The following is a 57,671-nucleotide window of genomic DNA, read 5'->3' as shown; positions in this document are numbered from 1 at the left end:
GTTATGTAATAATTTAAAGAAACACTAAATAGTTGATGATAAAGCTCATAAAAAAACACTTTAAGTTGCCTTCCTCTTACTTGAACCATCTTAATTTTAATATGGAAGGAAAAGAAGTATAAAGTGTTAATAAGGATGCAGATTTCAAAATAGAAAGTACGTTAAGTAAACTTTCATTAAAAAATTCATATTAAGTAATACTATTTTAGAATCAAGTTTATAAAAAATATTAAGAGGTTTATAAGTGTAAAACCTACAGGAACTTTTCCTGTAGGTTTTATTGTACTATAAGTAGTTATTTAGCAATTATGTTTTTCGAAATATCCTTCTTTAATTATTTGTAATTTTTTTTCGTTTTTTGTTAATTCAAATATAAATAACGCTGTTTTCATGTTATCAGCAACTTCTTCTTTATTAGATTGTTCAAGCTTTAATAAATTCGAACCTTTTTCATAGTATAGTTCACCCAATAAGTATAAAGTATTTAGATTAATAGCTAATTTGATACCCTTATCAATGTATTTTTTTGCTTCTTCGTATTGATATGTGTAATTTAAACATTTTGCTAAATTATAAATAATTTTTAATTTAATTTCTTTATCTCTAGGAAAATCTAACTTATCAAAATTATTTAAACATCTTTTTAATATATTAATACTCTCTTTATATTCTTTATTTTCTGCATGAAATATAGCCATTGTCTGCATAATATCTATTTCTCTCTCTGTTAAAAAATCAATATTCGTTACAGTTATTTTTAATGCATTATTCAAAAGAGTTAAAGCTGTTTTTATTGAGTTATTCACACGATATATAGCAATTGCTTCATGCCATATTAGAAATTGTTTATCTTCTTTCATTCGAAAATTATTTAAGTTTTTTTCTTTTGTTACTATTTCATAAAGCTCTTTATATTGATGTTGTCTTATGCAGTCTTTCATTACACATTTTACATTTTCTATATATTTTAATTTTTTGTTTTGAGTTAGTGCAAATATATTATTCGGATCAATACCAAGCCTTTCTGATAATTGATATAACAATATGCTAGATGGATAAATCACACCTTTTTCAATCTTGCTAATTTGACTTTGTGAACATATTCCATGACACAATTCGGATTGTGATATATTTTTTTTAATTCTAAGTTCTTTAATGGTAATACCCAAATCGTAAAATTCCATTTTCGCTCCTCAAATATAACCCTTAATGAGTATAAAATTATTTTTCATCTTTTAATGTAATGTAAAATTAGTATAGTTGCAATTATTGTTTCTTCTATTGTTCTTTTCACTTCTTTGCTCAGATGCATTTCGAGGCGCGAGTCTTACTTCGCAGAAAAACAGGTTAAGGAGAAAGTCTTCTCTTTAACCTGATCCCCTATACTTATTAAGAGCAACGCCTTACCTTAAACTGAAGACGAGATACTAAAGAAAATCGTTACTCATTTCCGTCTCTTTTTAACCGCAATTAAAAAAGCAATAAACAATACGTTCACACCAACTATTAAGGAGATAAATAACCAATTCACACCTGTTTCTCTATTAACTTTATACACATTTGATTCTTCACGCTTTAAAACGAGATAAAACTTTCCATTTTCTTCTCTTATAATTTCATCTTCTAACAATCCTCTTAACTCTTGTTTTTCACCAATCGTACTTGCAGGTAAAGCAACTTTTTGCGTCTCTTTCGTATTATTAATCGCTACTAATGTGACTTCATCTTTATACTTTCTCTTTAGTACACTCATTCCATCTTTATCGTATAGAAGCTCAAACGTACCGCGGCGTAAAGATGGTCTCGCTTGTCTAAGCTCACCAAGTTTCGTTATGTGTTGCATAAACTTTTCATCTGATTTGAAGTCCATTAATCGTCTATTATCTGGCGTACCTCCTCCATCCAATGCAATTTCAGTTCCGTAATAAAAATTCGGAATACCTGGTGTTGTTAATAAATATGTAAGAGCTAGTTTCAAACGAGATGGTGGATAATTCATATTCTCTTTTGCAATACGAGCAAATCTTTTTGTATCTTGATTATCTAAAAATGTAGCGGCTGCTCCGTCTTTTTTACTCACATCATATAAAGGTTTCACCGATACGTCCGCTTTGGAAAACGCATCTACTATTTTTTCGTTGTATTCACTATCTTCTTTTGTCATAACTCGAAAATCTTTCTTTATCACTTGCATATCTTTTTGCACATCATCCCAAAAAGCAGGCGACTTTTTTTCACTATGTATTACATAACTTGCATCTAAATCAACTTCTTTGATCCACCATTTCATCGAGTCAATTACTTGTTGTTCGTTTTCTCCAAGTGGAAATTGAAATACAACTTTCATTCCTTTTGCATGAGCTTCTTGCACAAGTTCTTTCACATCATTTTCTGTTCCGAAATGTTCATTTACCTTCTGAAAATTGCGCACGTCTAACCCATCGTATTTTACACTTTCAAAAAGCGGCGAAAGCATAACAGTAGTAAATCCCATTTCTTTTATGTAATCCAGCCTTTTTATAATACCTCTTATATCTCCACCCTGATATCCTTCTAAATTGCCAACTTCTAACTGTTTGTCATTTTTCGGTTCCCCATTATTAAAACGATCAATCATAATGGAATATATAACTTCGTCTCGCCACTCTCTTTTTTCGTCTGCAAATGTATGTATTGGTACAAATAAAACGACAGCTAAACAAAAACAAATGAATAGTTTCCTAGTATGTATTTTCCCCACACGCATCCCCCATGTATTTTAATTGTAAGAATATTATACCAATTATCCGAACGAATCGCATACGTTGATTTCATTCTTATTAAATTACTCCATGTTAGATTTTCTAACATTACATATAAAGTTTTCTGAATTTTTAGTTGATTTTTCTCTTTATTTCGAATATGATATGAAACATAACAAATTGATGTTATTTTTTCTAACATTATAGGAGGAGAGAGAATGAATACAGGAGATACGGTTTTTATGTTTGTAGCGACAGTAATGGTCATGTTAATGACACCAGGATTAGCACTTTTTTATGGAGGTATGGTTCGCAGTAAAAACGTACTCAGTACGACAATGCATAGTTATAGCGCAATGGCTATCGTTTCGATTCAATGGATTGTAATTGGTTATTCTTTATCATTCGGACCCGATTGGCACGGACTTATCGGCACATTCAATTGGTTCGGTTTAAACGGAGTTACCTACGCACCAAATCCAGACTACTCATCTACTATTCCTCACAATTTATTTATGATGTTTCAACTCATGTTTGCTATTCTAACCCCCGCTCTAATTTCAGGAGCATTTGCCGAAAGAATGCGATTTTCAGCTTTCCTTATTTTCATCCTTCTATGGACAACAATCGTTTACAATCCTGTCGCTCATTGGGTATGGGGCGTTGGCGGATGGCTAAGAGAACTTGGCGCATTAGACTTCGCTGGCGGTAATGTCGTTCATATTACATCTGGCGTGGCTGGCCTCGTATTAGCTATTTTCCTTGGAAAACGAAAAAACATAAACGGTTCGTCTCCTCATCATTTACCATTTACGATGTTAGGCGCTGGGCTGCTATGGTTCGGCTGGTTCGGTTTTAACGTCGGAAGCGCATTATCTTTAAATGATGTAGCTTTAACTGCATTTATTAATACAAATATAGCTGCCGCTGCCTCCGCATTAACTTGGATGCTTTCAGAGTGGTTCTTCCAATCAAAACCGACCGCGATGGGAGCTGCTTGTGGCGCCGTTTCCGGTCTAGTCGCTATTACACCAGCTTGCGGGTTCGTTACACCTTTCTCAGCTCTTCTTATCGGAGCAATTGGCGGCGTATTATGCTTCGGAGCGGTCTTTTTCTTAAAAACAAAATTCGGATACGACGATACACTCGATGCATTTGGATGTCACGGCATCGGCGGAACTTGGGGCGGCATTGCGACAGGACTATTTGCAACTACTACCGTAAACAGCGATGGCGCTAACGGATTATTTTACGGAAACGCCGCGTTGCTGTTTAAACAACTTGTAGCAATCGGTGCAACATATGCGTTCACAATTATAATGACGTACGCGATTATTAAAGCAATTAACTTCTTCCTCCCTGTCCGGGTAGATGAGCACGAGGAACATATGGGACTTGATATTTCAATGCATGGGGAGAAAGCTTATGAGTATGTAGAAAAATCGGCTAATTAAAACGAAAAAGGTGTACTCCGTTCTAACACGGGGTACACCTTTTTCGTATATTCATAACGATACAATTATCCCAAACTATTGGTATATAAATATCTTTATCTATCTATTCATATAAACATCTTATCTTTTCATTAGTGCATTTAAAACGAGTTGTACCGCAACCGCATCATCTAAATAGCCGATTGGAAATATATAATCTGGGATTACATCGACCGATAATATAAAGTAAATGAGCGCACTTCCCATTAAAGCAAGTTCTGCAGTCGTTCCTTTCTTCTTCGAAAATCTCTCGTACAATTCTTTCAAATCATTAATAAATGGGCCGATACTGCTTACCTTTTGAATCTTTTCAAGAAACCCCTTTTCAATTGTTTCTTTCCCTTCTTCTGTTTGCGAATATTGTTCATAATTCGCTAACTGCTGCTCTACATTTGATATACTAAACTTTTGATCATATAGCTGAGCAGATTCAAGTAAGTGTTCAATATTATTAATGGAAACGTGAATATCAGATTGCTCCTCCTGTTTCGTGTCAATAGAATAACCTGCCGCTACAAACAAATCACCTACCGGAACATCAAGGCTCTCTGCGAACTTTTGCAAATGCTTCGGATTCGCCTTTCGCTTACCATTTACAATCATTGAAATTGTAGCGGTATCAATATTAGTGAGCGCACTAAGTTTTCGCATCGATAAAGACTTTTCCTTAAGTAATTTTTTCAACAACAATCCAAGATTACTTTTTTCATTATCTTGAGACATATCTCATTCCCCTTTATTCACGAGAATAACCATAGTTATTATATAAAAAATAACTACATCACTATACATTTTATATTAACAAATTTTTCTGACCATTTACAAGATAGAAGTCCCTTTATATGTTTACATTTTACAAACAAAAAAGCTATCTTCTATTCAAGATAGCTTTTTAAAATCATTTTAACCATTTCCGCAATAATACAAATACACTACCGCAAATTATATAAGAACTCACGAATATGACGATGGCCATAAAAAATGAATGATGTAGAGAAAAGGTTAGTATCATCAATAAGAAAGATACAAAGAATAAATCTAATAAAATAAAGTACCCTGAAGTTAAAACACTTTCTACTAACTGCAACTCCGACTCTAACTCCGAGTACTTTAGCCTTTTATACAGTAATCTCAATTTCACTCACCTTCTATGAATTAATCAAAAAATGCAGCAAACGCAATAACTAATAATAATGTTCCACTAATCAATGTACCAAACTGACCTAAAGTGAACTTACCGATACGAACGTGAGCAATCTTTCTCCCTAACGCAACTCCGCCCCATACTGTAATAAAACTACCCACTGCAGCGGCAATACAAATCGCAATTGGATTCAAACCAAATAATCCTGCGCCTAAACCATTCGTTAGTGCATTCGCAGACAAACCAATTCCAAGAAAAATAGATTCTACAAAACCGATTTCACCAGATTTACCGATATTTTTCGTTAAACCATTTATTTCTGTACTTGCCACTTCTCCCTCAGTCTCTTGCACCGGAACTTTACGAGGAATTGCTAGTAAAATAATTCGGAGACCAATTATCACTAATAAGAACGAACCGATTACAACAGGCATAATCCCAGGTAAAATTTTTGACAGCCATAAGCCAAAATATATTCCTACTACACTAAATAAAAAACAAATTATCGAAATAATAAAGTTTGATAGATGACTAATTTTTATATTTCGAATGCCGTAAGAAATTCCTACTCCTAAGTTATCGATACTTGATGAAAATGTTAATGCCAATACCATTATCCACGCTGCCATTTCGTTCACCCCTTCATATTGTTGAACATTCCGGAAACTAACGTGACATACATAGTACGGAATATGGATAAGGGAGACAAAACTCCCTATATCCCTTCCAATTAACGGCCCTGTTTACAAACGTGGTAGCGTGAACCACTTCATTATATTCATGCGATTCACCTTTCCTTTTTCACGAACAGATCGAAAAATTTCTCCTGTAAAAGACCCCATTTTAGTAGCAATCTCTTTTTGCATCTCTTTATTTTCTGATGCTACCTTTACACTCAAGTCTAACGCCTGTTCAAAATGCTCTAACGCTTTTTCTAAATGGTAATCTACATTTTGTTCAACAACTTTATGCGTCATTTCTTACTTCCTCCTTTTCCTCAACCTTTGCAGCCGCTTCTATTACCTCTTGCTCTTCAGCATAATCATCTTCAACATAAGAAAGTTCTTTCTCAAATTGTTTTTGCATTCTATCCATTTTCGCTTCTACAATAATATCTTCTACTTCTTCTTTAATTGTTTCAAAAGTAGATTTCACAACTTTTGTACCTGATTCAGCAAGTGGACGAAGTGTATTTCTTACAACAGGTAATAAAGCGGCACTCGCTAACGCTAAAGTAGACCCAATAACAATTTTTCGTATCATCTTCATTACTCCTTTACACTGTTTTTAATAATGCTAGTTCATTAACTGCCAATTTTTTCGTATCATCATTCTTATATGAAACTAAATTAATAATAGGTTTTGAAATTTGAGATACTGTGCCCGCTACAAGAAGAACAGGTACCCATTGCATAAATGTCAATGGAACAGTATGGAATATACGAGCAAACGGCGGAACATATATAGCTGATAATAATACAAGCCAAGACGTTCCTAATGCTGTTACAAAGAAACGATCTTTTGACCAATCACGCATCGTTTCATCTGACCCTTCTTGTCTCCAAGAAAATGTTTGAATAAGTTGACCTGCAACTAATGCAGCAAATGCTGATGTTTGCGCTACCGCAAGAGGCACGCCAGCCGCTAAGCTCATACCGAATAAAGCAAGTGAACCTGCTCCAAGCAGTATGCCTCGCGTTACAACCTTTTTGTATAGCTCTTTATCAACAATATCTTGACGTTTCGTTTGCTTCGTTTTGTTTCCAGGATTTACAGCTAAAATCATCGCTGGTAAAGCATCTGTAATAAGATTCATTAATAAAATTTGAATTGGCACTAACGGAATGGGCATTCCTGCAATAACTGCTGCACTTGTCACTAATACTTCAGCTAAATTTCCCGTTAATAAACACCCAACCGCTTTTCGAATATTACCAATGATCGTTCTACCTTCTTTTACCCCTTCCACAATGGAACCGAAATGATCTTTTTTCAATATAAGATCGGCAGCCTCTTTCGTTACTTCTGTTCCCGTTTGCCCCATTGCAATACCGATGTTCGCTTTCTTTATAGCAGGCGTATCATTCACACCATCTCCAGTCATCGCAACAATTTGACCGTCAGCTTGATATGCAGTTACTATGCGTAATTTATGGGCTGGTTTTACTCGCGCAAACACAGACGTGTTTTTCACGATATTTTCCAACTCTTCATCTGTTAAATTATCAATTTCTATCCCTGTTAAAACACGATCATCACGATTCCAAATGCCAGTCTGCTTCGCAATAGAGATCGCCGTAGTCGGATGATCCCCAGTAATCATGACTGGTTTTACACCAAGTTCAATCGCTTCACGAATACTCTCTTCCACTTCAGGTTTCGGCGGATCAATCATACCAACTAATCCAACAAAAATAAGGTCATCATTTTCACCATTACTATACGCAAACGCTAATACTCGCAGCGCCTGTTCTGCAAAACCTTCATTTTGTTGTAAAATCACTTCTTTTTCCTCATCACATAACGGATAGATTTCGCCATTATGTTGATACCATTTACATCTAGTAAGAATCGCCTCTACAGACCCTTTCGAAAACTTATAGATTGATTCATTTTCCTTACAAACGACACTCATAATTTTCGTCTCAGAGTCAAACGGTTCTTCATGATGTCGTTCAAATGATTTCATATCTTCATGTGACACCCCCACTTTAGAGGCCAAACTTAACAAAGCTCCTTCAGTCGGGTCACCTTTCACAATCCACTGATCCTCCTCTTGTTCTAATTTACTATTATTACAAAGAACACTAATTTGCAGAACGCGAACTAAATCCGGATGTTCTAATGGTGTATTTTCACTTTCATGATAAGTCACTTCTTCTACTTCCATCTCTACAGCAGCAGCGACTTTAGATGACGTTACATCCGAAATCTTACCAACTGGTTCATATCCGTCACCAGATACACTCCATACACGATTTGGCGTAGCGATCACTTTAACCGTCATTTCGTTCTTCGTAAGAGTACCTGTTTTATCAGAGCAAATAACCGTTGTTCTACCCAACGTTTCTAAACTGGAAAGCTTCCGAACGAGCGCATTTTGCTTCTGCATACGGAATATCCCTGCGCTTAAAGCGATTGTAATCATAATCGGCAAACCTTCTGGAACAGCTGATGCTGTAAGGGCAACCGATGTTGTAATCATTTGCGTAATTGGTAAACCACGTAGTAACCCCGCTACAAGTACAATACCACCAGCTACAAAAGCCCCTTTAATAAACGTTTTACTAATAGACGTCACCTTTTGCTGGAGTGGTGTAGGTTCTGTTTCTTCTCCTTTCATCAAGGAAATCATATAGCCCATTTCTGTATTCATCCCTGTTTCCACTACTATAGCTTTCGCCTTACCGCGCGTTACAGACGTACCCATAAAGAGCATATTATTCCGCTCCGCTAACGAACATTCTTCTCCTATAGCATCCACTTTCTTCTCAACAGGTAGAGACTCCCCCGTTAACATTGCTTCATTCACTTCCAAATTCCAAGAATGTATAGTACGAAGATCAGCAGGTACACGGTCTCCAGCCTGCAGGCAAACAATATCACCGGGAACAAGCTCACTACTTGCTATTTCTACTTCTTCCCCTTCTCGAAGTACTATACAATTCGGCGCACGGAATTGATTTAAAGCTTCCACTACTTTTTCGGCCTTCCGCTCTTGAAGGGTTCCAATTACCGCATTGACAACGAGGATTATGCCCATTGCTAATCCGTCAAACACACCGCCTGATAATACAGACAATCCAGCTGCTCCAAGTAAAATAAGCGATGTAAACTCTTTAAATTGGCCCATAAATGAAACAACCCAAGGAACAGACTGCTTCGGTTCAATTGTATTCACCCCATACTTTTTTTGTCGCACTTGCACTTCTTGCTCACTTAATCCTCGCTGTTTCTCCACTTGTAAATCATTTATTACATCTTCTTGCGAGAGTGTATACCATTTAGTAGAAGGTTCTCTCACTGACGAGTCGTTCTTATTCCCTATTTCTTTATTAGAAAAAATCTTCTCACTCACCCGCTTTGCTCTAGATAAAAATGTTAAAGATAGAGCATTCGCCATTAAAGCGATGACAGGTGCAGTAAATATAGACCAAACAGCCAACATCTCTCCAGCAATATTCCACATTTTTGCTACTCGAAAATGTTCCTTCACTAGCATATCTATTCGTTTTGCATACGCTATTGATTGGAAAATATTTTTCATTTCATAGTGAGCTACTGACGGAAATTCAATCTTTTCCTCACATACAAATAACACTTCTTCCCCATTCAAACGGATACGCTCTACACGTTCTACAACATCGCTATGTCGCCAGCTTGTATCTATACCGTATTGCGTAAGAACATCCTCATTTATATTTAAACTATTTCCCATAACAGCTATTGCCCATTTATTTTCGTTTAACTTATGAAAGATATGTGCAAACTCAGGAACAATTGTTATTTTTGATCCAACTAACAATCCGAGGCATTTTTGACCCTTTGCTACAAACTGAATGTTAAACCCTTCTTTGCTTAGTCTCTTCGCTTCTAACTCATATAGGCTTATATCTACACCATTTCGTTCTGCAAATTCTTTACTACCGACAAAAGATGGCATACCTTGTATTTCACCTTTTATCCCTTCATCATCAGCTTCAACTTCAAAAGCTTTCCTTAACGTTCTTCTTGTTTGCTTCGCTCGTTGCACAACCTCATCTTTCCAATCATGCTCACTTTTCACTAGTAACGAAGCTGCCGTGCACAAAACTTGCCCTTCATCTTCTGAAACGCAGCTAATCTCCGCTTCTTCATTACGGAATATACGAGACACATCGTCAAATACGACCGTTCTCGTTCGAGACAATTGAGATAATGACCCTTCATTTGGAATAACGTATCCTCTTTCTCGCGCAACGAGATCCCCTTGTCGCCACGCATACTCAGCAGATGAAACAGCAGGTTTTGGATTCGCAGCTAATAAAACCGCCATTCCGCGTAACGGATTTCTCGTAAATGCCCATGTTGCTCCGCCAAAAAGCATACCCCATTTCGATTGTCTTTCACTGTATGCTTTAATCTCCGGGGATAACATCCTTTCTTTGTACGAATCTGTTTCTTCATTTATATTCGCCTGACTACGCTTCCAATTTAAATAGTTTAATAGACTAAGTCCCGCTAATACGATAATATTTTCTCGCGCAAGTGCTAGCGCTAGCGTTCCTATGCCAAGCACTAAATCAGAATTCACTTTTTTGCTAGCAACCATTTTTTTGAATCCTCGTTTAAGAAACGGATATCCTGTTACAACGGATAAAGCACCCGATACATAAAAAAGCCCTGGACTTCTAGCTAAAGCTGACCTTCCCATAAATAATTGCTTTATACCAAATGCACCTAATCCAGCGACAGAAAGCGCTAACGGTAACGGGACACCTTCACCTTTTTTCTCGTAAGAAATTACACTAGATGAAGAATCTTCTACTTTCTTCGTTTCTTCCATATTATTAAGGTTATTATTTTTTGTAATTTGTTCTTCTAGGAGTTTAATTATTTCACAAATTGTATGTAGAGAGGTCTTGTTGATATCGTAAGTAATAAGGGCTCTTCCCTTAGAAATAGAGGGACTTACTTGATAAATACCTTCCACGTCACGAAAACGTTCTACTATCAAGTTCGCCATATTTGTATTGTATTTCAGTTTATATATTTCAATTCGAATTCTTCCAGGTAACGATCGTATAAATCTCGTTTTCAATGATTTACTCTGCATCATCATCCTCCTTATTCTTGTAAATGAAATAACATCACTTACTATTTAAGGAGTAACAGGTAGGCTTTCATAATCTACACTCTCATTCGAATGATATGCATTTACACGAGATGCCCATTTTTCCTGGAATTTAGAAATTGTAATCGGCACTGCTTCTACCGCTCCGATAATCGGTGATACTGTTTTTACCGCCGCTTTTCGTGCCGCTTCTTTAACTTTCGGCAGAGCTTCTTCCATTTCTGAACCAGCACTTTTCATTTGTTCTTTTGCACCGAGAAAAGCAGATACTGTTTTTACCGCTAATTTTCTTAACCCCGTTCTCGCTTTCGGTGACGCCAATATAACTGCTGCTACCCCAACAGCTATACCGATTGGTGATTTCATAAATCGAAACATGTACATTTCTCCTCACTTCATTATTTTTGAGTCTGTAAACTGAATCAATCCTATCCAAGCTAAGTAAACGTGTAATCCATTTTGTCACATCCTTTTTTTGTAAAAAGTATATATCGAGTATATATTTTCATTTGCATTATTTCAACAATTTATTAGTTTTTTGTAAATTTTATGTTAATTCAGAAAAATGTTTTGTGAACTTTTCTATTCTTATGCAAGTATACAGGTAATATATTCCACATTATTCTTGCTCAATTATTGAGATTATATTGAGAATTCGTTTTATTTTTTTACAAATCACAAACTAAGACATGCACTTTTACAAAACAAATTTTATATACTATAAAAAATGCCTCAGGGAGTGATTTTCATGAGCTTATCCTATTGGAAATACGCAATTCTTAATCATATCACTACAAATTTCCGCACCTTCTTATTTAATATCATTGTCGCTATTTTAGGTGAAATCGCACTTTTCCTCGTCCTCAGTTTTGTCCCAAAAAGATTTCATAAATTTTTCGCATAAAAAGGCCTGAGTTCCTATCTATTGTAGAACTCAGGCTGCTTAGCTTTATTGAATGTAGGGGAACCGTTACATATTGTTTATATTCGCATCTTGAAATACCCCATCTAGTATTTGGTAGAATATATCGGCGATTCTTCGGATATATCGACGATTTTTCAAATATATCAGCGATTATTTCAATATATCGACGTTTCGACACAGGATATCGATTTACCAGCAAATTTCGACATGACTTAAACGTAAAATACCCCGTGTCACTCACGAATCACCATACTTACTTTTATTCAAACTTAATATAATAAGAAATGCAATCGCTATTACAGCTAAAAAACGAACTGGATTAAACGGTGTTCCTACCGTTTCATTAAAACGATGATAAATAAAAGGGATCATCTCAAGTACCATTAGCCCCATTGCAATTTGAAACGTCTCAGCCATCGCTTTGTTTTTTATAAATACAGCACGCTCATCACCTTGTTTCCCAATCGCTATAAACATCTTTATAATAGCAAACACTACAAATAAAAAGACACTTAACGCAATAATAAAAATCAAAACATCCATCAAAATACACCTCTTATATGTAAAACTTATTTGACAAGAGTATAACACCTTTTACCCATCATGTAAAATATCTTTTACACAAAAAAAGACGACCGTTTAACAGTCGTCTTTTCCAATTTATTTCGGAGCATTTCCTACATATTGCGTAATATCAACATTTAATGATTGCGCTAAACGCATACCGTACTCTTGATCTGCACGGAAGAAGTTACAAACAGCTAGTAATTTCGTGCGTTCATTTACGTCTTTTAAGTCATTTGTTAAGTTTGCAATTAAGTTGTCTTGCTCTTCTTTAGAGAATGAACGGTAACGCTCACCAGCTTGTTTGAAGTCATTTGGTTTGTCAATTTTCTCACGAGATACATAGCCTTCTACTTTCATAGTTGAATCACGGTAAGCTGGGTCTTCAACTGGATTTTCAGCATGACGGCTCGGCTCGTAGTTGATTGTAGATGGGTTTTGATTGATTTGCATTGCACCATCACGTTGTTGGTTATGAACAGCTGCATATGGGCAGTTTACAGGAATTTGTAAGTAGTTTGCACCAAGGCGATAACGCTGTGTATCTGGATAAGAGAATAAACGACCTTGTAATAATTTATCTTCAGATGGTTCAATACCATTTACAGTTGCACTTGGAGAGAACGCCACTTGTTCTACTTCAGCAAAGAAGTTTTTCGGGTTACGATTTAACGTCATTGTCCCTACTTCCATTAATGGAAAACGATCTTCTGGCCAAACTTTCGTTGGATCTAACGGATCGAAATCTAAAGAATCCGTTTCTTCTAGTTGCATCACTTGTACGTGTAAATCCCACTTCGGATAATTTCCTTTTTCGATTGCATCGAATAAGTCACGAGTTGCATGGTTGAAGTCTTTTCCTTGTACTTCTTGCACTTCTTTTGCACTTAAGTTACGTACACCTTGCTGTGGTTTCCAGTGATATTTAATGTAGACAATTTTACCTTCTGCATTAATCCATTTAAATGAATGTACACCGAAACCTTCCATTTCACGATAGCTCGCTGGTGTACCGTAATCAGAAAATACCCATGTCATCATATGTGTAGATTCTGGACTTAACGTCATGAAATCCCAGTAACGATCTGGTGTTTGAATATTTGTATCAGGTGCTGGTTTTAAAGAATGCACCATATCAGGGAATTTAATTGCATCACGAATGAAGAAGACCGGTAAATGATTACCTACGATATCATAGTTTCCTTCTTCTGTATAAAATTTAACAGCGAACCCACGTGGATCACGAGCTGTTTCTGGAGAACCTTGACCATGAATAACCGTTGAAAAACGAACAAATACAGGCGTTTCAGTTCCTTCATTTTGTAAAAATGCTGCTTTCGTATATTGCTTCATGCTATTTTTCGTAACGAATACACCATGAGCACCTGCACCACGTGCGTGCACAACACGCTCTGGAATACGTTCACGATCAAAGTGAGCCAATTTTTCTACTAAATGATAGTCTTCTAATAATACCGGTCCACGGCGACCAGCTGTACGAGAATTTTGGTTGTCTCCAACCGGAGCACCTTGGTTTGTTGTTAAACGATTATTTGGATTCATCTAGGGGGATCCTCCTCTTTCTTTCATAGTAATTATTATTTATTTAAAATTATTATAATCTAATTATTATTCAAAACTAAATCTTTGTCAACTACTTCTTTCATTTTTTTGGAAACAATTTCAGTTAAGCAATCGATAAATATAGATTGTGAATTTGGCATATTCGGTCTAAAATACGCAGCATTTATTTCATCCGTTACAACTCTACACTCGTAATCGTTGTCATATAAAACTTCTAGATGCTCTGCGACAAAGCCAACTGGGCAATATATGAAAGATTCATATCTATGCTCCTCAAATAAATCTCTCGTTAAATCTTGCACATCCGGTCCAATCCATGGATCAGGTGTATTTCCGGCACTTTGCCAACCTATTGTATAATTTTGAATGTTTGCAGCTGCTGCAATTAAATCCGCCGTATGCTGCAATTGCTTCACATAAGGATCACCCGCCGCAATAATTTTCTCTGGTAAACTATGCGCAGAAAAAATGACAACTGCTTTTTCTTTATCTTCAATCTTTGTAAATGTTTCTTTTATTTGATCTGCCCAATACGAAATAAATTTTGGTTCATCATACCATTGTTCAATTGGTTCAATAACAGGACCACCAATTTCTTCCGAAAGACGAATAGCACGGTCATTATACGCTTTAATGCTAAATGTAGAATAATGCGGTGCTAATACGATACTAATCGCCTGCTCAATCCCATCACGCTTCATCTCTTCTACTGCATCTTCTATAAATGGGGCTATATGTTTTAATCCTAAGTAACAATTAAATTCATACTCTGTAAATATATTATTCATTGAATCTGTTAATTTATGCGCTTGCTCTTTCGTAATTTTTGCAAGTGGTGAAATTCCGCCAATCGCTTTATAACGCCCAATTAAATCTTGGAGTGCTTCTTCAGAAGGTTTGCGCCCGTGGCGAATATGTGTGTAGTACGCTTCTACATCCTCTAATGATTCTGGCGTTCCATATGCCATTACGAGTAAACCTATTTTTTTCTTTGCCATCTATATAACACCTCAATTTTATAAAGTGAAACTTTAATCAGTGGGGGTTCTTCATCCCCCACTGATTATTAGTTGAACCAATCGGACTTTTATGGGCAGCCCGACCCCCACCTAACTTCTTTGCTTTCGCTGAATTTTGAGGTGGGGGTCTTACTGCCCATTAAAGCGGGATAAATGAGAATCTTTTTCAAGAACATTTGTTTCCAATTATAACAACTAATAATAAGTATGTCAAAATAATTATTCTAAATAAGTATTTTTTATAATATGATTTTGAATTTTATATGACAATTTCTTTAATAAAAAGCGACTTACATATAAAGTAAGTCGCTTTTCTTCTATTCTTTAATATTTACCCCGTATTCTTTAAACCAAACATGAATTTGCGCTAAATGAGCTAAAAGCTGAGGCCCAGTCATTAATTGACCGAACCAAGGTGTTTGAAATGCGCTGCCGCCTGACTCAATTAATCCGCTCAGCTGTTCTTTATCAAATAGTTCGTGTAAAATCGAGCCTTTATCCGTTAATAAATCTTGTAGCCACACCGTTACTGCTTTCGTATAGTGCGGATTATGCGTTTTCGGATACGGGCTCTTCTTTCTATATAAGATGTCATTTGGAAGTAATCCTTCTAGTGCTTTACGCAATAGACCTTTTTCGCGATTTTTATACATTTTCATTTCCCAAGGAATATTCCACGCATATTCGACAAGTCGGTGATCCGCAAATGGAACGCGTACTTCTAAGCTTGCGCCCATACTCATACGGTCTTTTCTGTCTAATAATGTTGTCATAAACCATACCATATTTAAATAAAATAATTGTCTTCTCTTTGCTTCAATTGGGCTTTCTCCCTCTAAAATAGGAACTTCTTGAATGGACTCTTCATAGCGCCTTTGTACATATTGTTGTAAATTTAATTTATTTCTCCATTCTTTCTTTAGCAATTGTTCACGTGCTTCTGTAGAACGCATCCACGGAAATGCACTCGATTGTAAATCATCTTCTCTATAAAACCACGGATAACCACCAAATATTTCATCTGCACATTCCCCAGATAAACCGACGACAAAATCTTGTTTAATTTCACGACAAAACCATAATAATGACGAATCAATATCTGCCATACCAGGCAAATCACGAACGAGTACAGCTTCTGTTAAATACTGCGCCAATTGTTCATTTGAAATGACGCATCGATGATGAATCGTTTGAAACGTCTCCGTCATCAAATGAATAAATGGTGCATCTGAATTTGGCTGGAATGCATTCGCTTTAAAATATTTGTCATTATCTTCATAATCAATCGAATATGTGTGTAATTGCCCTTTTCCTGATCTTTCGTATTCTTTCGCAGCAATTGCTGTAATCGCACTCGAATCTACACCACCAGATAGAAAAGTGCACAGTGGTACATCAGAAACGAGCTGCCTTGTAATCGCATCTTGTAATAAAAAGCGTGTTTTCTCTACTGTTTCTTCAAAGGAGTCTTCGTGCTTTTTACTTTCTACATTCCAATATCTCCATATACATAAACCGTTCTTTGAAAATGTCATCGCATGACCTGGACGTAATTCTTTTATACCAGCATATATACCGTGACCAGGCGTTCTAGATGGTCCAAGGCCGAATATTTCGGATAATCCTTCTAACGTCACTTCCGCCTTCACATCTGGGTGCGCCAATATCGCTTTTAACTCTGAACCAAATAGTAATCGCCCACTATCATATTTATAAAATAGTGGTTTTACACCTAATCGATCACGCGCGATAAACACTTGTTCTTTCTGTTCATCCCATACGGCAAACGCATATATACCGTTTAAATGATCGACACATTCTTCTTTCCATTCCATATACGACGCTAATAGTACTTCCGTATCAGAATGACCTTTGAACGTATATCCCCTTCTTAATAGTTCCTTTCGAATATCTTCCGTATTATACAGTTCACCGTTATAGCAAATTGCATAATTCGTTTCACCTTTTAAACAAGTCATCGGTTGTTTCCCACCTTCAGGATCAACAACGATTAACCGTTTATGTCCAAATGCAACATTGCCTTTAATCCAAACTTTATTATCATCTGGACCACGCTTCGCTAACGTCTCAGCCATCTTCGTAACGACGTCCCGTTCTCCTTCTAATGAGCGTTTATAATCCACCCATCCTGTAATCCCGCACATATAAATCATCCTTCCATCTTATTTCTTTTCTTGAACGTGCAGTAATCCCCACCCTAAGAATGCGGATTTAAAAATAAAAAAATTGCCGATAACCTACTATCCACATATGGAATAGCATCTTCACTCAGTAAAACGTGTTTTATTGTATGCCCACCTATGTGTAGATGTGTCTAGTTATAAAGAACGCATGAACTGTCTATAACAGAAATAACTACTTTTCATAAAGGAGAAATCGTGTATGATACAACGTAACCATATTTTATATAACCAACCTCGCGCTCATACAGTCGGTAATGTAGAATATATAAACAATGAATGGGTATTCTTTGATGATGAAAATGAGGAAGCATTTTTATTAGAAGATATTGCCGGTGATGGCTTTGAAATTTTATATAATAACAACTGGCTACCAGCTCGTTTCTATGAACAAGATATATTACAAGTCGCCAACGAACAGCACCACCTGCAAAACGGGGAAATGATACGAATTCGAAAAAAATTACTCCTTAGCTATACGGAATGGCTTGAGGAATTACCTGACTCTGTCTTTTCCTTATTAACAGAGGCATTGCAATCACTTCATTACTCTTTATATGATTGTATGTATTGTCATAATTATTTATCCTTTTTACCGAAAGAGGAGGCATGCGAAGGAGTAAATATTCTTTTGTTTGATAACGAAGAGATGATTTGTACACTACAGCACCATTTCGTTCGTCACGCTACATCAAATAAAAATATGTTTCGTTTTACAAAAGTGAACGGAGAAGAGTTGCATATCGATGCGACATAAAATAAAAAACCACCTTATCTCCCAAGTCTTTGAGATTATAAGGTGGTTTTATTTTCTTTATTAGAATACTTTCCAACCAATCGGTAATTTCAGTCCTAGATAAATTACCGCTACTAGCGCGACAATAAATAAGCCCCAAACCGCCCCTGTTGGTTTGTTTTTGCTCATTTTTACAAGAACCATTTCCATTCCACCGATTACTAATATACCAGCTAACATTTTTAAACCGTACCACATGTGCATGCTACCTGTTGCTGTTTTCACAATACTCATGTACAACATGAATCCCGTCACAATAATGAAGATATACATTAGGCGAAGCCCCATATGTACACCTTTACCTTTTCTTCCTGCTGAATAAAGTGAATACGCAACGAAGAATAAAATTAAACCTAACGCCCATGCTGTAATATGCATATGTACCATCGTATCCCTTGCCTCCTCTTTTCACACTTTTTCATTCTATATGATAACATGTTCATTTATTTTCAGGAAATGTTTCGCTTTTTTACATTTAAATGCTATAATATTTAGAGTATTTACAAACTTCTTGTAATAACAAAAGGGGGAACAATCATGATTCAAACTAAGGATATTATCGAACTTACAGACACATACGGGGCAAATAACTATCACCCACTTCCAATCGTTATTTCTAAAGCAGAAGGCGTTTGGGTAGAAGATCCTGAAGGAAACCGCTATATGGACTTATTAAGTGCATATTCTGCAGTAAACCAAGGTCATCGTCACCCAAAAATTATTAACGCTTTAATTGACCAAGCTAATCGTGTTACGTTAACTTCTCGTGCTTTCCATAGCGATCAATTAGGTCCTTGGTACGAAAAAGTTGCGAAACTAACTAATAAAGAAATGGTACTTCCAATGAATACAGGTGCAGAAGCTGTTGAAACTGCAATTAAAACAGCTCGCCGATGGGCTTATGATGTGAAGAAAGTAGAAGCAAACCGTGCTGAAATTATCGTTTGTGAAGATAACTTCCACGGACGTACGATGGGTGCTGTTTCTATGTCTTCAAACGAAGAGTACAAGCGTGGATTCGGTCCAATGCTTCCTGGCATCGTTGTAATTCCTTACGGTGATTTAGAAGCGTTAAAAGCTGCTATTACACCAAACACAGCTGCATTCATTTTAGAGCCAATCCAAGGTGAAGCAGGAATTAACATCCCACCAGCTGGTTTCTTAAAAGAAGCTCTTGAAGTATGTAAAAAAGAAAACGTTTTATTCGTAGCAGATGAAATCCAAACTGGCTTAGGTCGTACTGGTAAAGTATTTGCTTGTGACTGGGACGGTGTAACTCCTGACATGTACATACTTGGTAAAGCACTTGGCGGCGGCGTATTCCCAATCTCTTGCGTTGCAGCAAACCGCGACATTTTAGGTGTATTTGAGCCAGGTTCTCACGGTTCTACATTCGGTGGTAATCCACTTGCATGTGCTGTTTCTATCGCAGCTCTTGAAGTGTTAGAAGAAGAAAAATTAACAGAGCGCTCTCTTCAATTAGGTGAAAAATTAGTTGGACAATTAAAAGAAATTGATAACCCAATGATTACTGAAGTTCGTGGTAAAGGCTTATTTATCGGTATCGAATTAAACGAGCCAGCTCGTCCTTACTGTGAACAACTAAAAGCAGCGGGTCTATTATGTAAAGAAACACACGAAAACGTAATTCGTATCGCACCACCTCTAGTAATCTCTGAAGAAGATTTAGAGTGGGCATTCCAAAAAATTAAAGCTGTATTATCGTAATAATAGAGAGGTTGTCCTACATGTTGGGACAACCTCTTTCATTTTATATTGATTTATACTAAAAAATCGTAATTTTCTGTATCTTAAAATCACAAAGGAGGTGCGATATGTTATTAAGATACGGCAAACATATTAACTATTTAGCTACAACTTTTCTTTTAGTTACATTCTTCGGCTTCCTACTTTCCGTAACATCGCTTAGTCACTACTCAACTCCCACTACATTCACACTACTGAAAGCATCATTTTGGACTACTGTTATTGTTACTATCATTGGTTTTGGACGCGAAAAAAGCGCACTTACGGTTATACTATTTGGCATTTGTACACTTGCAGTCATTGGTCTTTACACTTTTTCCGTTATCGATTACCTCTATCACCCAAGACCATAGAAAAGAGCTATCTATTTATAAGATAGCCCTTTTCTTCACTTCACTACATTTCGCAAAGTACCAATTCCTTCTACTGTAATGACTACTTCATCACCGGCATGCAAAAACTTCGGTGGTGTGAAACCTTTTCCAACACCAGCCGGGGTTCCTGTTGCGATAATATCTCCTGGTTCTAATGTCATTCCTTTACTTATCGTTGAAATGATTTCTTCTATTGAAAAAATCATTTTATTTGTATTTGAAGTTTGTCTTACTTCCCCATTTACTACCGTTTCAATGTGTAACGCATTTGGCGCACTAATCATCGATTTATGAATTAAATACGGTCCCATCGGACAAAATGTATCGAAACTTTTTCCAAGGAAAAATTGTTTATGCTTCCTTTGAATGTCGCGAGCAGTTATATCATTTATAATGGTATAACCAAAAACATGCTCAAGTGCTTTTTCTTTTTTTATTTGTTTCCCTCGCTTACCAATGATGATAGCTAGTTCTCCTTCATAGTCTAGTTCATTCGTTGCGTGGGGATGACTATTAATTTTTTCATCCATGCCAATAACTGTCGTTGGCGCTTTCGTAAAGATCATTATATTTTCTGGAATTGACTCTACTCCGCCCATTTCTATCGCATGCTCACGATAATTTTTTCCAACGCACAAAATATTCTTCCTTGGCCTTGGAATTGGTGCTAATATTTTCACCTCAGTTAACGGGTAATACGCCGTTCCTTCATTTTCCTTCGCCCAATTGACAATTTCACACATTTTTTCAACACATTCGGTTCCTCTTTCAATACACTCTAACATTGTAATTGGAATCGTAACCTTTTCCCCTTTTTGTCTTTGCGCTTCTCTTACATGCAATACCTTTTCTTCCTCTTCATCCACAATACCTACAAATACCTTTTCATCTTTTTTCGCCGTTACCAAACGCAATATTTCCACTCTCCATCCTAAAACTCATACACTTTAATTGTATTCGCATCCGCAAGAAAAAAACCTTCTCATACACGCTAATTTTTACAATATTCTTCTCATATCCGATTCGTTACTCCTTTATCATTTGGCATAAAATGTAGAAATTTTACTTTTTTTTAGCGAATGCATTTCTTTTTTATGTTTTTTTGTATAATATGTACTACATATATACTAAAAATTTCATTTAGAGATGGAGCCGATTTCAATGTTTGAGCAAGCGATTGAAAAAAAACGTGAAAAAATGATTTATTTTGCTGAACGCTACGGAATGACTTCTCAAAAAACAGTGGATTGTAGCCAAGAACTGGACAGGCTCTTAAATGCAATTTGGCATGTACATACGGATTTTCACCCTAATCAAACACTCGATACACACACGCAATAACGTGTGTGTTTCTTTTATTTCAAAAAAACACACATTTTATTGAAAACGCCCATACAATAGTAGAAAAGAAAACTTTAAAAACGAAAGGTGTTTTGTATGCCAGCTATGGTCGGACATATTCGTATCGTCAATATTGGATCAAGTGGTATTTTTCATATTGGAGATGTATTTGCGATTAGGCCTATTAGTTATTCACGTGCTTTCGCTGGGGCCGGCTCTTTTAATGTTGGGGATAACGTTTCTGTCTACAATTATCAAAGCGCAACGACTGTCAATGATTCAGATGTCATTGATCAAGCGATAATTGGTTCAACTTAGAGGAGGCGATTGTATTGAATTTTTATGTAAACCAAAGTATCATCATTAACAGCATTAAAATTGATAGCATTACAACCTCTTCTGTATTCCAAATTGGTACTGCTGGAAGTATTAAAGCACTATCTAAATTCTCAAATACTGGCGGATTTACAGAGCCCCTTCGCCCATTACAGGCGAAAGGACAAATTATTTCTATCAAACCATCAACTAGTTCTTCTTAAGACATCCTTGTCATAAATATATAGCAGGAATATATTTACCCTCCCTATTGAAAAGGAGGTTTCACAAAATGAATCAAGATATATATACTTACTTACACCAACTTCAACAAGCTCTTCAAGCACAACAAACAGCCATCCTGAATTTAGAAGATCAAGTACGTCTATTACAAGAAGAGCTTAACGAATTAAAAAATCGCCCCTCCTCTTCTGTAGGAAAAGTGGAATACAAATTCGATCAATTAAAAGTAGAAAATTTAAATGGCACTTTAAATATTGGTTTAAATCCGTTTTCAGCAAAAGGACAACAAATTGAAGATTTTCAAGTAGATACAGAAACTTTGAAGGTCAATCCTGAAACCGACACAAATCCAGATTTTTACCAAAGCATCCTTCAAGAAATGCATCGTTACTTAGATGAAGAAGCATATAATCGAATTCTCCATTTTGAACAAGAAGAGAGAACGCCGCTCGATGAAATGTATCGACAAATGATGGTTGACGACATCAAAAAACAGATGGAGCATAGACTCCCTTATTACTTATCACAAGCGCAATCACATGAAGGGATTTCAACAGATCCAGATTATTTACGAGATATCATTATTCAAGCTATGAAACATGATATCGACAAGGCCTTCCTCTCGTTTATTCAACACATACCGGGCAATTTCCGAAAGGAGTAAGTATGTATGAATGTTAACGTTGTAAATCGTGAATTAAAAGTCGGACAGATTAAAATGAACGGTGTATCGTCGTCCGCACTCTTTTTAATTGGGGATGCAAATTTCCTCATACTATCTTCTATTCTTGATACACCATTCGAAACTGTTACAGAGGGGCCATTTGTACCATTAGTAACAGATGTCCCTCCTACTCCAGGTTAAGGAGACTGAGAAATTATGTTACATCATGTGTCTGTTGTCCAAAATGTTTCTATTATTTCTTTAGGGATTTCTGCCGTATTTCAAGTTGGAGACGCCAATCAAATGGAATTAAAAAGTAGATCTCTTGCCGTCCACCGGGAAATTCCTTGTTATATAAAAGACGAAGGTCGCTTAGACGCATTTGAAATCTTTACAGATGAACACATCACAATCCCAAAACGAACGACCGACGTAACATTAAACATTGTAAATGAATGCCCTTTTATTGAAGTGAATGACGTTGAATTACGAACACTTTTAAATTCCGGTTGCTTTCAAATTGGAAATGTTGATTATGTTTTTAATAACTCTCGTATTATGCAAATTCGCCAATATATTACGGATGAACCTTCCGCTCCATAATTCATATAGTAATTAAAAAGCTTAGTAAAGTAGGTGGATGGTATGCCTTCCGTTGTTGGAAATCTCGTCGTTCAAAACAGTAATGGTTCTTTCAATTTAGGGGATTTTTATAACGTGTCTCCGAAAGAAAATACGAAAGCTTATAATGGTTCCGGAGCTTCCAATGTTGGATTTGTCGTGAATACGTTTAACGGTGTTAGTGCAACAAATACATTTGATTCTGATGTGGCGGATCAAGATCAGATTGGAACAGCGTAAAAAAAGTAGGAGAATATCTCCTACTTTTTTCTTTTACCTCATTTGATATTATCAAAATCTCCACTGTTTACTGTTTCATTTTATTTAAATGCTAACCCTCTCTCCTCCAAAGCCTTTCTAAGCTTCGGCAAAGACGCAGGTCCCATACCATGCAATTTTAAAATTTCTTTCTCACTATACTTTGAGAGTTTTTCTACAGTGTAAATTCCATGATGTTCTAGCGCCCTTCTTGCTGGTGCTGAAAGAAGAGCGAGAAAACCTTCTTTCGGCGCTCTCTCGTTCTCACAGGTTGGGCAAGTTGGACAATCGCTACTTTTGTAGTATTCATGTCCTTTTTCACACGTTCTTAACGTTTTTTCTGTTGCCATTTTCAAGTTCCTCTATTCTTCGATTTTTACAACATGATTACCATCAAAGAAGTATAAACATTTCTCTTTCACAGGGTGTTGTAAGCTTTTCTCGAGCGCTTTTGCATATAACGAAAGTTGCACTTTATATCGCTCTTCTAAAATTGGTTTCGCTTGATCAAATCCGCCTGGGAATTTCCCTACAATCGTATCCGTTTTGAAGTCGATTAACGTAATACCATCTTCCTCTTCGATCATGCAGTCAATAACCCCTTGGACAAGAATGGATTCCCCGCTCTTCCCTTGCCAATCTTGATATGCTTCTTCTGCTGCAAGCATCATCGTAAATGGTACTTCACGCTCAACACTTTTCGCCGCTAATACCCTTTTACCTAGGTCACTGTCAAAGAATGAAATCACTTTTTCAATTGCAATTTCTTCCGCCTGCTCGAATGTTAATAATTCTTTATTTACCATTCCAGCAATTTGCTCCCGAATCACTTCTTCTGTAATCGGCTTCTTCAAATCAACATGCTGCATAACAGCATGTACTGCTGTTCCGCGCTCTGCGTATGTTAATCCCTTTTTCTCCATAAAACGAGGACGCGTTTGAATTGGTGCACGTAATTTTTTAATAAAGGCGTTATCGCTACCTTCTTCAGATTGATAATTTCTCTTTATTTCTGTAACAGACTGTTTCGCACGATGAGATGTTGCTTCCTCATATCCGTACTTCCACATTAATCTGTCATACACTTCATCTTTTCGTTCACTTTGCAGGGGAACAGCTTTTTTCTCACGAAGTGCTTCTAACAATTCTTGTTTCTCTTCTTGAACGGGTTCTGGCGCGAGTAACGTGTTACCGTCAACAACTTCTACTTTCCAGCTCGTGTCATACCCATAAATTTCATCTGGAACGCTTCCTTGTCCTAATTCAAGAAGTATTTCACTATCACGATGTCTATATAAGGAAGGTGCAATCCAGTCTAAGTAGCAAGACGCTCCGGCACGTATATGATCTGGTAATAACCATTCACTATGCTCCCTCGCATCAAGCCATTTTTCCATTTCTTTATTTGCATCCTTAACCGTTCCAATTAAAATTAACTTCTCTTTTGCACGAGTTAACGCTACGTATAATACGCGCATTTCTTCCGCAATTAATTCCATCTTCATTTTACGCTTAATCGCAAGTTGCGATAATGTCGTATATTTAATTCGTTTACGAGGATCGATAAATTGCGAACCAAAACCGAAGTCTTTATGCAGTAAGAAACGCTTCATTAAGTCTTGTGTATTAAAGCGGCGACCTAGTCCAGCTACGAATACGACTGGGAACTCAAGTCCTTTACTTTTATGAATTGTCATAATGCGAACGACATCTTCTTGTTCACCTAAAGCTCTCGCCGTACCCATATCATCACCGCGTTCTAAAATACGCTCAATAAAGCGTAAGAAGCGGAATAGTCCTCTAAACGATGTTGCTTCATATTGTCTTGCGCGGTCATATAGTACACGCAGGTTTGCTTGCCTTTGCTTTCCAGCTGGTAAACCACCGACAAAGTCATAATAACCTGTCTCACCGTACACTTTCCAAATTAAATCAGAAAGAGACTGTTGGCGCGCGAATTCACGCCATCCTTGCAGTAAGTTGTAGAACCATTCTAATTTGTCATGTAGTTCTTTTTCTTCTTCAAGCGGTGCCCCTTTTAAGAAGGAGCTCATTACTTCATAAAACGAGCCTTTCTTCCCATGAGCACGAAGCGTTGCAAGTTCTTCATCATTTAATCCAACGATTGGTGAACGAAGTACTGCTGCAAGCGGAATATCTTGCATCGGATTATCAATAACGCGGAATACGTTCATCATTATATTTACTTCTGTCGCTTCAAAGTAACCAGTCGCAAGATCAGCGTATACTGGAATTCCTTGCAGCTTTAACTCTTCCATAATTTGTGGCGCCCATGGCATAGAGCGCAGTAAAATAACGAAGTCACGATATTGTACAGGGCGCATACTATCCGTTTTACGGTCATACACTTCATAACCTGAATCAACCATCGCTTTAATACGCTGCGCCATAAGTCGAGCTTCAAGCTGTGCTTTTTCTACTTCCGCACCTTCTTCACCGTCTAACACTTCTTCTTCTGTTTGCTGAATACATAGTAGTTCAGCCGCTACATCTTCACCTTCTGGATAGGTAGCACCTAACTTTAATTCAGCGTCAGCATCGTAGTCAATTTCTCCGACTTCTTCGCCCATAATTTGTTTGAAGATAAAGTTCGTACCTGCTAATACTTCATGACGACTACGGAAGTTTTTCGCTAAATCAATCTTCATTCCGCCGCCTAATCCTTCTTGCGTGAAGCGTTTATACTTTCCTAAGAATAATCCTGGTTCTGCTAGTCGGAAACGATAAATCGACTGCTTTACGTCACCTACCATGAACAAGTTTCCTTCACTCTCAGAATCTTTCGTTACGAATTTAATAATCGATTCTTGTACGAAGTTCGTATCTTGATATTCATCGACTAATACTTCAGCAAATTTATTACGATATTGAAGTGCTACAGCTGATGGCTTCATTTCACCTTCTTCACTTTGTTCGCTTAAAATTTGTAAACAGAAATGCTCTAAATCTGTGAAATCGACCATTCCTTTATCTCGCTTCATCGCTTGGAAACGCTCTGTAAATACTTTTACAAGCTGTACTAGTTTTTCTAATACAGGATGCATATCTTGAAAATCTCGTAAGAAACTTTCAGGTTTGCGGCTAAATAACTCTTCTTGTAATTTCTTCACTTCATCTTTCGCTTTATTACGAAGAGAGTCTACTTGTTTTACAACATCTTCATTGTAATCACTTTTCTTAATACGCTTTAACGTTTGCCACGATACGTTTTGCATCGCTTCATACACGCTTGTCCACGATTCACGAGCAGCTGATGATAACGTTCCAAGTAGAGCTAAATCTGCTTGCAGTGTTTCAACGCGAGGCGCTGGACCTTCAGGAAGCATTGCGAGTTCCGTCGCTTTCCGAATATGCTGTTCCGCTGTTTCAAGCTGGAATCTCACATCTTCTAATAAATAAGAAGCATACACTAAATCTTCAATTGTCTTTCCTTCTACGTCATATGCTTCTACTAATTTATCAAGCCATTTTTCCGGATTTGGATGCGCTCTTGATTCTGTATGAAGCGCTAAAATCATACGTTGTAAATCATCGTCACTACGGTCACTCGTATAACGATCAACAAGTTCAAAGAATATCGTATTATTTTCAATTCCATACTCTTCTTCTAATATGTCATCTAGCACTTCTTCTTTTAACAATTCATTTTCCGTTTGATTCGCAATGCGGAAACGAGGATCAACATCAAGCATGTAATAGTATCCTCTAATAACTTGTAAACAAAATGAATGGATCGTTGAAATGGAAGCTTTATTTAATAAGCTCAGCTGCTTTCGAATGTGCTGAGAGCCAGGCTCATCAATTAATACTTTTTCTAACGCTTCCCCAATTCTGTTTTTCATCTCTTGCGCCGCTGCATTCGTAAATGTTACAACGAGCAGGCGGTCGACATCGACTGGGTTTTCTTCATTTATAATCTTTTTAATAATACGTTCAACTAATACCGCTGTTTTCCCTGAACCAGCTGCTGCTGCGACTAAAATATCACGCCCGTTCGCTACAACGGCTTTCCACTGGTCATCTGTCCATTGACTACCTTCTGGTTTTTTAGGCCAATTTTCCATCATTCTCCGCCAACCTCCTCTCTAATTTTCTCCATCGCTTCACTATCTTTCATATCTTTTAACGTACGGAACTGGTTATCTTCAAGTGATTCATCGAACTGGCAAACCGATTTGAAGTTACAGAACGTACACGCCGCTTTATTCCCCTTTTTGTAAGGAGCAATATCGATAACGCCTTCTGTAATGTCTTTTCCGATATTTTCAAACGTATGGTGTACGTATTTTTGCAGGACGTTAAACTCTTGTTCACTTGCAATACTTGAACGCGCACTAAAACTACCGTCTTTTTTCAGACCAGCAGAAATAATATCAGAGCTTCCTGTTGAAAGTTTGTTATCCATTAAACGAACAACGTCAGCATCTCCTAGTACGAGACCTTTCATTTTGAATTTCTTTAAAATTTCCTTTTCAATTTCTGCTTCAGATGCGTCACCTTTCACCTCCACAATTGGGTTATGAATGTGGAAATACAATACACCAGCTGGTGATGCCGTGCCGCCTTTTTTCATCCACGTATGCGCATTTGAAGTAACAACATCTAAATACGTTAACATTTGAAGTGCTAATCCGTAATACACTTCCGTTAAGTCTAACGCTTTTGAGCTTGATTTATAGTCAATAATACGTAGGAATGTTCCGTTTTCATCTTCTGCCTTATCAACACGGTCAATACGGCCAACTACTTCCATCTTCACACCATTTGGTAATGAGAATTCCATTGGCGGAAGCGATCCTGTACCGCCCATACCGAATGGTACTTCTAAATCAACTGGTACGAAACCACTCGATTTCGCGTGCTCACGAAGAATGATTGACGTACGGAAAATGATTTGTTGTAGTTTTTGTTTTAAATAGAAATGACGGTTTGAACTTAATAAAATTTGTCTTTGTAATAACGGTGCAATTTCTTCTATTACTACAGCAGAAAGATGCTCACACTCTTTTATTGATAAATCCGCCCAAGTACGGTTTTCATGTAATAGCCTATCTGCAATTCTCTTCAGTGCTGCATGGAATAGTTCCCCAATATCTGGCGCATCCAGTTTGAAAATATCACGCTCTCTTAACGATAAACCGTGCTGCGCAAAATGAGCGTACGCACAACGGTTAAATAATTCCATACGAGAAACGCTTCCTTTTATTTTGTCTCCATATAAATCTCTACTTACAGCTGTATTTAGCTTTTGCGCACGATTTCGGTAGAATAAGCTTGATAATACGCGGCTACTTTTTTGCTTCCATTCATCTGAAGTAACATAGAAATTATATACATCCCACCAAAAGTCTAAGTTGCCTTCAAATCCATATCGCTTCCACGTTTGAAGTTGCTGCATAACATATGACAACGTTACTTCTGGTGTTGCTACATATGAAATTTGTTCCGAACGTGATAAATCATTTACGTCGTTCGTAATAAATGTATCTTTCACATCAGGGAACATTCTTTTTATTTTCTTAATAAAGCTAGAAGCAAGTAACGTCTTTCCTTCCTCATCTGCAAGCGGGCATGAAATGTATAATTTCTCAGTTGCTCTCGTTACCATTTGGTACATAACAAACTGTTCTTCTAATAAAGTTTGTCTCGTCGTTGGTGCGAGTTCAATACCTGCAGCGCTAAGAACATCTCTTTCTTCATCAGAAAGCATACCTTCATCCATCGGTGCTGCTGGAATCACACCTTCATTCACTCCAATGACGAATGTTGCTTTCACATTTGATAATCTAGAACGATCAATATTCGCAATTAACACTTGGTCTAATGACGGCGGAATGTTTGCGAATTGAAGCGCCTCAAGACCTGTCGACATAACGTCTGTGAACATAGAAAGCGACATTTTTTCTTCGCCAAGCATCTCAACAAACGTATCAAGAAGACTCATTACTTCTTCCCATACTTGTTCATGATCTGTCGCAAATAAGAAATCTCCGCTCTCTTCTGCACGAATACGTAATGCTTCTAATTTTTTCGGAACGTCAAGCTCTTCTAAAAATAAGTAAACAGCTTCGCACATTTGCATAACCGTTCCCGCACGCTTCAGTCTTTTTTGCATACGAATAACGGGCGTTCTTACAACGTCACGCAATCGATTTATTTTCTCTTCCATTTCACGTTCGCTGTCTGTAATCATCCCGTTCGTATCGTCAAGAGAACGATAGCGGCGATACATCCACGGATCCTCAGAAGTCCATCTTTTCCCTTGTACACCGTATGCTAAACAGTAGTTTTCAAACTCATCCATCTCTTCGCGCATCGTTTCTTTTCTTACGTCTAATGGATATAAAAGCTCTGTTTTCACGCAGCGAAATACTGCATCATAACGCCAATTCCCGCTAATAATCTCGAGTGCAGAACGAATACATTCTACTAACGGATGATGTGACATCGGGCGTTTTTCATCGATAAAGTGCGGGATATTATAATCTGTAAATAGAGTCCGCATTACATCGTAATAACTTTCTCCGTTACGAAGAAGAACTGCAATATCTCGGTAACGATAGTCTTCATCTGCCACAAGTCTACGAATTTCACGAGCAACACCTTCTACTTCCGCTCGTAAATTCGCGGCTGTATGAATCGTTACACTTGCTTCCCCGTTAAATTTCTCATTCGGACGCGCTTCATAATGAGCTTCTAAATGCGCTAATGCTGGAGAATGAAAACGCGGTTGTTCCATAAGTGGAATCGTTTTTTCAATTTCTATCTTCTCTTCACGTGCTACTTGTTTTATTTTTTCATACGTTAACGTCGTTTCATAAAATAAATCTAGTTCATTTACTGGCTGCGCTAACGTTTTTTCATCTAGCGTTAACGTGATTGTCACTCTCGCTCCGCAAATCATAAGCTGTCTTACAATTTCTAGTTCTTGCGGTGAAAACGAATGGAAGCCATCTATATAAATTTCAGCTCCCTTTACATATTCAGACTGCGGAAGCTTTTCCACTAGCAATTGCAGATAGTCTTCTGAATCTAAGTACTTTCCGATTAAAGCACGTTCAAAATCATCATATAATAACTGTAAATCATACACTTTATTCGCTAATAGCTTTTGTTCGGCGCTGCTACTATGCGCATCTAATTGTTGCCACATTTCATATACGTTTGATGGCGTCACGTTATATCGTTTAAACTCCGCAATCATACTGCCAAGATGTTCAAAGAAACCATTTTGCTCCGCTGCTTTTTGGAATACCGATAATCCATCTTTACGAGACTCTACAATTTTACGAAGTAACATATGTACGCCCGCTTCATCAATGTGAAGACGACTCGCTCCGCCAACTTCTTGCAATACTTTCCACGCTAATCGTGAAAAACTAAAAACTTGTGCCCGAATAGAACCTCTAACATCCTCACTACCAATTAACGCCTGCTGCGTTTGGAATGTCATCTGTTCTGGCACAAGATATAATATTGTTTCCCCTCTTGGGCGCTGCTTTAACTCTTCTTGCACTTCGTGTAAACAAAGTGTACTTTTTCCACTTCCCGCTCTACCAATCACAAATCGAAGTGACATGTAACCCCACCTTTCACTTACATAACGAACGTTAGTTTGCTACTATAATTGTATTATAGGACACGAAAAAAGACAAACGGAGTAGTTTGTCTTTTTCTATACTTCTACCTATTATATCAACCTTTTGAAAAATTCGTTTGCACCTCTTGAATTGGCCAATATCGTAAATCAACTTTACCGACAACTGTATCAGCTTTTACAAAACCAAAATGTCTACTATCCCAGCTCCCGAGGCGGTTATCACCTATTACAAAAATATATCCAGGTGGCACCGTTTTTTCCTTCGTTAACTCTTCTAGCGTAAAATCACCTGTTAGTTGTCGTCCATTTATCTCTTTCTTATATTTCTCTAGATAAGGTTCATCCACGAATTGTCCGTTTATATATAGTTTATCATGCTTATATTCAATATGGTCCCCAGGTAAACCGATAATTCGTTTTACGTAGTCCTCTTTTTTGTTCGCATGAAATACAACAACATCAAACCTATTCAAGTCCCCCACTTGATAACTCACCTTATTTACAACGAGCATATTGCCATCTTGCAATGTCGGCATCATTGACTTCCCCTCTACAACATACGTTGAAAAGAAAAACGTTCGAAAAAATACAGCTAATAATACACCAATTAAAATTGTTCGTATCCACTCTATGCCTTCTTTTTTCAAAGTTTTCTTCATCCGCTTCTCCCCTTATCCTTTAATAATGAAGCTTTCCTTTACAAAGAAGACTATTCTTAATGCAGTTCTAACTTTACTTCAATTTTCTTGCCGACATACCATAAAATAAAAATACCAATCGCTACAATGACTGATTTCACCGGATTATGAATAAATGACATTAAATCATGACCGATATACGTTAAAATAAAAATCATCACAAGCTTTCCGAACGCGAGCGCAAGGCCAAACTGTTTTACACTAATACGTGATAGACCAGCGACAACATTTATAAGCGCAGACGGTGTAAACGGAAAACAAAAGATGACGAAAATCGGCGCGAACCCTTTCCTTTCAATCCATCCCATTGCCTTTCGTACTTTCTCATGCTTATTCACAAAAGAAAAGAAACGACTTCGGCCAAAATGGCGGATTATGAAAAAAACAAGTAAGGCACCCATTACTGATCCAAGCCAAGAATAAAGAAAACCGAGCCAAAATCCAAATGCAACAGCATTCGCCAGTACAAATACGATAAGTGGCAATGCTGGAATTAGCGCCTCTATCATCGGTAGCCCAATACCAAGAAGTGGTCCGAACGCTTTATAACTTTCAACAATATGATCCATATTTTCTGGTGAAAAATACTCTTTGATTGTCTGAAAATCCATTCTACACTTTACCCCTTTACTCTAAGTACTACCTCTACTGTATCATTGCCTATATGAAAGAGGAAATGGTAGATACGACATATGGAGATGTAATTATTAAGTTTCCATATCTTTCATGAGAATTCCTTCATTATTATGCTATGATAATCTATCAATATTCGACAGGATATGAAGTTAATTTAGACAACGTACCCAGATTATCACTCAATGGTTATTATAAAAAAGAAGAAGATACAAAAAGTAATAATGAGTCTTTTTCATAAGAATAACCCTACTGCAAGTAAGGTTATTTCTACCTATACGAAAATAGGTAGCAGCGGATAATTATTTTACCTTCAAACAATTCCCCTTTTCTATTGGCTATTTCTTACAAGCAATCTTTTTAGCAAACGTACACTGTCAATCACAGTAAGTATTAACAAATACATAAAAGATAGTATTAATACTGTACTCCGAATAGGTAACATTCGAAATTTGTATAGAAACTTATCAATCATATATATATCTTGCTCATTCGTTATAGTTGCAGGAGTAAACATAAGATAATCTTTCCAATTATCTATCCAAGTTAAACTAACTGCGGAAAATTGTGTTATCCCTAACCATAAGTAAATAAAAATTGAGATAAGAATCATATATTGCAAACTATGCAATATCTTTCTTTGCTTCTTGCATTCAATAATTTGAAAAACAAGCAGTGTCAGTACGTACACAATCGATAGAAGAAATACTATGGTGACAACTGGTTGAATTGAAAAAGAAAATAGTAATTTATCAATTTCACTAATTTGACTATATTCTGTAGCATTTTGAGGCGTAAATATAAAATGTCGTTTGTCAGCCCCTATCATTAACTGACTGCCAACAAAACCAGTAAACATAAAGGTAAGCAATAATATAGGCACAACAAGAATATATTGCGCCCAAAATAACATAGTCCTTTTCAACATACCATCTCCTTTTTATACAGTATGAAAAAAATATTATGTACTTCACAAATGTAACATGATATATGTTCACACTATATTAAGTACATAGAGGAATTACCATTATATTGTAATTTTATATTATCGTAAGCCCTTAGAGAACAAAAAGTTTGTACATTTCTCTCGTTTGGTTTATAAATCTTACAACGTAAACTGGATATATATTGAAATCAAAAAGGATGAGTCACCCCATCCTTTTCCTCTCATACATCCTCTTCTCTAACAAAATACACTTTCTCATAAGCTGGTCTTAATGTTGATTCATCCCTTTGATCAACCTCTTTAAAACAAGGATTCCCTTGTTTTTTCCTACGATCTTCATACTCCGTCCGCAATTTCGCAGTACGATTTTGTTGATTTTCAAAACTAGTTTTTGATATCTCTAACTTCACCGCAAAGCCATTTATAAATCTAATAATAAGGTTTCCATCTTTTAATTCTTTATTGCTTTCAATATAAAAATGAGATAACCACGCGCACTCTTTTCTAGAATACGAATAGGTAGGGAAAAAATAAAGTTGATCGGTCGGACTAATTGCAATTGGTGCTTTATGTGTAATATGAGTTAACTCTTTCGTTCCTTCTTTTCTGCCTAAGAAACTAGAACCATGCTTGCGACAACTTCTTTCTATAATATCTAGAGGTTTTTGAAATACGAAAAAAGAGTCTTGCACCTCAACAACTCGCGTAACAATTTTCTTTTCACTGAGAATTACAGGAAGTAAGGCCATTGTATTTTTATTTACAACATAGTTTTCGACGTAGCGTTCTACTTTACTTTCCATATTCCACTATCTCCTTTTTTCTATTTATATTAGCAGCTGCATGTATAATTTTAGCATCTATGAAAAGGAAATGGCTTACAGATTCCGCTTTTTTACAATACTTTATTATTTGTCAAATACCTTTTAAATTATAAAATAAAAATATATCGCTTTTATAATAATAACCTATACAAAATATATTTATACTACCTATAAATATATACAACTACTTCCTCATTTCGCATCATTACGACAATTAACTTTGCTATAATAAAAATAAAAATCCACTATATGGAGGTCCACTATGGAAGAAAAAGAAAGCCAGCCAACAATTCAAATGAAAAATAGTAGTATTGTGATTGTGAAAAACTCAGCTAGTATTATATTTGGGCTATTTTTCATTCTCTTATTCTTTGCAAGGCCTTTTCGTAAATCGAAATGCTCTGAATGTAAAAAACGAGAGAAGAAAAAGGTTGAAAAAGAAAAGTAAAAGGCTTTCCATTTCGGAAAGCCTTTTACTCTTCTTCATATTTTCTTCCAAGTGTCCCTACACCCCTTTATTTTAATATTATTACATAGTAAAAACATGATAAAAAATTATCGACTACATTAAAAATACTTGCACGTGTTACCCGTTTTTATTTTTTATTAAGAACTTCAACTTTATACATCACTAGCAACTTTTTAACTCGTTAAATCTGCAATATAAGTTTTGTATATAATTCACTTCAAAACACAAAATATGTAAGTGATTATTTATGATTACATTAGTTTTTTATCTAATTCCAAAAAGGAGCTGTATAATATGGAGAAAAAAAGTCTATTAAGCCAACAGATTAATAGCGTCCCATCAGATGCTCTGAATACCCCTAGTAAGGAGCAAGAACAAATGTTAGAAACATCATCTCAAGACGAACAAACTTCTAACAACAACAATGCTAACAAAAAAGATGTTACTCAAAGCCTATATGGCGCAGATTTACCCATTTCAGATGTAGACAGAACAACAAATAAAGTGAACCTTTAATCAGTGGGGGTTTTGTTCATCCCCCACTGATTATCAGCCCTCACCAATCGGACTTTTACGGACAGTTGATCCCCCACCTAACTTCTTTGCTTCCACTGAATTTTGAGGTGGGGGTCTTACTGCCCGTTAACGCGGGATAAAAAATGAATTGTAAAGAAAAAAATTAAGAACAAATAAACTTAATACTTTCTTATTTATAAAGTGAAACTTTAATCAGCCCTCAACAATTGGGCGTTAACAGGGAGTTGGTCTCCCGCCGAATTTTAAGATGGAAAGACTTTCTCCACAACAAAAAAGGATGGCAGCTGCCATCCTTTTTCCATAATAAACTATAAAATTATAGTTTGATTACGTTTTTAGCTTGAGGTCCACGGTTACCTTCTTCGATTTCGAAGCTAACTTTTTGACCTTCTTCTAGAGATTTGAAACCTTCAGTTTCGATTGCAGAGAAGTGTACGAATACGTCGTTTTCGCCTGGAACTTCGATGAAACCGAAGCCTTTTTCGTTGTTAAACCATTTTACTTGTCCTGTTACTGCCATGATTATTTCCTCCTAAGAAAATACATTTTTTTAAATTTTTAGTTTTCCTATCTAAAAAAAGAATCCACACATTATCAAATACGAAACATAAACTAGTTCTCACATACTTTTTCTCGTTCGTTTTCAGCACTTGATAATATATGGATTGCTTAATTTAACTATTCAACTGACACTATCATAGCATACTTAAAATAAAATGTACAATCTTTTTTGAAAATAGAATTTCTAATTTTTAGTATTTCTTATAAAATATAATTATCTCTATTGTTGGTCTATTCACTATTTGGAATTGGATTTTTTAATCACAGGGGGAATTTTCACATGTCAAACTACGCCAAAGAAGAAAAGCTTACAGGGGGAAACGTCTCAAACGTATATCGTTCTAAAAATACTGTTCGACGAGAATTGAAGCCAGACAGTGCAAAAGTTCATAAGTTATTACAGCATTTAGAAAACAAAGGTTTTCATTACGCACCAAAGTTTTTAGGTATAGATGAGAAAAATAGAGAGATTTTATCTTTTATTGAAGGAGATGCTGGAAATTATCCTTTAAAAGAATATATGCGATCTAATGATGTGTTAAAAGAAATAGCAAAGATGCTTCGCCTTTATCATGATGCGGTAAGTGACTTTCCGTTATTAGATGATTGGAAACCTATGGACCATACCCCAAATAACATTGAGGTTTTATGCCACAATGATTTTGCTGTATATAACATTATATTTAATAACGAGAAACCAGTAGGTATTATTGATTTCGATGTTGCTGCTCCTGGCCCAAGAATTTGGGATATCGCTTATACGCTTTATACTTGTGTGCCTTTAAGTAGAGTGTATTATACGGAATCAGGCGAGGCAATTCGTTATGAATCAACACAACATGCTGATCATATAAAAGAAAGAGTGCAATTGTTTGTTCAGTCCTACGAGAAAAGTATGGACGAAGATTACTTAGGAATGGTACTACTACGCCTAGAAGCGTTATGTACGTATATGAAAAGAAAAGCGCAAGAAGGCGACTTGAATTTCCAAAGAATGATTGATGAAGGACATTTAGAGCATTATGAAAAAGATATGAAGTTTATTCGTGATCATGGAGCTGAGTGGATTTGATCATATTGTCTTTTTTTGTCGGTAAGTCGATATTTTTTGTCGAATCGTCGATATATTTGAAAAATCGTTGATATATTTTCATTTACTCTCGAATCGTGCGAAAAATAATAAGGGGCATCCTTCAAAAAGGGGCCCCTTCCTTTTATTTCGTAAATTGTGCTTCTTCTGTAGATCCTTTTAATGCTGTCGTTGATGAAGTACCACCTGTAATCACCTGTGCTACTTCATCAAAGTAACCTGTTCCTACTTCTCGTTGATGGCGAGTTGCAGAGTAGCCGTGTTTTTCTGCTGCGAATTCCGCTTGTTGTAGTTCAGAGTACGCTGCCATGCCGCGCTCTTTATAGCCGCGTGCTAATTCGAACATGCCGTAGTTTAATGAGTGGAATCCAGCAAGTGTTACGAACTGGAACTTATAACCGTAAGATGCGATTTCTTTTTGGAAGCTCGCAATTGTTTTCTCATCTAGTTTTTGTTTCCAGTTAAATGAAGGTGAACAGTTGTATGCAAGCAATTTCCCTGGATGTTCTTTATGAATTGCTTCCGCAAATCGTTTTGCATCTTCTAAATTTGGTTCAGACGTCTCGCACCAAACAAGGTCTGCATAAGGAGCGTATGCTAAACCACGTGCAATCGCTTGATCAAGGCCCGCCTTCGTACGATAAAATCCTTCTGGTGTTCTTTCTCCTGTAATAAACGCTTTATCAACCGGATCAATATCACTCGTAATTAAATCAGCTGCATCCGCATCTGTTCTTGCAACGATAATTGTCGGCACTCCCATTACGTCAGCAGCAAGGCGTGCTGAAATTAAATTACGTACCGCTGTTTGCGTCGGTAGTAATACTTTTCCGCCTAAATGCCCGCATTTTTTCTCTGAAGATAATTGATCTTCGAAGTGCACACCTGATGCACCTGCTTCAATCATACCTTTCATCAGCTCAAATACGTTTAATTGTCCGCCAAATCCAGCTTCTGCATCTGCTACAATTGGCACGAAATAATCTGTATCACCGCTTCCCTCCATATGCTGAATTTGATCCGCACGTTGAAGCGTTTGATTAATTCGTTTTACTACAGCAGGTACGCTGTTCGCTGGATATAAACTTTGGTCTGGATACATATGTCCAGAAAGGTTTGCATCTGCTGCTACTTGCCATCCACTTAAATAAATTGCTTTTAACCCAGCTTTTACTTGTTGCATCGCTTGGTTTCCTGTTAATGCGCCAAGTGCGTTAATATAATCTTCCGTATGAAGCGACGCCCAAAGCTTTTCAGCACCGCGGCGCGCTAATGTATGCTCAATATCAATTGATCCACGCAGGCGAATTACATCTTCTGCCGAATATGGACGTGTGATCCCTTTCCAACGCGTATCTAATTCCCAGCTCTCTTGTAATTTCTCGATTCTTTCGTTTTTCATTTGTTCCATCCCCTTTTCACTTTTTATAAAATTTCATAACCCGGTAATGTTAAAAATGGTACAAATTCATCATTCCGAACGAGATTTGTAAATAACGTTGTTGCCTCTTGGAATCTCCCTTTCTTAAAGGCTTCTTTACCAATCTCTCTTTCTATTTTTGCTAACTCTTCTTCTTTTAGCTCTTCCATTAATTCAAGTGTAATATTACGACCATCATTTAATTTTCCACCTTCATGGCGAATCCATTGCCATACTTGTGCCCTAGAAATTTCCGCTGTTGCTGCATCTTCCATTAAGTTATAAATTGGTGCTGCTCCCCGGCCGCTTAACCAAGATGCAATATATTGAATACCTACGCTAATATTCAGACGAAGACCCTCTTCTGTAATCGTTCCCACTGGTACTTCTAATAAATCCTTTTCTGTAACATGTATTTCTTCACGTTTTCTAAAAATTTGATTTGGCGTTTTCATAATGTGATTAAATACTTCCATCGCGACTGGTACAAGTCCCGGGTGGGCAACCCAAGTCCCATCATGACCGTCTAAAGCTTCGCGCTCCTTATCCGCACGCACTTTTTCAAAAGCTGCTTCATTCGCTTCTGGATTGTTTTTAATCGGAATTTGTGCTGCCATCCCTCCAATAGCTGGTGCATTACGGCGATGACAAGTTTGAATGACTTTCAAAGAATACGCGCGCATAAACGGCGCCGTCATCGTGACTTGCGCTCTATCAGGAAGTAAAAATTCATTATGATTACGGAAAGCTTTTAGAAAACTAAAAATATAATCCCATCTTCCGCAATTTAATCCAGCAGAATGATCTTTAAGCTCATACAAAATTTCCTCCATTTCAAACGAAGCGTGAATCGTTTCCAGTAACACCGTTGCTTTGATCGTTCCATTTGGAATACCAATATATTTTTGAGCAAATACGAAAACATCATTCCATAATCTTGCTTCTAAATAGCTTTCCATTTTCGGTAAGTAAAAGTATGGACCGCTTCCTTTTTCTAAAAGAGCTTTCGCATTATGGAAAAAATAAAGTCCGAAATCTACTAAACTACCAGACATATTTTTTCCATCAACTTGCATATGTTTTTCTTCTAAATGCCATCCCCTTGGACGCACAATTAATACAGCTGTTTTACTATTTAAACGATATTCTTTTCCGTTTTCATTTTTATGTGAAATCGTTCCCTTTACTGCATCTCGTAAGTTTATTTGACCTTCAATTGCATTTTCCCAAGTTGGTGAATTCGAATCTTCAAAATCCGCCATAAAAAGATGTGCTCCTGAATTTAAAGCGTTAATAACCATCTTTCTATCTACTGGACCAGTAATCTCTACGCGGCGATCCTCTAAATCTTTTGGCAATTTAGCAATTGTCCAATCCGCTTCACGTATGTGCTTCGTTTCTTCTAAAAACTTCGGAAACTCTCCTGCATCAATTTTCTGTTGTTTTTCCACACGTTTTTGTAAAAGTTCTATGCGGCGCTCATTGAAATTTTCATGTAGTTCCTTCAAAAAACTAAGCGCCTCAGGTGTCAATATTTCGTTGTACGCTGGTAACATTTCTCCCACGAGTGTAACCCGTGAAGTTTGCGTCGACATATTAGCATCCCCTTCTTAAACTGTTTTATAACAGATTTGATTTTATGTTTTATATTATATAACAAATCTTCAGAAAAGGAAGTTTTTTTTGAAAATTCATTTCGTTTTTTTTCAAAATGCCTTTCTTTCGCGCTTTATTCCATACAAAAAAGGCCACTGTTATACAACAATGACCTTTTTATACATTCTATTTTACTTATTTAATTATTGCTGTTCTTCTTTAGCACCATGCAACATTGCTTTGTATAAAAACTGTGCGTATTGTTCTCTTGTTACTTTCATAGATGGGCCAAATTTATTATCGCCAATTCCCGCTGTAATACCATTTGTTTGTATTGCACTAATTGCATTCTTTGCCCATGAATTTGCTGGAACATCATTAAACGTATGCGATCCCTTCGCCTGTAAATCAAAAGCATTCGTAAGAACTTGCGCCATTTCTGCACGAGTTAACGTTGCTTTCGGTCTAAAGTTTCCATGCTCGTCTCCCATGAAAATTTCTAGTTCCGTTAAAGCTAATATCTCTTCAATAAAGTTTGTTGAATTTTCATCAATATCTCCATATGGGTTTTCATATTCATCTTGTTCTTCTATATCAAACACACGATAAATTAGAGCTGCAACTTGTTCACGTGTTACGTCATCTCCAAAACCGAAAATTCCATCCCCATATCCAAATATAATTTCGTTTGCCGCTAAATTATGAATTGCTTCTTCTGACCAATGTCCTTTTGGTACATCTTTAAATACAATTGGATTTGTATTTTGTAGCGGTGCACTTTCCGCTTTTACATAATTACTCTCTGCTGAGAATAACACTCCACCCATAATTGTTAATGCCGTAGCTGTTTTTAATAATTTTTTACTCATCAAATTATCTCCCCAATATGTATATGTTTTTTTAAAAATATACATAACAAATGATATAGTGACAATAGATCTTTCGACAAATTTCGTGACATTTCTGTGAATCATATTACACATCATGTCTTTTTTACGGAGTTGATTATAAAGCTTATGTACAAAAATAAAAATACATAAAAACGAATAATAATTCTGATACGAACAAACAAAAAAGCACAAATAGTTCTATTTGTGCTTTCCTATTTCACTCTATTTCCAGTCCTCTTTCAAATGATAATTAATAATCGCATTGTTTATAAACTGAGCATATTGTTCTCTCGGTACAGGGCGATTTAAGTCATACATACCTTTTCCAGTTCCTGTCACAACCTGATTGGATTGCAGTGCACTAATTGCCTCTTCTGCCCAATGTCCTTTTGGTACATCTTTAAATGTATGCTTTTGTTTTGCTTTGAAAGTATATGCCTTTTGAAGTACTACTGCCATTTCAGCTCGAGTAATTGGCGCTTTCGGTCTAAAGTTTCCATTTGTATCACCTTTAAAAACGCCACGTTTTGTTAACGCTAAAATTTCCTTTTGAAAATCAGTTGAACTGCCAGAAATGTCTTTGTATGGATTCGCTATTGCCCCTTCGTCTTTCATTTCAAGTGTTTTGTAAATAACCCCAGCTACTTGTTCACGTGTTGTAAGGTCTCCAACATCGTACTTTCCATTTCCGTATCCAACTATAATTTTATTATAAGCTAAATCTAAAATAGCATCATATGCCCAAAATCCGTATGGAACATCATCAAATACAATCATTTCCGGATATTCTTCCGCTTTTACAGGGGCCACATTCGTCCCTGCAAATATACCACCTGCCATTGTCGCAATCATCATTACACCCAATATTTTTTTCTTCATTGTCCTCTCTCCCTATTTCCATTTTATGTTAAATAGAAAAATAATAGATAATACGAAGTTATCCATACTACATATGTAGTATTTTCAAATAAAATGAACTTCATTATTTCAGGAGTATTAATTTGTTGGTGAATGTAAGATAAAATGCACATCTTCTAGAAGGAACATTTCGATTACCTTTCTGCTTTATACCTCCTTCTTTCTTATTTCAAAAAGGAAGCTGTCACATCTAAGGTGTTATATATTAAAAATTCTACAATCTCTTTGTGAACTCCTTTACATTTTTAAATTTCACTTTATTAACACAAAAAGACGCAAATCGTATATAGTTGCTTCTTTTCAACATTATAAATTAGCACTTTCCTTCATCGATAATTCCTTCTCTGTTCCCTTGCGAAAAGTTAGCGCAATTCCTACAAATATAAGAACAATTCCTACTACTTGCATACTAGTCGGTCTAAACCCAGTAAAGACGGTATCTAATAGTATTGCAACCGCAGGATCTAAAAATACTAATACAGAAATCATTCTAGTAGATAAATCTCTTAAACTGTCAAAAAATAAGTAATATACAAATCCAGTATGTATAAGCCCTGTCGCTATAATCATCATCCAGTTCATCTCTGTTAATCCTTGAAACTTGCCAAAATCTACGAATGGCAGCAATAAAAATATACCTAAAAATGTTTGTAAAAATGTCATCGCATATGCGCTCGTATGCTGAATTCCTTTTCCTAGTAAAGTAGTAAAAGCATAAAATAGTGCCGCAAGTAGTGCCCATACCATGCCAGATGACATCAGTTTTTCAAGTGATAAACTTCCATCTACTCCAGCCACTAACACTGTACCGATAAAACAAATGACAATGGACAAAACAGCAAACATTGTAAGTCTCTCTTTAAATACGATACTACCAATCATTAATACGATAATGGGTGCTAGATGATAAACTGAAATTGCAATTGTAATCGACATAACTTCAAACGCTTTAAATAGAAATACCCAGTTAAAAACGAGAAATACACCGCATGCTAATATTTGCATGATTTCTTTTTTATTCCATTGCTCACTTTTATATTGTCCTGTTACGAGCCAACATAATGCTAAAAATATAGTCGCACAAATACAACGAACGAACACTAATTCAAAAGACGGTAAACCTGTTTGAACAGAGAAAAATCCAATTGATCCGAAAATAGACATCGAAAGGATCATTTTTATAGCCGGCATTGATTTTGAATGAAACAAAATATTAACCTCCTAAACATTTAACTGAATATTCCATATATTATACACTATAATTTTCCAAAACTCGAATAACGCATAAAAAAAGAAGCAGTACACTACCGCTTCTTTTCCTTTTCATATTGTTCAAACGTATGAATTCTTTCGAAAATTGGTGGATGTGTGTATAAGAAAAACTTCACTAACGCAGGAGGATTTACTTGGCTTAAACTCGTTTTTGATAAATATTGAAACGTTTTTACACCAGATTTCCCGTCCTTCGTCATGTCTAAAGCATATTGATCTGCTGCTCGTTCTTCTATACGAGAAACGTAGTTTGTTGCTGGTTGTGATACAAAAGAGAGGACAGAAGAAATTAAGAAAAATAAAGGTAAAATTGAGAAACATGCTGCTTTTGGAATTTGCAGCGTATCTCCCCATTTTCGAATACACATATTGATAATACGACTAATGAGGTACATCCCTATAAACGATAGCAACACATAACTCGCAACGCCCCAATAAATATGTTTCATAACATAATGCCCCATTTCATGGGCCATTATAAATAAAATCTCTTTATCTTTTAATTGTTTAAGCGTTGTATCCCACATTACAATACGTGAATTAGGTCCTATTCCTGTTACATATGCATTCAACGCATTCGTTTTTTCCGACATATTGACTTCATATACATGTTTTGCTGGAATATCGGCTTTGTCTGCCATCGCTAAAATTTTCGTTTCTAACTCTTTATTTTTTAGCGTCGAAAAGTCGTCATACAGTGGATCAATCACGACAGGCTGTATGAATGTTAAAAAGATTGTAAATGGAACAGAGAGTGCCCAGCCTGCTAACCACCATCTCTTCGGGAATTTGCGAATAAGCCAGAGAAGAACCGTAACTACAATTAACATAGTTGCATAACTTTCCCAAAAACCGATAACATGATCTTTTATCCAGCTTTGTGTACTTTGCGTTGAAATGCCGTAATCAACGGAAATTTTTCGGCTAATCCATTGCATCGGCAAGGCAAGAACTGTTGTAAGTAATGATAAATAAAAGAAATAAATCGCAACTTGCAGGACACTTATTTTCGTCGTTTCCTTCGACCATTTCTCAAACTTTTTTGAAATACCGAGCACAAGTACAAATAATAAAATAATCCATTCAAGAGGCGTCGCTAAAAAATACAGTAAATTTTTCACGCACGAATAATCTTGGCTTAGCGTAAGCTCTCTTGCATTCATAAACGTTTCTGGATCTGCACTCGTTCCTTTGTACATGTCAGGAATTAGTTCATGATTCCATCCAAATAAATACCAATATATAAATAACGCAAACCCAACGTACAAAAAAAGCGACCACCCGATAACCTTCCTCACGCTATTCCCTCCTCTATGCTGCCTGTCTATTATTATTGTAAGTTCGTACATGCTAAATTAGAACAAGCTTATTACGCGAATTGCTCGAGATCCTTTTATTTACATAAAAAAACTCTTCTACATAAAGAAGAGTTTTACCTACCTTTTGACACTTTATTCGGTTCATACTCTGGGATAAGAAACGTACTTACAACCCAGCTTTTATATAGCGTATATATTCATAGTCTTGAAAAAATAAAGTCGTTACAATAAGCGTAAAAAATCCAATTAAAACTAGTACATATCCTATTTGCTTCTTAGATAACATAACGTGCCTCTTTAAGGAAGTACATCCATTAATAAGCTAAAATCTTGTAAAGAAAAAGAACTATATTTCATAATACCTTGTACAGCTAAAAGTAAAATAAGACCGGTCACACACATATAATTAACGCTTTCTTCACTCTTTTTTTCAGCAACTACGCCGCCACTAATACATAAAATCCCTAGCAAATGAAGTGCTAAATACATAAAGAAATAAGCTTCCTCCCAGCGAAGAATAACGTTGACTGTCGTTATTAGCACAATACTAAGCACAATCAAATAAAAAAACTTATTTGATGATATTGTTTCATTCATATAATTTTATACATCCCTTTCAAATTTAGAATGAATGATGCTTCAAAGCTATAAAGTAAATGATTGTTTTCATACTATAAAGTGAAACTTTAATCAGTGGGGGTTTTCTTCATCCCCCACTGATTATTAGTTGAACCAATCGGACTTTTATGGGCAGCCCGCCCCCCACCTAACTTCTTTGCTTTCGCTGCATTTTGAGTTGGGGGTCTTACTGCCCATTAAAGTGGGGTAAAACAAAAGGAAAGCCACTATTACTTTCTCGAATATTTTATGAACCCACATATACTTCTCTTCATTTTTTCTGAAGATGCGCTTCATCATTTCTTCTACTATTAGACCAAATATTAGTAAAACCCCTAGCACAATAAGAAGAGAAATACTCCGGAAACACAATCGTATCTACTACAGGTTGAAGTCAATGACAAACGCTTTTATCACACATATCTGTAATAGACGCAGCATCTATAATGTCTTTCAATATTTTTTCAACCGTCTTCTTCATCTCATTTACTCCCCACGACGTCTGAAAAGCTTTTTTCCTGCTCTACATATATAGCGGGCATTTCTTTACTCCAATATTTGCGGTTAACAAATAAAAAGATGAGTACTAGGTTTAATCCTGTTATAAAAATAATAAGTCCTGGAAAGAACGTCGTATAATTTGAGAAATCTGCAAAACTCATTATCTCTTCTTTATTTATTAAAAAAGAAGCACCGATTACAAATGCATTGTTTAACATGTGAATAGCAATTGGCATGAGTAAACTATTCGTACGAATATATACGATTGATAGTACAACGCTAAATACAATTGCACCTAGGAAATCAACGTGTAACAATGCAAACAATATTGCTACAACAATGATCGCTATACTCGTTCCCCATTTTGCTGCGAAGCGTTGCAGTAAAAATCCGCGAAAAACAAATTCCCCAATAATTGGTGCGATGAATACGACCATAATAACTTGATAAACATATCCTCCAGTGCTATCCATAATCGGTTCGCGTAATGCGTTCATAATAAATGTCGGTGTAATCCATGCAAAGCTATACATGTACAAAATAAGATATCCATAACTAAACACGCATAACATGATCGTAATGTATAAAACTTGCATCAGGTTAAATGTTTCATTTCTATTAATAAATAATGAAAATGCAACACGGTGTTTTTTATACTCAAAAAAAATCCACGTAATCGGCAGAATATAGAATATAAGAATATTTATAAAAGTAGAATTTTGCATATGAAATGTATTTTCTATCAATTCATTACTGGCTCTTGCAACTACAGTTAATAGTGCAAATACAATTAAAAAATATCTAGCTCGCATCGTTTGAAACGGATTCACACTCATCTCCTCCCCTATGTTACTTTTATCATATCATTTGATTCTTAATTTTTTGAGAAAGAAAACCTTAAAATTCCCTTAAAAATTCCATAAGTTACCGAAAAATGATATGATATTCGAGGAAATTAGGAGGGATTTTTTATGTATGAAGCAAATATTTTGCTCGTTGATGATGAAACAGCAATTTTACAATTACTAACTACCATTCTTGAAAAAGAAGGTTTTTCTCATATTACAACTGCAACATCAGCTGAAATAGCTTTATCTCTCACAGAGCAAAACGATTACGACTTAATTATTTTAGATGTCATGCTTCCTGGACAATCTGGTTTTGATATTTGTCCCATCATTCGACAGAAAACAGATTGCCCTATCTTCTTCCTCACAGCTAAAGCATCTGATTTAGATAAAATATCTGGATTTGCACACGGTGCAGATGATTATATTACGAAGCCATTTAATCCACTTGAAGTAGTAGCTCGTATGAAAGCACAACTCCGAAGACATATGAAGCAAGTAATGACACATGAACAAAAAGCACACTCTAGTTCATTTGGTAGATTTGCAATTGATCGCGATTCCGCAGAACTGACAGTGAATGGACATGTTGTCGAATGTTCTGCTCAGCTATTTCAGCTATTACTCTTCTTTTGCGAGAATCCGAACTACGTATTTTCGAAAGAAGAAATATACGAAAAAGTTTGGGGAGCACCTGCCTACAATGGCGATGACAATACTGTTATGGTTCACATTCGAAAACTACGTGAAAAAATTGAACAAGACCCAAGTAAACCAGAATATATAAAAACCGTTCGCGGACTTGGCTATAAGTTCATTACAAAGTAGGGTGACGATATGAACTTTAATAAACGACTTATTATCCAGTTTATTCTGCAACACGTATTTGTTTTAGTTACATTACTAATTGCTGTAGTAGCTGCTTTCACTTATTTAATTTTTCTTGTTACTAGTACTTCATATGAACCGAATATTCCAGATGCTGATAATTTTATGATTGCAAGATATATCTCTTCAGAAGATGGCGATATTTCGTTAAAAACTGAAGTAAAAGACTTAATGAAAGAGAAAAATGATTGGATTCAAGTTGTAGAGGAAAACGGAAAAGTTCTCTATCACTTTAATACACCTAGTGACGTACCGACATCTTATACGAAGGCATCTTTATTCTCATATATACAGAATCACATAGAAAGCCCTTATACATTTACGTATTGGGAAATTGAATTAGAAGACAAGAATGTGCTTGTTATTTATGGCAGTATGTTAAAAAGCAATGAATTACTAAAAACAATCCAGAAAACGCACCCTTCTGTATCTACAGATTCGTTCACATTAACAGAAGAAGAACAGCATTTACTTACTAAAGAAAAAGCAACACTTCAAATCTTTAATAGCGTTGGCGAAGAAGTATTCTCCTATCCAAACGGAAAGAAAAAAACATTTTCTGTTATACAAGCCGCTCTTAGTGAAAAAGAACCGTGGAATCATAAAGAAAACACGTCTAGCTTTTATGACACAAATAGCAATCATCTCCTTGTTGTAACTGCCAAAAATGAGCACTACTACCCAGATGATGAAATAGAAGATGTATTTACTAAAAAGTTTCTAATCGGATGCGGATTAATCCTCCTTATCGTATTTGTTTATTTAGTCATTCTTTCTATTTGGTACGGTAATAAATTTGGAAAACCGTTATTACATGCGATGCGCTGGCTTAAAAACATCGCTGGCGGAAAGTACGAAGAACCTGTTAGTAAAAAAGGGAAACCTATCAGATTCAGGCGATCTGGTAAAGAAAAATGGTCATTCCGCTTGTTTCGAGATGTTACAAGTTCACTAGAGCACCTTTCTATTACACTCCAAAAAAATGATGCGATGAGGCAAGTACTGCAGCAAACACGTGAGGAATGGATTACCGGTCTCACACATGATTTAAAAACACCACTAAGCTCTATATACGGCTATGCTTTATTACTAGAATCACAGCAATACAACTGGACTGATCGTGACATTCAACAATTCGGTAGTGTTATGAAAGAGAAATCTCAATATATGACGACATTAATTGATGATTTAAGCTTAACGTATCAATTAAAAAATAACAGTCTTCCTGCGCAACACGTAAATATTGAAATGAATCAATTCGTTCAAAAAGTATTATTACAATTCATTAATAATCCGACACTTCAAAATCAAAATATTGAATTTGTACCAAGCTCAAACAAAATTCAATATTTCATTGAAGAAAAATGGTTCCAGCGTATTATCGAAAACTTACTCGTAAACGCGGTAAAACATAATAACGAAACGACTAATGTCATCGTAAAACTTTCGCAAAATGAAAATTCATTTACACTATCTATTTCCGATAACGGAAAAGGAATGGATGATAAAACGAAAGAGCTTCTATTTGAGCGATATTACAGAGGAACAAATACAGAAGAAAGCAACATCGGAACGGGACTTGGCCTCGCTATTACGAAACAGCTCGTTCATGCTCATAACGGAACGATTTCTATCGATAGCGAACTAGGAAAAGGAACAACAATTATACTTGTGTTTCCGTTTCGTTCATAGAAAAGACGCTATGTGGCGTCTTTTCTTTTTTCTATTCTGGGAGAATTCAGCGATAAATGAAATGATGTAGACCATCTTTATGAGTTGTTTTAGCGGTATATGAAATTATATCGGCGATTTTGCGAATATATCGGCGCAACTCGAATTATATCGGCGATTTTTCAAATATATCGGCGCAAATCAAAATATATCAGCGATTTTCTGAATATATCGACTTACCGACAAAAATCGACAAAAATAGCACCCCATCTTATATGCAAAGCTCCTGAAAAACAACGATTCCGCCCGCGCCAATTGAAATTTTACGAAATAAAAAAGCGAGCCATTTCTCAATGACTCGCCCTCACTCTATTATTTTTTCTTCACCGGTATCCAAAGTTCCACTTGAGCGAACTCACTTTTATCTTCGTGGCAACGCTCATCGTATAGTTCAAACTCTGTAACGCCGCAATGTTCATAGCCTGAATGGGGGAACCATTCTGAGAATACTGCGTTCCACGTTTGGTGAATAGACGATACCATTTCTTCATGAGGAACTTTCGGCGTTGTAAATACTGCATATGTAGCCGATGGGAACGTACGCTTCGCAATTCCATCTGATACATTTTCAAAGTCTGTAACTTCCATTCCAATAATATACGTGAAGTCCCCTGTTTCTAAATTAAAATCAGTACATAATCCAAGCTCTACCCATTGGCTCGTATCTTTACGATTCGGAATTGTCGTTCCAAGATCTTTTTGTAAATATTCTTGCCAAAATGCTGGAATGTCTTGATGGTTTTTCCCTTCTTTACTTGTCGTCTTCAGTTCATAACCCGCCACTAAAAATTCTGGTTTATTTACAATACGATATTCCATTTGTATGCCTCCTAAATACGGATTTAATTTTCTTTGCTTTACATTCACGCTGTAATACATCGGTGTTTCTATTTCTTGCTTTCGATATTCACTCGGTGTCATTTGAAATAATTTTTTAAAGGCTCTCGTGAACGTTTCGTGAGATTGAAAGCCATGCTCAAATGCGATATCAATAATTTTTTCATTCGTATGAGAAAGTTGATAAGCTGCCCGGGCTAACCTCCTCTTTCGAACGTACTCCATTACTGTATCACCTACTAACGCCTGAAATACACGATGAAAATGCGATTCAGAAAAACCTGCAATACGCGCTAAATTACGCAGCGTCTGTTTTTCCATTACATCTTCCTCAATATAATCAATGGACCTTTGAATTTGTGTTTCATAGCTTTCCATCTCTGTTCACCCGCCTTATATGTATTATGATAAAAGAGAATCTTATCCAATTCTTGACGTTTTTTACTATAATTTTAAAAACAAATGTAACTTTTTTATATGTATTTCGTTGTTATGTATGAAGGGAGGGAAATTAGTGAAACGCAAACAATCATTAGAAGACATTTATACAGAGCATATGCATGATTTATTTCGCTATCTTCTCTCCCTCACCGGAGATTCTCATTTTGCTGAAGATCTCATGCAAGAAACCTTTTACCGAATGCTCGTCCATATTGACTATTATAAAGGAGAAGAAATTAGGCCGTGGTTATTTACGATCGCCTACAACGCCTTTATCGATTGGTATCGAAAAGAGAAAAAATATAAAACAACTACAGTAGAAGAATTCCATTTACCAAACGTGCCAAGTACAGAGCATGAATATTTTGTAAAACATGAGATTGCTAGTTGGTTAGACAGTTTATCTTCTCTTCCGCTTGAAAGACGAAATGTCCTGTTACTACGAGATTACTACGGATTCTCGTATAAGGAAATAGCAGAAATGACCGGTCTCTCATTAGCGAAAGTGAAAATTGAATTACACCGCGGACGGAAAGAAGCAAGAAACATAGAGGAGTGATACAGATGGGTTGTGCAGCATTTAAAAAATTATGGGAGAAGTACGAAAATGGAACGCTCACGCATGATGAACAGGAGCTGTTAGAAAGTCATATTGAAACATGTGAAGAGTGTGAAGCTTACTTAGATGAGTTGCTTTTGAAGAATGAACCAATAAAGAAAAAACTACCACCACAAAATCTGAAAGTCCCGTTTTGGAAAATAAAATGGAAACAACGTTGGCAAACCGTTAGTTTTGTCCTTGCTGTTTGTATAGCAATCTATTTTGTCGGTCATTTTTCGTCTTCTCTTTACTTCTATAATATGAAAAAGTTAGCCGAAGTAAATGAGATTCCAGCACTCGCACTAGAAGCAACCATTCCAAATAGTCATTCCGCTGGAGGCAGTACAAAAATCAAACCCTTTTTCCGTACAGAAAATGAAATGAATTTAGTTAAAACTGTCGGCAAAAAAGAAGTTCAATTCGGTACCGTAACAACGAAAAGCTTCTTATCGTCTGTAACTGTTACAAGTAAATCTTGGGCAAACAAATTGAATTACTCTAATCTTTATTTTGTTCATCCAAAAATAAAACAAGGTGATCACTTAAAAGAATCGTCTAAAAAAGTTTGGGATACACTTGCAAAAGTACATGATGGAACCGTTGCTGAAGTAGCTATTTCTTTTGACAAACCATATACGTTAAAGGAAATAGAATCCATACTATATAGCGTATTTGAAGCGCAAGAAATGCCACCAACTCCTGTATGGTACGCTTTAGACACAGGACAAGAGAGAATAGATGAGGAAGATTTCATCCTACATGGCGGAGAGGCTATCGGATTTCCAGAACATATAAACCTCCCTGATAGTGAAGCAGAACGACCGAAGACAAAAGAAGATGAAGTAATCGAAATGATGCGCATTCTTTCTGAGCATAAAAAAACTGTAAGCAAAACTACTTGGACTCCTGAAAAAGAGCTGAACTTAGATAAACGTTATGAGTATGTAAAAGATAACGGCGTAAAAGTATATGGAATTGTCATTACAGGCCCGTCGAAAGAGTTATTAAAATTACAAAACTCGCCTCACGTTCGTTATGCGACTCTTGGAGATATTGAGGTTTGGAATTGGTTTGATCAGTGATGTAGGAAAAGTAGAGCATCTAGAGGTGATGCTCTACTTTTTTAATCCGAAACCACCTTCACATACATCCCTCTCACCGCTTTTTCATAAGCAATCTCACTCATCTTCCTTATGTTTTCTGACACAACAGACGATGGAACGACTTCCCCTTCACGAAGTAACGACGGATCAATAAGACGGACTTTATTGTTCTGATATAAATCATAATCATTTCTATCTTCTTTTACTTTTACATTCGGATGAACTTTGCTTACTAAAGCATGTACTTCCGGATCACTACATTGCTGCAATTTCGAAATTAGCTCATCATCTTCAAGAAGAAAATCATCTGCGTGAATAACCTTTTTGTGTAGAGCTAACTTTAGCGTTTTTGCTAACATATCATTTCCGTAACTATTCATTGGTTGCATAAAGAAATCGATGACTTCTTTGTAATACGTTTCTGTAAACCACTCTGCCATTTCGATGTTTTGAAGGACCATTTTTCCGTTTACTTCAATTACATCTTCTAAAAAACTGTGAGCTTCTTCTAAAGAAATATACCCATATGTATACATATCTCGTAACGTATAATCCACTCGATCTGCGCATAATTCGGGCGCTGATCTTTCCAACAACGTCCACTTCGAATCATCTAACAAAATCTCTTCATAGTTATAGCCATACTTCGCAAGAATCGCTGGAATTTCTGAGTGTTTCACAACAGAACTAAATATCTCTTCATGATAACTTTCATTTCTATTATCAAAAACGTAATCAACCACATGGGAGAAAGCAGTATGCGATACATCGTGCAGTAAACCTGCAATTTGCTCTTCTACTGAACCACCTAGCTTTTTAACTAACAACATAACACCAACTGAATGATCAAAGCGCGTTACATTCCATTCCTTGTTCACTAAATAACTTGCGCCAGTTTGATGAATACCTTTTAGTCTTTGCACAGACTTACTTAAGATTAATTCTTCTACTACTGGATCCACTTTAAATTCTCCGTATAGTATATCTGATATGATCACTTATAATCCCCCTCTATCTTAGCCGCCTCTTATAATCGTACCTCTTTTATAAAATCAACACTAACAAAAGTTTTAAATCCTAATATATTGATATTAAATTAAAAATATTGTATATTATACATGTCTGTTATTTGTTTTAATTCATTTATTTTTATTGAGTGCTCCTTATATGGAGCCTTTTTTTATTTGTAAAAATAGAGAGCCATTAGCTCTCTATTACATACACTTATTCAAACGTAACATCCACCTGTACAACCTCAGATCTACTTCCAAGTCTAAGCGGCGGTCCCCAAAATCCGAAACCAGAAGAAACAATTGCGTGGAATGCACCTTTTTGTGCGTATCCCCAATCTAGTTCGTACATTCTTCTCGTTACAATATGATTGGGCGCCATTTGTCCGCGGTGCGTATGACCGGATAATAGTAAATCTACGCCAGCATCCGCTGCTTGTTTTAACTCGAATGGTTGATGATCCATTGCGATAACTGGCATCGTTTTATCTACCGCACTCATAAGATTTTCAAAACTTTGGCGATCTCGCTCAGTTTTATCTCTTCTTCCAACGAGATAAAACTGATCTTCAATTGTAATTACTTCATCTAATAAAATGCGAATATCAATCTTATCCATCTCTTGTATAAATTCTGGAACTGCTCGCCCGTAATATTCGTGGTTTCCTAACACACCATATACGCCTAGTGGAGCTTTCATCTGTTTCATAATATGTCCCATATTTTTTTGAATGAACACACCTGGATGATCATCGATAATATCTCCTGGCAGTAAAATAATATCAGGCTCCATTTCATTTACATGATGGACAAGTCTTTTTAAATGCGAAACGCCAGACAATTTACCAAAATGCATATCAGAAGCCATCGCAATGCGTAAGCTTTTACGTCCCTCTACTTTTTTCGGTATGTGCACCTCGTATTTTCTTACTACCGGGCTATATGCGTTGAATACTCCGTACGCAAAGATTAAAATAAATGCAGCTAACACAGCCGCCCCTGTCCAAATAATTGCCGCTTCTTTCCCCACTGAAAACTGTAAAAGAAAGACCATAATATTAGCTAAAGGCAATAGCATAAGCGCGTATTGTATAATCGCAAACCAAATCGAACCTATCGTTCGTAGAAATGGCAAAAACTTAAACACTTGCACGAGAATGTACGCATATGAAATGAAGCCAACAACGAAAGCGTAATATCCCCAAGACTCCCAGCCAAATACCGTATGAAGCCAAACCCATCCGTTCCAGCCGATGTAAAACATAAGTAGTGTGTATACAAGTAACATAGTAAATATATTGAAATAACGACGATTCTTCACAGCGTGCCTCCTTATGTATTTCTTCTATTATATCTTGTTATGCACGTTAAACGTAAATATTAAGCACTGCAATCTTCACAATAAAAACCCCTAATTGCTAGACGCAAATCTAACAATCAGAGGTGCAATGCAAAACAACATTCCTTTTACAGATTTTCGTTATAGAAACTTGTTAATTTTTCAACCGCAATTTTTACTGGTTCTGGTTGATCATATAAATCGTAGTGACTCGCACCTTCCACAACAAGTAAATCTTTCTTCTCTGAGGCTGCTTTCTCATAAAGCTCATGACCATCTTTATAAGAACCGAATGCGCCTTGCTTGCTGCCGACAATAATTTGCAGCGGCTGCGTTAATAACGTATCTGCTAAATGGAACGCATCAAAACCAATTACCGATCCCATACTTGTAAAGTTTAATTTGTTTGGAGAGTTCACACTTTGACCTCGCGGCGTTGTGTAATACTCAACCGCTTCTACAATATCTATATCCGTCATACCTGCTGCCGCTAACTCTTCCTGATTTTTAGGAATCCAATTTGTAATCATTTCTTCTGCTCCGCGCGCTTCAGCAGTACGTTGTTTACCAATTGCCTCTAACACACCAATCGGGTTAGACTCACGATTTAAACGGCCGATATTTGCACCAACAACTGTACCAACCGCTTTAATACGGCGCTCTGTCATCGCAGCATTTACCGCATAACCACCGCCTGCACAAACCCCTAACACACCGATACGTTCTTCATCTATATAAGGTAGGGTAGTTACATAATCTACCGCTGAGCGAATATCCTCAACACGCGCAGCTGGTTCCTCAATATATCTCGGTGCCCCTTCACTTTCACCTTGATATGATGCATCGAATGCAAGCGTTACATAACCTTGTTCTGCTAACTTTTCCGCATACAATCCTGCTGTTTGATCTTTACAGCTACTACCTGGATGCACACAAACAATCGCTGCATTTTGTTTCTTTTCCTCAGCACCTTCAGGAATGTTCAAAATACCTGCAACTTGTAAACCTCTTGCATAAAATCGTACATTTTTCTTCGTAACTGCCATATATAAAACCACCTTTATCTCATTTTTAATTTTACACTTGTGAGAGTTATTACTCACGTGTATATTTATAATAAAGCGAGCAACCACTTGTTTCAATGACCATATTTACGCATTTGGGTCATAATACACACATACAGAAATATGTGTATCAACAACGGAGGAACACCATATGGAGAAAATCGATCGAAGAATTATAAAATCACAAAACGCCATTCAATCGGCATTTATAGAAATGTTAATTACAGATGGTTTCGACGAAATTACAGTAAAAAACATTACCGAAAAAGCAAACATCGGGCGAAAAACTTTTTACTTACATTATCTAGATAAGTACAATTTATTAGATAAAATTGTGGACGATCATTTAGACCAATTAAAAGAAATATGCTATGAGAAACAAAACAAAGGATTTATAGAAGGAACGATCATATGGTTTGAATACTTCAAAGAACATAAACCATTTTTCGCGGCGTTATTTAAAAGTAACAGCACATTATCATTTCAAAAAAAATTATTAACTTTCATCATGGGTGAAATAGAGAAAAAGTTAAACACAAACACATCAATAAATAAAAACATCGATAAACACATCATTTTAAAATTTTTAGGAACGGCTGTAATGGGCATTTTAGAATCTTACGTGTTAAACGAAATTGATAGTGATGTTGAGTATGTTGCGACGCAAGTTGGGGAGTTGATGAGGAGGAATATATAACGGTTATGAAAAAGCGCACCCAGATTGTTGAGTGCGCTTTTTTATCACCTCATATATTAATTGTATCAACATAATACAGCCTATCATCCATCTGAAAATACATAACAGATCCGCGGCTATAATAAGCAACAAATTGAATCGGTTCTCCTAGTTCATTACGAAGATTCACATCATGCACATGATTATTATTTAAATCATAAACAACCAACTTTTTATCTTAAGTAATGAACACTACTTTATCTTGAGCAACCGCAAAACTTTCTGACCATATTTCCATAGTTACCTTTATTTCATTCCACGACATATGAAATTTTTTATCTTTCATTTGAACTAAAGGATATTCTGAATAATAGAGCCAAACGTCTCCATCTAGCACATTTATTGCATAACAATCAGCTATATAAGATATTTATAAAAAAGAAAAGCCGATATCAGCTCTTCTTTCTACAAATTATTTTTCATTTAATTTTCACCATCCATTTCCTCTGCTGTCCCAGGTTAAAATTCTTTTAGTTTTTTTCAATATCTCTACTTTTTTCTCCATATAAATATCCCTTTTTACTAAAAAAGATGTTTTACACTCCCCTCTAGAAATATATTGCTCCAATGCTATTTGTCATCATAGAGTGTAAATGAATTAGCGGGGAATTGTTGTGTAAAATTAGAAGTATTGAGTTGTTCTATTGGTTCTTGAGATGTTTGTTTCATGTGTCGTTTTTCAAATGCTAATTGTATCCTTTGTAGCATAATATGTGCTGTAATAATAGTCAGGATGAAAAATGTAATAGGAACCATTGGAATCCAAGGTTGAACGGAGAGGGAACGAAAATAGAGACCAATTAAACCTGACCATTCATTGCTAACTGACTCAGCTTCATTTCCGTAGAAAAGAATTGTACCACCAAAAAATAATTCTAAAATACCAAAATGAGAGAAAATGATTAAAGTTTGTACAAATTGTTGCATCATGACAATGATTAGAATAGGAAATATATTTGGAAATATGTGTTTTATAGCGAGATGAAATTTGCTTCCTCCTAATATTGTAGCAGCTTCTATAAATTCTTCGTTCAGTATCTTTTTTGTCTCTTTTGCAAAATAAAATATAAGAACGGGTAAAGCGAGAATGACTAAGACTACGATTTCAAAGGATGCTCGTTCAAAGAAAGAGGGAGCTGGAGACCCGTTTTGAAAACGCAATACTGTATCAAGAATAAAGTAACCAATGAGGGTCATTGGACATGCCCATCAACTTAAGAACGAAAACAAAATGAACTTTCGTTCAAACAAACTAAAAAACACGTAATGTACTTTTG

At 36.2% G+C, this 57,671-nt stretch carries 56 protein-coding genes and 2 pseudogenes; 19 read left to right on the top strand and 39 right to left on the bottom strand.

Features of this window, described 5'->3' with window-relative positions; genetic code table 11:
• Window positions 1-299: 299 nt before the first annotated feature.
• On the bottom strand, window positions 300-1,184 hold the full coding sequence (locus PDQ68_RS21970) for a helix-turn-helix domain-containing protein (RefSeq protein WP_000397884.1): 885 nt from the start codon (window positions 1,182-1,184) through the stop codon (window positions 300-302).
• A 260-nt stretch (window positions 1,185-1,444) separates the two neighbouring features.
• Window positions 1,445-2,746 (bottom strand): alpha-amylase family glycosyl hydrolase, encoded by a 1,302-nt coding sequence (locus tag PDQ68_RS21965; protein WP_049112534.1) that lies wholly within the window; start codon window positions 2,744-2,746, stop codon window positions 1,445-1,447.
• A 213-nt stretch (window positions 2,747-2,959) separates the two neighbouring features.
• Here PDQ68_RS21965 and PDQ68_RS21960 point away from each other — a divergent pair, with 213 nt between their 5' ends.
• Entirely contained in the window at window positions 2,960-4,195 is a 1,236-nt protein-coding gene (locus PDQ68_RS21960; protein WP_001091649.1) for an ammonium transporter, read from the top strand.
• 120 nt (window positions 4,196-4,315) lie between these two features.
• Here PDQ68_RS21960 and PDQ68_RS21955 read toward each other — a convergent pair whose 3' ends face one another.
• The 11 genes from PDQ68_RS21955 to asnB form a co-directional block, all read right to left on the bottom strand.
• Window positions 4,316-4,957 carry a helix-turn-helix domain-containing protein gene (locus tag PDQ68_RS21955; RefSeq protein WP_049112533.1) on the bottom strand — a complete coding sequence of 214 codons (642 nt, stop codon included), beginning with the start codon at window positions 4,955-4,957 and terminating at the stop codon, window positions 4,316-4,318.
• Between the two features lie 175 nt (window positions 4,958-5,132).
• Entirely contained in the window at window positions 5,133-5,369 is a 237-nt protein-coding gene (locus PDQ68_RS28905) for a hypothetical protein (protein ID WP_071713437.1), read from the bottom strand.
• Between the two features lie 20 nt (window positions 5,370-5,389).
• The gene (ytaF, locus tag PDQ68_RS21950; RefSeq protein WP_229130798.1) at window positions 5,390-6,070 is read right to left on the bottom strand and encodes a sporulation membrane protein YtaF; all 681 of its coding nucleotides are present in this window, start codon (window positions 6,068-6,070) and stop codon (window positions 5,390-5,392) included.
• Between the two features lie 51 nt (window positions 6,071-6,121).
• The gene (locus PDQ68_RS21945) at window positions 6,122-6,355 is read right to left on the bottom strand and encodes a hypothetical protein (protein WP_000149057.1); all 234 of its coding nucleotides are present in this window, start codon (window positions 6,353-6,355) and stop codon (window positions 6,122-6,124) included.
• Window positions 6,345-6,641 (bottom strand): hypothetical protein, encoded by a 297-nt coding sequence (locus PDQ68_RS21940; protein WP_000619722.1) that lies wholly within the window; start codon window positions 6,639-6,641, stop codon window positions 6,345-6,347. Before PDQ68_RS21940 ends, PDQ68_RS21945 begins: the two co-directional genes overlap by 11 nt.
• A 13-nt stretch (window positions 6,642-6,654) precedes the next feature.
• Window positions 6,655-11,193, bottom strand: coding sequence for a cation-translocating P-type ATPase (locus tag PDQ68_RS21935; RefSeq protein ID WP_061183247.1), 4,539 nt, complete (start codon window positions 11,191-11,193; stop codon window positions 6,655-6,657).
• A 45-nt stretch (window positions 11,194-11,238) separates the two neighbouring features.
• The gene (locus PDQ68_RS21930) at window positions 11,239-11,589 is read right to left on the bottom strand and encodes a YtxH domain-containing protein (protein ID WP_049113328.1); all 351 of its coding nucleotides are present in this window, start codon (window positions 11,587-11,589) and stop codon (window positions 11,239-11,241) included.
• Window positions 11,590-12,373: 784 nt separating this feature from the next.
• Window positions 12,374-12,679, bottom strand: coding sequence for a hypothetical protein (locus PDQ68_RS21925; RefSeq protein WP_000382768.1), 306 nt, complete (start codon window positions 12,677-12,679; stop codon window positions 12,374-12,376).
• 117 nt (window positions 12,680-12,796) lie between these two features.
• A complete protein-coding gene (katB, locus tag PDQ68_RS21920) occupies window positions 12,797-14,263 on the bottom strand; it encodes a catalase KatB (RefSeq protein WP_001069174.1) in 1,467 nt (488 codons plus the stop codon).
• A gap of 59 nt (window positions 14,264-14,322) precedes the next feature.
• Window positions 14,323-15,282, bottom strand: a complete 960-nt coding sequence (gene hemH / locus PDQ68_RS21915) for a ferrochelatase (protein WP_001075098.1) — start codon at window positions 15,280-15,282, stop codon at window positions 14,323-14,325.
• A 338-nt stretch (window positions 15,283-15,620) separates the two neighbouring features.
• Window positions 15,621-17,468 carry an asparagine synthase (glutamine-hydrolyzing) gene (gene asnB / locus PDQ68_RS21910; RefSeq protein WP_000334012.1) on the bottom strand — a complete coding sequence of 616 codons (1,848 nt, stop codon included), beginning with the start codon at window positions 17,466-17,468 and terminating at the stop codon, window positions 15,621-15,623.
• Between the two features lie 238 nt (window positions 17,469-17,706).
• Here asnB and PDQ68_RS21905 point away from each other — a divergent pair, with 238 nt between their 5' ends.
• Window positions 17,707-18,261, top strand: a complete 555-nt coding sequence (locus PDQ68_RS21905; protein WP_061183248.1) for a DUF2777 domain-containing protein — start codon at window positions 17,707-17,709, stop codon at window positions 18,259-18,261.
• A 60-nt stretch (window positions 18,262-18,321) separates the two neighbouring features.
• Here PDQ68_RS21905 and PDQ68_RS21900 read toward each other — a convergent pair whose 3' ends face one another.
• Complete coding sequence (locus tag PDQ68_RS21900; protein ID WP_000233489.1) at window positions 18,322-18,687, bottom strand: YisL family protein; 366 nt, start codon at window positions 18,685-18,687, stop codon at window positions 18,322-18,324.
• A gap of 150 nt (window positions 18,688-18,837) precedes the next feature.
• On the opposite strand from PDQ68_RS21900, the gene rocD reads away from it, so the two are divergent.
• Together rocD and PDQ68_RS21890 are read left to right on the top strand one after the other, a co-directional pair.
• The gene (gene rocD / locus PDQ68_RS21895; RefSeq protein WP_000616655.1) at window positions 18,838-20,028 is read left to right on the top strand and encodes an ornithine aminotransferase; all 1,191 of its coding nucleotides are present in this window, start codon (window positions 18,838-18,840) and stop codon (window positions 20,026-20,028) included.
• Window positions 20,029-20,135: 107 nt separating this feature from the next.
• Window positions 20,136-20,420 carry a hypothetical protein gene (locus PDQ68_RS21890; protein ID WP_061183250.1) on the top strand — a complete coding sequence of 95 codons (285 nt, stop codon included), beginning with the start codon at window positions 20,136-20,138 and terminating at the stop codon, window positions 20,418-20,420.
• A gap of 35 nt (window positions 20,421-20,455) precedes the next feature.
• On the opposite strand, the gene PDQ68_RS21885 is transcribed toward PDQ68_RS21890, so the two are convergent.
• Window positions 20,456-21,355, bottom strand: a complete 900-nt coding sequence (locus PDQ68_RS21885) for a fumarylacetoacetate hydrolase family protein (protein WP_178378399.1) — start codon at window positions 21,353-21,355, stop codon at window positions 20,456-20,458.
• Window positions 21,356-21,602: 247 nt separating this feature from the next.
• On the opposite strand from PDQ68_RS21885, the gene PDQ68_RS21880 reads away from it, so the two are divergent.
• From PDQ68_RS21880 to gerPF, 7 genes are all read left to right on the top strand, one after another.
• On the top strand, window positions 21,603-21,782 hold the full coding sequence (locus PDQ68_RS21880; RefSeq protein WP_000462840.1) for an aspartyl-phosphate phosphatase Spo0E family protein: 180 nt from the start codon (window positions 21,603-21,605) through the stop codon (window positions 21,780-21,782).
• A gap of 96 nt (window positions 21,783-21,878) precedes the next feature.
• Window positions 21,879-22,100 (top strand): spore germination protein GerPA, encoded by a 222-nt coding sequence (gerPA, locus tag PDQ68_RS21875; protein WP_001111187.1) that lies wholly within the window; start codon window positions 21,879-21,881, stop codon window positions 22,098-22,100.
• A 14-nt stretch (window positions 22,101-22,114) separates the two neighbouring features.
• Window positions 22,115-22,321 carry a spore germination protein GerPB gene (gene gerPB / locus PDQ68_RS21870; RefSeq protein ID WP_001012508.1) on the top strand — a complete coding sequence of 69 codons (207 nt, stop codon included), beginning with the start codon at window positions 22,115-22,117 and terminating at the stop codon, window positions 22,319-22,321.
• A 68-nt stretch (window positions 22,322-22,389) separates the two neighbouring features.
• Window positions 22,390-23,004: a spore germination protein GerPC gene (gerPC, locus tag PDQ68_RS21865; RefSeq protein WP_001070750.1), complete on the top strand. Its 615-nt coding sequence runs from the start codon at window positions 22,390-22,392 to the stop codon at window positions 23,002-23,004.
• A gap of 6 nt (window positions 23,005-23,010) precedes the next feature.
• Window positions 23,011-23,205, top strand: a complete 195-nt coding sequence (gene gerPD, locus PDQ68_RS21860) for a spore germination protein GerPD (RefSeq protein WP_001102341.1) — start codon at window positions 23,011-23,013, stop codon at window positions 23,203-23,205.
• Window positions 23,206-23,220: 15 nt separating this feature from the next.
• Window positions 23,221-23,607 carry a spore germination protein GerPE gene (locus tag PDQ68_RS21855; RefSeq protein WP_000902338.1) on the top strand — a complete coding sequence of 129 codons (387 nt, stop codon included), beginning with the start codon at window positions 23,221-23,223 and terminating at the stop codon, window positions 23,605-23,607.
• Between the two features lie 42 nt (window positions 23,608-23,649).
• Window positions 23,650-23,865 (top strand): spore germination protein GerPF, encoded by a 216-nt coding sequence (gene gerPF, locus PDQ68_RS21850; RefSeq protein ID WP_001141566.1) that lies wholly within the window; start codon window positions 23,650-23,652, stop codon window positions 23,863-23,865.
• A gap of 80 nt (window positions 23,866-23,945) precedes the next feature.
• Here the strand turns inward: gerPF and PDQ68_RS21845 are convergent, their stop codons facing one another.
• From PDQ68_RS21845 to PDQ68_RS21815, 7 genes are all read right to left on the bottom strand, one after another.
• Window positions 23,946-24,233: an RNA polymerase alpha subunit C-terminal domain-containing protein gene (locus PDQ68_RS21845; RefSeq protein ID WP_016716842.1), complete on the bottom strand. Its 288-nt coding sequence runs from the start codon at window positions 24,231-24,233 to the stop codon at window positions 23,946-23,948.
• A 12-nt stretch (window positions 24,234-24,245) separates the two neighbouring features.
• A complete protein-coding gene (gene addA, locus PDQ68_RS21840) occupies window positions 24,246-27,971 on the bottom strand; it encodes a helicase-exonuclease AddAB subunit AddA (protein WP_061183251.1) in 3,726 nt (1,241 codons plus the stop codon).
• Window positions 27,968-31,483 (bottom strand): helicase-exonuclease AddAB subunit AddB, encoded by a 3,516-nt coding sequence (addB, locus tag PDQ68_RS21835; protein WP_061183252.1) that lies wholly within the window; start codon window positions 31,481-31,483, stop codon window positions 27,968-27,970. Before addB ends, addA begins: the two co-directional genes overlap by 4 nt.
• Before the next feature lie 116 nt (window positions 31,484-31,599).
• Window positions 31,600-32,163, bottom strand: coding sequence for a signal peptidase I (lepB, locus tag PDQ68_RS21830; protein ID WP_061183253.1), 564 nt, complete (start codon window positions 32,161-32,163; stop codon window positions 31,600-31,602).
• A gap of 56 nt (window positions 32,164-32,219) precedes the next feature.
• The gene (locus PDQ68_RS21825) at window positions 32,220-32,813 is read right to left on the bottom strand and encodes a TVP38/TMEM64 family protein (protein ID WP_000347516.1); all 594 of its coding nucleotides are present in this window, start codon (window positions 32,811-32,813) and stop codon (window positions 32,220-32,222) included.
• A 353-nt stretch (window positions 32,814-33,166) separates the two neighbouring features.
• Entirely contained in the window at window positions 33,167-33,763 is a 597-nt protein-coding gene (locus PDQ68_RS21820; protein ID WP_029141079.1) for a DUF4306 domain-containing protein, read from the bottom strand.
• A gap of 239 nt (window positions 33,764-34,002) precedes the next feature.
• Window positions 34,003-34,584 (bottom strand): competence protein ComK, encoded by a 582-nt coding sequence (locus tag PDQ68_RS21815; protein ID WP_061183254.1) that lies wholly within the window; start codon window positions 34,582-34,584, stop codon window positions 34,003-34,005.
• A gap of 283 nt (window positions 34,585-34,867) precedes the next feature.
• Between PDQ68_RS21815 and PDQ68_RS21810 the strand changes: the two genes are divergently transcribed.
• Together PDQ68_RS21810 and PDQ68_RS21805 are read left to right on the top strand one after the other, a co-directional pair.
• Window positions 34,868-35,053 (top strand): hypothetical protein, encoded by a 186-nt coding sequence (locus tag PDQ68_RS21810; RefSeq protein ID WP_000391455.1) that lies wholly within the window; start codon window positions 34,868-34,870, stop codon window positions 35,051-35,053.
• Window positions 35,054-35,368: 315 nt separating this feature from the next.
• On the top strand, window positions 35,369-35,590 hold the full coding sequence (locus tag PDQ68_RS21805) for a hypothetical protein (RefSeq protein WP_000412680.1): 222 nt from the start codon (window positions 35,369-35,371) through the stop codon (window positions 35,588-35,590).
• Window positions 35,591-35,927: 337 nt separating this feature from the next.
• Here PDQ68_RS21805 and cspA read toward each other — a convergent pair whose 3' ends face one another.
• Window positions 35,928-36,131, bottom strand: coding sequence for an RNA chaperone/antiterminator CspA (gene cspA, locus PDQ68_RS21800; RefSeq protein WP_000301522.1), 204 nt, complete (start codon window positions 36,129-36,131; stop codon window positions 35,928-35,930).
• A gap of 321 nt (window positions 36,132-36,452) precedes the next feature.
• Here cspA and PDQ68_RS21795 point away from each other — a divergent pair, with 321 nt between their 5' ends.
• Window positions 36,453-37,244, top strand: coding sequence for a phosphotransferase (locus PDQ68_RS21795; RefSeq protein ID WP_061183255.1), 792 nt, complete (start codon window positions 36,453-36,455; stop codon window positions 37,242-37,244).
• Between the two features lie 142 nt (window positions 37,245-37,386).
• On the opposite strand, the gene aceA is transcribed toward PDQ68_RS21795, so the two are convergent.
• From aceA to PDQ68_RS21745, 10 genes and pseudogenes are all read right to left on the bottom strand, one after another.
• Window positions 37,387-38,664, bottom strand: coding sequence for an isocitrate lyase (gene aceA / locus PDQ68_RS21790; protein WP_000787356.1), 1,278 nt, complete (start codon window positions 38,662-38,664; stop codon window positions 37,387-37,389).
• 23 nt (window positions 38,665-38,687) lie between these two features.
• Entirely contained in the window at window positions 38,688-40,277 is a 1,590-nt protein-coding gene (gene aceB / locus PDQ68_RS21785; protein WP_061183256.1) for a malate synthase A, read from the bottom strand.
• Window positions 40,278-40,481: 204 nt separating this feature from the next.
• Window positions 40,482-41,252: an S-layer homology domain-containing protein gene (locus tag PDQ68_RS21780; protein ID WP_162839807.1), complete on the bottom strand. Its 771-nt coding sequence runs from the start codon at window positions 41,250-41,252 to the stop codon at window positions 40,482-40,484.
• A gap of 138 nt (window positions 41,253-41,390) precedes the next feature.
• Window positions 41,391-42,047 (bottom strand): S-layer homology domain-containing protein, encoded by a 657-nt coding sequence (locus PDQ68_RS21775; RefSeq protein ID WP_061183257.1) that lies wholly within the window; start codon window positions 42,045-42,047, stop codon window positions 41,391-41,393.
• Window positions 42,048-42,392: 345 nt separating this feature from the next.
• On the bottom strand, window positions 42,393-43,295 hold the full coding sequence (locus PDQ68_RS21770; RefSeq protein WP_270786957.1) for a DMT family transporter: 903 nt from the start codon (window positions 43,293-43,295) through the stop codon (window positions 42,393-42,395).
• Between the two features lie 95 nt (window positions 43,296-43,390).
• Window positions 43,391-44,656 (bottom strand): M48 family metallopeptidase, encoded by a 1,266-nt coding sequence (locus PDQ68_RS21765; RefSeq protein ID WP_061183259.1) that lies wholly within the window; start codon window positions 44,654-44,656, stop codon window positions 43,391-43,393.
• A 187-nt stretch (window positions 44,657-44,843) separates the two neighbouring features.
• Entirely contained in the window at window positions 44,844-44,963 is a 120-nt protein-coding gene (locus PDQ68_RS21760; RefSeq protein ID WP_162531936.1) for a Trifolitoxin immunity domain protein, read from the bottom strand.
• 11 nt (window positions 44,964-44,974) lie between these two features.
• The gene (locus PDQ68_RS21755; protein WP_001006054.1) at window positions 44,975-45,274 is read right to left on the bottom strand and encodes a hypothetical protein; all 300 of its coding nucleotides are present in this window, start codon (window positions 45,272-45,274) and stop codon (window positions 44,975-44,977) included.
• A gap of 147 nt (window positions 45,275-45,421) precedes the next feature.
• A pseudogene (locus PDQ68_RS21750) lies at window positions 45,422-45,776 on the bottom strand (hypothetical protein).
• Between the two features lies 1 nt (window position 45,777).
• The gene (locus tag PDQ68_RS21745; RefSeq protein ID WP_061183260.1) at window positions 45,778-46,626 is read right to left on the bottom strand and encodes a CPBP family intramembrane glutamic endopeptidase; all 849 of its coding nucleotides are present in this window, start codon (window positions 46,624-46,626) and stop codon (window positions 45,778-45,780) included.
• Window positions 46,627-46,767: 141 nt separating this feature from the next.
• On the opposite strand from PDQ68_RS21745, the gene PDQ68_RS21740 reads away from it, so the two are divergent.
• Both PDQ68_RS21740 and PDQ68_RS21735 read left to right on the top strand, forming a co-directional pair.
• Window positions 46,768-47,472, top strand: coding sequence for a response regulator transcription factor (locus PDQ68_RS21740; RefSeq protein WP_000272683.1), 705 nt, complete (start codon window positions 46,768-46,770; stop codon window positions 47,470-47,472).
• 9 nt (window positions 47,473-47,481) lie between these two features.
• A complete protein-coding gene (locus tag PDQ68_RS21735; protein WP_016716771.1) occupies window positions 47,482-49,224 on the top strand; it encodes a sensor histidine kinase in 1,743 nt (580 codons plus the stop codon).
• Between the two features lie 351 nt (window positions 49,225-49,575).
• On the opposite strand, the gene PDQ68_RS21730 is transcribed toward PDQ68_RS21735, so the two are convergent.
• Window positions 49,576-50,478, bottom strand: a complete 903-nt coding sequence (locus PDQ68_RS21730) for an AraC family transcriptional regulator (protein ID WP_061183261.1) — start codon at window positions 50,476-50,478, stop codon at window positions 49,576-49,578.
• Between the two features lie 118 nt (window positions 50,479-50,596).
• Between PDQ68_RS21730 and PDQ68_RS21725 the strand changes: the two genes are divergently transcribed.
• Both PDQ68_RS21725 and PDQ68_RS21720 read left to right on the top strand, forming a co-directional pair.
• Window positions 50,597-51,100 (top strand): RNA polymerase sigma factor, encoded by a 504-nt coding sequence (locus PDQ68_RS21725; protein WP_153016934.1) that lies wholly within the window; start codon window positions 50,597-50,599, stop codon window positions 51,098-51,100.
• 5 nt (window positions 51,101-51,105) lie between these two features.
• Window positions 51,106-52,224 carry an anti-sigma factor gene (locus PDQ68_RS21720; protein ID WP_061183263.1) on the top strand — a complete coding sequence of 373 codons (1,119 nt, stop codon included), beginning with the start codon at window positions 51,106-51,108 and terminating at the stop codon, window positions 52,222-52,224.
• Between the two features lie 41 nt (window positions 52,225-52,265).
• Here the strand turns inward: PDQ68_RS21720 and PDQ68_RS21715 are convergent, their stop codons facing one another.
• From PDQ68_RS21715 to PDQ68_RS21705, 3 genes are all read right to left on the bottom strand, one after another.
• Complete coding sequence (locus PDQ68_RS21715) at window positions 52,266-53,243, bottom strand: HD domain-containing protein (protein WP_061183264.1); 978 nt, start codon at window positions 53,241-53,243, stop codon at window positions 52,266-52,268.
• 226 nt (window positions 53,244-53,469) lie between these two features.
• Entirely contained in the window at window positions 53,470-54,576 is a 1,107-nt protein-coding gene (locus PDQ68_RS21710; protein WP_061183265.1) for a metallophosphoesterase, read from the bottom strand.
• A 146-nt stretch (window positions 54,577-54,722) separates the two neighbouring features.
• Window positions 54,723-55,640: an alpha/beta hydrolase gene (locus PDQ68_RS21705; protein ID WP_061183266.1), complete on the bottom strand. Its 918-nt coding sequence runs from the start codon at window positions 55,638-55,640 to the stop codon at window positions 54,723-54,725.
• 169 nt (window positions 55,641-55,809) lie between these two features.
• Between PDQ68_RS21705 and PDQ68_RS21700 the strand changes: the two genes are divergently transcribed.
• Entirely contained in the window at window positions 55,810-56,355 is a 546-nt protein-coding gene (locus PDQ68_RS21700) for a TetR/AcrR family transcriptional regulator (RefSeq protein ID WP_000411002.1), read from the top strand.
• Between the two features lie 49 nt (window positions 56,356-56,404).
• On the opposite strand, the pseudogene PDQ68_RS28900 reads toward PDQ68_RS21700, so the two are convergent.
• Together PDQ68_RS28900 and PDQ68_RS21690 are read right to left on the bottom strand one after the other, a co-directional pair.
• Window positions 56,405-56,755: pseudogene (locus tag PDQ68_RS28900) on the bottom strand (hypothetical protein); the annotation flags it as partial.
• 209 nt (window positions 56,756-56,964) lie between these two features.
• Window positions 56,965-57,591 (bottom strand): ABC transporter permease subunit, encoded by a 627-nt coding sequence (locus tag PDQ68_RS21690; protein ID WP_270786955.1) that lies wholly within the window; start codon window positions 57,589-57,591, stop codon window positions 56,965-56,967.
• Between the last annotated feature and the right edge of the window lie 80 nt (window positions 57,592-57,671).

This window comes from Bacillus cereus group sp. Bc010 (assembly GCF_027716745.1).
Lineage (GTDB): Bacteria > Bacillota > Bacilli > Bacillales > Bacillaceae_G > Bacillus_A > Bacillus_A pacificus.
This window is presented reverse-complemented; position numbering and strand designations above follow the sequence as displayed.

Bases quoted from the DNA above. Each gene is read 5' to 3' on its own strand.
- PDQ68_RS21845 (WP_016716842.1), bottom strand. From the start codon at position 24,233: ATGGCAACAGAAAAAACGTTAAGAACGTGTGAAAAAGGACATGAATAC.
- PDQ68_RS21940 (WP_000619722.1), bottom strand. From the start codon at position 6,641: ATGATACGAAAAATTGTTATTGGGTCTACTTTAGCGTTAGCGAGTGCC.
- PDQ68_RS21705 (WP_061183266.1), bottom strand. From the start codon at position 55,640: ATGGCAGTTACGAAGAAAAATGTACGATTTTATGCAAGAGGTTTACAA.
- PDQ68_RS21740 (WP_000272683.1), top strand. From the start codon at position 46,768: ATGTATGAAGCAAATATTTTGCTCGTTGATGATGAAACAGCAATTTTA.
- PDQ68_RS21735 (WP_016716771.1), top strand. From the start codon at position 47,482: ATGAACTTTAATAAACGACTTATTATCCAGTTTATTCTGCAACACGTA.
- PDQ68_RS21810 (WP_000391455.1), top strand. From the start codon at position 34,868: ATGGAAGAAAAAGAAAGCCAGCCAACAATTCAAATGAAAAATAGTAGT.
- PDQ68_RS21970 (WP_000397884.1), bottom strand. From the start codon at position 1,184: ATGGAATTTTACGATTTGGGTATTACCATTAAAGAACTTAGAATTAAA.
- PDQ68_RS21900 (WP_000233489.1), bottom strand. From the start codon at position 18,687: ATGGTACATATGCATATTACAGCATGGGCGTTAGGTTTAATTTTATTC.
- rocD (WP_000616655.1), top strand. From the start codon at position 18,838: ATGATTCAAACTAAGGATATTATCGAACTTACAGACACATACGGGGCA.
- addA (WP_061183251.1), bottom strand. From the start codon at position 27,971: ATGATGGAAAATTGGCCTAAAAAACCAGAAGGTAGTCAATGGACAGAT.
- gerPD (WP_001102341.1), top strand. From the start codon at position 23,011: ATGAATGTTAACGTTGTAAATCGTGAATTAAAAGTCGGACAGATTAAA.
- PDQ68_RS21775 (WP_061183257.1), bottom strand. From the start codon at position 42,047: ATGAAGAAAAAAATATTGGGTGTAATGATGATTGCGACAATGGCAGGT.
- PDQ68_RS21825 (WP_000347516.1), bottom strand. From the start codon at position 32,813: ATGGATTTTCAGACAATCAAAGAGTATTTTTCACCAGAAAATATGGAT.
- hemH (WP_001075098.1), bottom strand. From the start codon at position 15,282: ATGGCAAAGAAAAAAATAGGTTTACTCGTAATGGCATATGGAACGCCA.
- PDQ68_RS21690 (WP_270786955.1), bottom strand. From the start codon at position 57,591: ATGACCCTCATTGGTTACTTTATTCTTGATACAGTATTGCGTTTTCAA.
- PDQ68_RS21780 (WP_162839807.1), bottom strand. From the start codon at position 41,252: ATGATTCACAGAAATGTCACGAAATTTGTCGAAAGATCTATTGTCACT.
- PDQ68_RS21945 (WP_000149057.1), bottom strand. From the start codon at position 6,355: ATGACGCATAAAGTTGTTGAACAAAATGTAGATTACCATTTAGAAAAA.
- PDQ68_RS21720 (WP_061183263.1), top strand. From the start codon at position 51,106: ATGGGTTGTGCAGCATTTAAAAAATTATGGGAGAAGTACGAAAATGGA.
- PDQ68_RS21820 (WP_029141079.1), bottom strand. From the start codon at position 33,763: ATGTTGAAAAGGACTATGTTATTTTGGGCGCAATATATTCTTGTTGTG.
- PDQ68_RS21960 (WP_001091649.1), top strand. From the start codon at position 2,960: ATGAATACAGGAGATACGGTTTTTATGTTTGTAGCGACAGTAATGGTC.
- PDQ68_RS21925 (WP_000382768.1), bottom strand. From the start codon at position 12,679: ATGGATGTTTTGATTTTTATTATTGCGTTAAGTGTCTTTTTATTTGTA.
- PDQ68_RS21880 (WP_000462840.1), top strand. From the start codon at position 21,603: ATGTTTGAGCAAGCGATTGAAAAAAAACGTGAAAAAATGATTTATTTT.
- gerPF (WP_001141566.1), top strand. From the start codon at position 23,650: ATGCCTTCCGTTGTTGGAAATCTCGTCGTTCAAAACAGTAATGGTTCT.
- PDQ68_RS21700 (WP_000411002.1), top strand. From the start codon at position 55,810: ATGGAGAAAATCGATCGAAGAATTATAAAATCACAAAACGCCATTCAA.
- PDQ68_RS21965 (WP_049112534.1), bottom strand. From the start codon at position 2,746: ATGCGTGTGGGGAAAATACATACTAGGAAACTATTCATTTGTTTTTGT.
- PDQ68_RS21725 (WP_153016934.1), top strand. From the start codon at position 50,597: ATGAAGGGAGGGAAATTAGTGAAACGCAAACAATCATTAGAAGACATT.
- PDQ68_RS21795 (WP_061183255.1), top strand. From the start codon at position 36,453: ATGTCAAACTACGCCAAAGAAGAAAAGCTTACAGGGGGAAACGTCTCA.
- asnB (WP_000334012.1), bottom strand. From the start codon at position 17,468: ATGTGCGGGATTACAGGATGGGTGGATTATAAACGCTCATTAGAAGGA.
- PDQ68_RS21815 (WP_061183254.1), bottom strand. From the start codon at position 34,584: ATGGAAAGTAAAGTAGAACGCTACGTCGAAAACTATGTTGTAAATAAA.
- aceB (WP_061183256.1), bottom strand. From the start codon at position 40,277: ATGTCGACGCAAACTTCACGGGTTACACTCGTGGGAGAAATGTTACCA.
- PDQ68_RS21855 (WP_000902338.1), top strand. From the start codon at position 23,221: ATGTTACATCATGTGTCTGTTGTCCAAAATGTTTCTATTATTTCTTTA.
- PDQ68_RS21905 (WP_061183248.1), top strand. From the start codon at position 17,707: ATGATACAACGTAACCATATTTTATATAACCAACCTCGCGCTCATACA.
- cspA (WP_000301522.1), bottom strand. From the start codon at position 36,131: ATGGCAGTAACAGGACAAGTAAAATGGTTTAACAACGAAAAAGGCTTC.
- katB (WP_001069174.1), bottom strand. From the start codon at position 14,263: ATGAATCCAAATAATCGTTTAACAACAAACCAAGGTGCTCCGGTTGGA.
- gerPC (WP_001070750.1), top strand. From the start codon at position 22,390: ATGAATCAAGATATATATACTTACTTACACCAACTTCAACAAGCTCTT.
- PDQ68_RS21955 (WP_049112533.1), bottom strand. From the start codon at position 4,957: ATGTCTCAAGATAATGAAAAAAGTAATCTTGGATTGTTGTTGAAAAAA.
- PDQ68_RS21730 (WP_061183261.1), bottom strand. From the start codon at position 50,478: ATGGAAAGCTATGAAACACAAATTCAAAGGTCCATTGATTATATTGAG.
- PDQ68_RS21805 (WP_000412680.1), top strand. From the start codon at position 35,369: ATGGAGAAAAAAAGTCTATTAAGCCAACAGATTAATAGCGTCCCATCA.
- aceA (WP_000787356.1), bottom strand. From the start codon at position 38,664: ATGAAAAACGAAAGAATCGAGAAATTACAAGAGAGCTGGGAATTAGAT.
- PDQ68_RS21935 (WP_061183247.1), bottom strand. From the start codon at position 11,193: ATGCAGAGTAAATCATTGAAAACGAGATTTATACGATCGTTACCTGGA.
- PDQ68_RS21890 (WP_061183250.1), top strand. From the start codon at position 20,136: ATGTTATTAAGATACGGCAAACATATTAACTATTTAGCTACAACTTTT.
- gerPA (WP_001111187.1), top strand. From the start codon at position 21,879: ATGCCAGCTATGGTCGGACATATTCGTATCGTCAATATTGGATCAAGT.
- PDQ68_RS21755 (WP_001006054.1), bottom strand. From the start codon at position 45,274: ATGAATGAAACAATATCATCAAATAAGTTTTTTTATTTGATTGTGCTT.
- PDQ68_RS21930 (WP_049113328.1), bottom strand. From the start codon at position 11,589: ATGTTTCGATTTATGAAATCACCAATCGGTATAGCTGTTGGGGTAGCA.
- addB (WP_061183252.1), bottom strand. From the start codon at position 31,483: ATGTCACTTCGATTTGTGATTGGTAGAGCGGGAAGTGGAAAAAGTACA.
- PDQ68_RS21760 (WP_162531936.1), bottom strand. From the start codon at position 44,963: ATGTTATCTAAGAAGCAAATAGGATATGTACTAGTTTTAATTGGATTT.
- lepB (WP_061183253.1), bottom strand. From the start codon at position 32,163: ATGAAGAAAACTTTGAAAAAAGAAGGCATAGAGTGGATACGAACAATT.